This is a genomic window from Nonomuraea rubra (genome assembly GCF_014207985.1).
GTDB classification, from domain to species: Bacteria; Actinomycetota; Actinomycetes; order Streptosporangiales; family Streptosporangiaceae; genus Nonomuraea; species Nonomuraea rubra.
On record NZ_JACHMI010000002.1, the window covers coordinates 52,587 to 96,733 of the forward strand.

Consider the following 44,147-nt stretch of genomic DNA (forward strand, 5'->3'; position numbering starts at 1 on the left):
GCTCGGCGCTGACCACCTGCGGATCCACCGCTCGGTGTCCGGGTTCCTCGACGAGGTCGGCTCGTACGCGTGGGACGACAAGAAGGCCGAGAAAGGCGACGACGTGCCCGTGAAGGTGGATGACCACGCGTTGGACGCTGTCCGGTACGGCCTGCACACCACGCAAGCGGCCTGGCTGCCGCTGCTGCAGCCGGTCTACTGACCATGAACGCGCACCCCCGTTCTGTGGCGGGCTGAGGGGTGCGTTGCTCCGCACGTCCACCCGCGTGTGTCGAGCACCTGGCGCGGTCCCGGTCCCGTAGTTGAGGGGCTACCAGGCTGGGGCCGCGCCTACGCCACACCGTGTGTTTCACCACGTCAGGGCCATCCGCACCGGGTGGCCCTTCTGCATGTCCGGGAGGGCATCATGCGGGAGACCGCGCGACTGACCGAGGGAAGCCACCTGGCGGCCGGCCTGGGCCGCCACGACACCGCGCGGTGGCGCTGCACCTGGCGACTGGAGAAGTTCCACGGCGACGACACCGGCCCGGACGCCGTGCCGTTCGAGGTGATCGAGCGTGAGGGCAACGCGCTGATGTACGGCGGGGTGTCCGCGCTGTGGCACCGTCTCACCGGCGGCAGCGCGGTGGCCGCGTTCGACGCGACCAACGCGAGGATCGGTGTGGGCGACGGCACCGCCGCGGCGGACCCGCTGCAGACCGACCTGCAGGGCCCGAACAAGGTCCGCAAGGGCATGGACGCCGGCTACCCGCAGCACACGGACAGCACCGGCGCCGCCGCCAACACGGTCACCTTCAGGGCGACGTTCTCCACGGCCGAAGCGAACTTCGCCTGGGCCGAGTGGGGCGTGTTCAACGGCGCGTCCGGCGGGCGGATGCTCAACCGCAAGGTGGAGGCCCTCGGCACGAAGACGTCCGCCGCGTCCTGGGTGTTCACGGTGCAGCTCTCCCTGACCTGAGCCACGCGACTGCCTGACGGGGAGGGGGCGCGGTGGCGACCATCCTGGAGGACTTCGAGGACGACACCTTCGCCCTCACCATCGAGGGCGATTGGGCGCGGGACAACGAGTTCGCTGCCCTCGGCACGTCGTGGTCTTTGAAAAGCGCCGACATCGGCGGAGAAGCCACGACGGAGGTCGTTGTCACCGTCCCGGGTGGGGCGACATCCCTGAGCTTCTACTACAAGGTGTCGTCCGAGCTCGACTACGACGAGTTCCACGTCTTGATCGACGACGTGGAAGTGCTCCTCAACTCCGGCGAGGTGGACTGGACTGAGGCCACGTTCACCCTGACCGGCGCGTCGCAGGTGACCTTCCTCTACACCAAGGACGACTCGGTAGACAGAGGGCGGGACGCTGCCTGGATCGACCAAATCCAGTTCACTGTCCCCGGCGAGACCAAGAGCGCCACCGACATCGGCGCGGTGCTGACCGAGACGGCTGCGGTCGCCCACGTGCCGGAGGTCGCCAAGGCCAGCAGTGACAGCGGGCGTTTGGTCGAGGCGCGCTGGGTGGGTGAGCCGCCAGCGGCCGGTACACCGCCGACGATCCGCTCAACCTCAACGGGCACGTCGGGCTCGTCGAGCTACAACGTCACTGCGCCGGCCGGGGTCGCAGCGAATGATGTGCTGATCGGGATCCAAGCGGCGGACCGGGGGTCCACCGCAAACATGACGACCCCGAGCGGCGGCAGCGCGTGGCAACCGCTGGACTCGCTGGACGGGACCAGCGAACTCGGCGTCATTCAGGCGATCCGAGTGTGGTGGAAGCGTGCGGGGTCGTCCGAACCGACCGCGTACGTCTTCTCCCAGGGCAGTGGCTCGGACGGCACCTGCCTGATCGTGGCCATCAAGGACGCATCGCTGACGGCGACACCCAAGATCGTCCGCTCGACGGACGGCACCGGGCTGAACATCACAACGCCAGGCATCACCCCGGACTCGGGAAGCAACGTTGAGGTCCGGCTGGTTGCGGCCTACGCGCTCGGCGCTGCCATGACCTTCACGACGCCGAATGGGCTGACACCGCTGACTCGCGTCCAGTCGCGGACCTACACCGTCTTGGCGGCGGCGGCTCGTGCGCTGCAGTCGAACGCGGCCACGTCGCCTGCTGACTTCGTGGCTTCGGTAGATGCGGTGGAGTGGCGGGCCGGCTACACCCTGGCCATCGCTCCGGCTGTCACCGGGCCTCCGCAGGTGACCAAGTCAGCGGCCGATGCGGGAGTGGTGGCGGAGTCGTCTGCGGTCACCGTCCTGCCGGACGGCATTCCCAAGGCGGCCAGCGACACCGGAACCCTGGCCGAGATGGCAGTGGCCACGGCCGGCATCACCTCGTTGGACGCGGCGACGCTGGCAGAAGCCGCCGTTCTTGCCACCGAGCAGGCCGGTGCTGATCAAGCGTCGCTGATCGAGTCGTCGATGCTGACGGTCGGCTGGTCCGGCACGGACCAAGCAGTATCAGCTGAAACTGCCCAGGTGGACGTCCAGGTGACGACCAGCGACAGCGGCACGCTGGCCGAGTCGGTAGCCATCGCCGAGACGATCGGCCCGATCTCCAGCGACCACGCAGTGCTGAACGAAGCTGCCGCGCTGGCGGTAGGGACGACAGCCGAGGACACCGGCGCGCTGACCGAGGTCTCAGACGTTGCCGTCCTCAAGCAGGCCAGCGACTTCGCGCAGCTCGTCGAGTCGGTCGAGGTGGGCCTGACATCGGCCGACAGCGCAACGCTCGTCGAGACGATGCAGGGCGCAGCGGGCATCGCTGCCAGCGACAGCGCCGTCATCGACGACGAGGCCGTGGTCGAGGCGCCGCGTGCCGCAACGGACTCGGCAGCTCTCGTTGAGACGGCCACGGTGACAAGCCTGGGCCGGGATATCACCGGGCTTGGCCCGATCTACCGCCGCTGGTCGGCGGGTTCCCCGTACCGCAGGTACACCGCTGGTGAGCCGCGCCGCGACTGGGGCGCGGGCTCACCGCGAACGTAGGGAGGACCGCCCCATGGAACCAATTTCCTCCCTTAGTCGGGAGTTCCTGTACATCCCCGTCAAGGGCCCGTCCGGCGGTGAAGGCGTCGAAGTCGCCTTCACCAAGGAGGACGGCAAGCCAGCCGAGACGGACTGGCACGCCGCGATGTGGGACAACCACAGCGCCGCCGGGGCTGACGCGAAGATCCTCGTCGGCCCCGGCGGTGACGGCGCGGTCGAGCTGCCTGAAGGCACCTACCGGGCGTGGGTCCGGGTGTCCGCCCTCGTCGAACAGCCAGTCCTACCCGGCGGCCTTGTCCCCGTCATCTGAGGAGACCCCATGCTTCGCAACCCAGCCACCGGCGACATTGTCCGCTACCGAGGCAAGCAGGGCCTCCACGCCGTGCGCGCCGCGATCGTTACGGCGGACACGATGACGCTCGACCCCGAGGGCGTCAGGATCGGTGCGCTGCCGCCGCTGGACGACGCATCCCACGTCCACCTGTGGGTGTTCACGCCCGGTCAGGTGGGCGGATTCCACGAGTACAACGTCGCGCCAGGCGACGCGCCAGGCACCTGGCACTGGCCGGTGACGGCCGGATGACCAGTCAGACGATCACCTGGCGACAAGCCGCGGCCCACGCCGCCGCAGTCCTGGAGCGCGCCGACTGCGAGCCCAACCCGGACATGGTCGAGGCCAAGGTCTCTATCGCGGAGGGCTGGACCAGCCTGGCCCTCGCCCTGTCGGAGATCGAACAGACATGAACAGGAGGGTGGCTGATGCCGCTTCCCGAGCGTAATCAGGAGTGGCCGCCGCCAGCGATCCGACAGGAGATGCGGCTCTACGACACTCACGGCGCCTGGTACGCCGGCGACCCGGACAAGCTGGCGCAGGTGTACGGCGGCAACCGGGCAGCGCCGATGGTGGGGATGGACCCGAAGGGCTGGGACCGGCCGATCAGCCGCATGGGCGGATACCTCGGGCGTGCAGTCCGCTACTTCTGGGGAACGCCCACACCGGCCGCGCAGTCACGAGCGACGAAGCTTCACATCCCGCTCGCCGCCGATATCGCCGCCACCAGCGCCGACCTGCTGTTCAGCGAGCCACCGACACTCAAGCTGAAGGGCAAGAAGGGGCAGCAGCGGCTCGACAGCGTGCTGCACGAGGCCGGCGTCTACGGCAGCCTCCTGGAGGCCGCAGAGCTGGCCGCCGCATACGGGGGCGTCTACCTGCGGGTCGGCTGGGACACGACGATGGCTGACCACCCGGTCGTGGACGCGTTGCCGCCGGACGCCGCCGTGCCCGAGTTCCACAACGGCCGGCTGAAGGCGGTGACGTTCTGGCGGGTCGTCTACGAGGACGACCGGTCGGGCGAGGTGTGGCGGCACCTGGAGAAGCACGAGAAGGGCCGCGTCTTCCATGGCTTGTACCTGGGCGATGAGGATCACCTGGGCAGGCAGATGCCGTTGGAGGATCACCCGGCGACCGCCGAGTTCGCCGAGCTGGTGGACGAGGATGGCGGGTTCGACAGCGGGTTCGATCGTGGCCTGCTGGTTGAGTACATCCCGAACATGCGCCCGCACAGGATGATCCGGGGTACGGCGGTCGGCCGCAGTGACTATGCGGGCGTTGAGCCGTTGCTGGACGCGTTGGATGAGACGTGGACGTCTTGGATGCGGGACCTGCGGCTCGGTAAGGCGAGGATCATCGTCCCGGAGATCTACCTGACGACGGCCGGGCGCGGCCAGGCAGCGTCGTGGGATCCGGATCGGGAGATCTACAGTCCGTTGGGCGGCATGCTGCCGTCGCCGCAGAACCCCGGCAGCATGATCACCCTGAGCCAGTTCAAGATCCGGGTGCAAGAGCATGCGGAGACGTCGAAGCACCTGGTGGAGCAGATCGTTCGCGGTGCCGGGTATGCGCTGCAGTCGTTCGCTGAGGGTGGCAATGGCCAGGCCAAGACGGCGACCGAGATCCACATGGAGAAGCACCGGTCGTACTCGACGCGCGGCCGGAAAATCGGCTACTGGACACCGCGACTCGCGTGGCTGTCGGAGGCGATGCTGGCCGTCGATCACGCGGTGTTCGGGACGAAGGTCGTGGCTGAGCGGGCGACCGTGGAATGGCCGGACGGCGTCATGCCCGACCCCGAGAGCATGGGCCGCACGCTGGACATGCTGAACCGGGCGCAAGCCGTCAGCCTGGACACGAAGATCCGTTGGGTTCACCCCGACTGGGACGACGTCCAGGTCCAAGCTGAGAAGGAGCGGCTGCGCGACGAGCTCGGGCTGAACGTGCCGGACCCGGCAGCCCTGGGCGAGACGTGGATCCCTGACGCGAGCGGCGACGACTGATGACCATCACTCCAGCCGCTGCCATCGAGGAGGGTCTGGAGCAGGCGCGCAAGGTCGCCGCCATGTACGCCGACGCGGAGACGGCGCTGCTGGAGCGCATCGCCGCGCGGGTCGGCAAGGACCTTGACAACGACGATGGCGACGACTGGGCGGACAAGCGGCTCTCCGAGGTGACGCAGCTCCGGAAGGAAGCCGAAGCGATCGTCCGCCGGTTGCAGGCCGCGTCGAGAGCTGCCGCTGAGGCGGCGGTGCTGGAAACGTGGGCCGAAGGCATGGACGCCGCGGTGCGCGGTGCCGTGTTGCAGGTCCACGACCGGAAGGTCCGGAAGCGGCTGGCCAAGGTGCTGGAGGACGCGAAGAACCTCGGCGCGAGCCGGGGCATCAACGCCGGCCAGGGCGTTGCCGAGCTGGCCGCGCAGACCGTTCGTATGGTCACGTCGGTCCATGAGGGCGCGCTGCGGGCGGTGGACGACATCTTCCGCAACGTCGTCGCCGAGACTGCCAGCCGAGCGCTGATCGGCGCGGAGACTCGGCGGGAGGCGGCGCAGCGTGCGCTCGACCGGTTCACGGCCGAGGGCATCAAGGGGTTCACTGACTCGGCCAACCCGCCCCGGACCTGGAGCATGGCCAGCTACGCCGAGATGGCTATGCGGACGGCCGTCGCTCGGGCGGCGGTGGACGGTCATCTGTCCACGCTGCGCGAGGCCGGGATCAACCTGGTCAGCGTGTCGCGGCTGCCGTACACGTGCGACCGATGCGCCCGCTGGGAGGGTGAGGTACTGGCCCTGTCCGGATCGGCGGGCACGCGCGTGGAGGAGAACCCAGCCACGGGCGTGCAGGTGTTCGTGCAGGTCGCGGGGACGGTCGCGGAGGCCCGGTTGGCGGGCCTGCTGCACCCGAACTGCGGGCACAGCCTGAACGCCTACCTGCCTGGAGTGTCGAGGCCGGCGCCCGTTGTGCAGTCGAAGACCACCTACAAGGAGTCGCAGCGGCAGCGCTACCTGGAGCGGAAGGTCCGCGAGACCAAGCGGCGCGCGGCGGTTGCGCTCGACGACGACGCCCGCGCGAAGGCGGATGCGAAGACGGCCGCCTACCAGCAGCAGCTCAAGGAGCTGACGAAGGCGACAGGGCTGCGACGCAGAACCGATCGGGAGAGGGCCGACGCCCCGTCTGCGGACCTGGATGAGCTGACCGACCGGGAACTCGCCGACCTGGCCAGCAAGTTCAGCCACGACGAGCAGGCGCTGGCCCGGCTTGAGCAGGAGATGAGCCGCCGCGACGAGGCCGACGCGGCGGCTGCGCGGGCAGCCGGCCCGGCTGCGCAGGACGACCCGATCGCCGCGTTGTCGGAGATCAACGACCTGGGCGACCTGACCGACGACCACGTGTTGGCGCTGATGGAGCGGTACCGCGACGACGAGCAGGGCATGGCCCGCGCGCTCGACGAGCTGGACCGCATCGAGAGGCAGACTCGCGCGCGTGAGAACTGGTCGTGGAACTGGCGCGAGGAGGAGACCGACGCCGACCGGGCGATTTCGGACCTCATCGCGTCGGGCCGCTACTCCTACATGGACGCGTACGCCGAGGTGCACGGGCTGGACCCGGCCGAGCTGGACCGTCAGGAGCGGCGGGCCCTGCTGGAGGCGGACCGCCGGCCGGGCGAGGACATCGATCAGACGGTGCGCCGCCTGTACGCCGAATGGCTCGACCAGGCGTACGAGCGGGCCGAGGCCGACACGAACGGCTTCCTGCTGAACGCCGAAGGGCGTGCGGCCGGGATCAACGAGCGGTCGCTGTTCTCCGGGCCGGCCGCGCGCGCCAGGAAGTACGCCAGCGAGGAGCTGCTGCGCTGGTGGGCGAACAACGCGCGGCTCACCCTCACAGAGTTCCGCGCGCAGTGGCTCGGGCGGGAGTCCGACCGGCGGGCGGCCGAGCAGATCCGAGCGGGCGGCGCCGGGAGGGAGTTCGGAGTATGACCATTTCCGAGACTGACCGCAGAGCGGCCGTGACGTTCGGTCGTCTGGCTGGCGAGCGCGGCATGCCGGTCACCGTCTGCCCGTACCCGGTGCGGGGCGATGACCGGGCGCGTGCGCTGCGGCTGCTGTGGATGCGCACGTACGCGCGGCACACCTCGGGCGCATAGACGCGCCCTTCTTCGGTCCGCCAGGCGCGGGCCTTTCCCATGTTCCGACGACACGCTCCAGGAGGGCGATCTCGTCATGCCTGAAAACACTGTGCCGACCACCGACGACAGCGGCGAAGGCCAGCCGCAGCAGGAGCAGAACCCTCCGGCTGGGGCCGGGGTCACGCCGTCCGAGCCGCCGGCGGCGGACGAGGCGGGGGTCAACCCCGACGCCAAGCGCGTGGACCAGCTCCCGACGTGGGCGCAGAAGCTCATCAAGGACACCCGCGCGGAGGCGGCCGACTGGCGGTCCAAGCTGAAGGACGCGCAGAAGACCGCCGACGAGGCGACCGCCAAGCAGGGGCCGTCTCCGGAGGAGATCACCGAGAAGGTGAAGACGGATTTCGCTCAGCAGATCGCCAAGGCGTTGGGCCTGGCGGCTGAGGAGGAGACGCCGATCGACCCGCAGAAGGTGATCGAGACTCTGACGGCCGAGCGGGACACCACGGCGAAGGAGCGCGACTCGGAGAGGGAACGGCACCGCCGTGCCTTGATCGAGCTGGCGGTGCACCGCGCCAGTCAGAAGGTCGGTGCGGACCCGGACGCCCTGCTCGATTCCAGGTCGTTTCTCAAGGCGGTCCGGGACATGGACCCGGACGCCGACGACTTCTCCACCAGCCTGACGGAGACGATCCAGACGGCGGTGGAGAACAACCCGAAGTTCAAGGCGGCCACCCAGGCGGGGCCGCCCGCGCGCTCGGGGGGCGAGTTCACCGGCGGGCCTGGTGAGCGAGCGCCGAGTTCCGAGCCCTCCATTGACGAGTTCCGCGCCAGGCGTAAGAAGCGCGCCTCGTCCTAGTCGCTGATTGCGGGACCGCAATTAGCTCTCCAAAGAGGTGAAAGGCCCGAATGGCTAACACTTTCCTGACCCCGAGCATTATCGCCAAGGCGGCGCTGGCCACGCTGTACGAGACCTGCGTCATGGCCCAGCTTGTCCACCGCGATTATGAGCAGGAGTTCGTCTCCCGCGTGGGCGACACGATCTCCGTGCGGAAGCCCGCCGTGTTCCAGGCGAACGAGTTCGACCGGGCGACCGGCATCCAGATCCAGAACGCGTCCGAGGGCAGCGTGCCGATCACGCTGAACCACTTCGCCGACGTGAGCTTCAGCGTCACCGCCGAGGAGCTGACGCTGGAGATCGAGGACTTCGGCACGCAGCTCCTCAACCCCGCGATGGAGGCGATCTCGCAGAAGATCGACAGGGACATTCTGAGCCTCAGGAACGACATCGTGCAGCGCGTGGGCGTCCCGGGCACGACTCCCACGGGCCTCACCGGCGAGGTGATCCACCCGTACGACGACCCGAAGACGGCGATCGACGCCAGGCGCGTGCTCAACCAGCGGAACGTCCCGGCGGCGGATAGGCATCTGGTGATCGGCCCGGAGATCGAGGCGCTCTGGCTGTCGGATCCGCTGTTCCACCAGGCCGACGTCAGGGGCGACACGGACGGTCTCCGCGAGGCTTCGCTGGGCAGGCGAGTCTTCGGTCACGATGCCTACCAGACCCAGAACATCGACGCGCCCACGGGCACGCCGACGACTGGCCAGCCGAACACCGAGATCGGAGTGGCTTTCCATAGGACCGCTTTCGCGTTGGTGACTAGGCCCTTGGTCCTTCCGCAGGGCGCGGCCAACGCCGCCGTGGAGAGCTACAAGGGCTTCGGCGTCCGCGTGGTGATGGACTACGACATCTCGAAGAAGCAGGACATCGTGTCGGTGGACTGCCTCTACGGCGTCAAGACTCTCGACGCCAACAGGGCTGTGCTGATCCACGGGGTCGCGGCGTGACCGGCTGGGCCCGATTCGGTGACGTCATCTTCCCGCTGTCGTCCGTGACCAGTATCTCGGTCAAGCCCACGACCGGCGGCAAGTACTACGTCGAGGTGGACCGCTACGTGGGCAACTACCTGGTCACGAACCAGACTCCCGCGATCGACACCAAGGCGGAGGCCACTCAGACGGCCGAGCGGATCGCGCACGGTCTCTACTGGGAGGCCGCGTGACGTTCATCTACCGCAACGCCAACACTGGGCAGGTGGTCCCGCTTGAACAGCGAGACCCCTGCCTGGACATGTTGGACAACTGGCGGATCGTCGGCGGGCCCGAGCCCGCCGACGCGTCCGGTCCGGCTTCGGCCGGGCCGGTCCGCCCGTCCGAGCACGACAACAAGGCGGCATGGGTCGAGTACGCGGTCGCGCGCGGCATGTCCGAGAGCGACGCCAAGGCGCTGAGTAAGGCGGCCTTGATCGAGGAGTTCGGGGAGGACGACGATGGCGAGGACTGATCTGGCCGTCCGGCCCATGCCGCGCATCGGCGTTGCGCTCGGCGTCGGCCTGGTCGCGGCCAACGTGGACGGCAACGCCTTCGACCACACCGACCGGCGCATGCTGCTGATCAAGAACAGCAACGGCGCGCCCGCGACGGTGACCGTGCAGATCCCGGCGACGGTCGAGGGCCAGGACGTGGAGGACCTGCCGGTCACCATCCCGGCCAACGACAGCGTGCTGCTGCCGCCGTTCAGCGCGGTGTACCGGCAGGAGAACGGCAAGGTGTACATCGACTACGCGGCCCCGGCTGGCCTCACGGTCGGCGTGCTCGAACAGCCGGTGTAGCCATGGCGTACGCAACCGCTGCCGACTACACGGCATACAGCGGCCAGGCCGCGCCGCCCGACGACATCGACCGGAGGTTGGAGCGCGCGTCCGAGCGCATCGACGAGATGCTGTTCGCCTCGATCTACCCGACCGACGACGCTGGCCTGCCCACCCGGCCGGAAGACGTCGAGGCGATGAAACGGGCGACGTGCGCGCAGGTCGCGTGGACGATCGCCACGGGCGATGAGTTCGGCGTGGCTGCGGCGTTCAAGTCGGTGTCGATCGGCTCGGTCCGGCTGGACCGTGGAGGCTCCGGAGACGCGCCGCCCCCGCGGTACTCACCGGACGCCTCCTCGATCCTGCAGCGGGCCGGCCTGCTGCCCGGCTACATCCTCGACGGGAGCGTGTGGTGATGCTGCCCGAATGGCTGCTGCGCCACAAGGCGACCATCGAGCCGTTCCAAGGCGACGGCGCGTACGGCCCCGTGTTCGGGGACGCGTTCGAGGCCCGCTGTCTCGTGGACGACGAGCGGCGCCTGGTGCGCGACGCCCAGGGCGCCGAGGTCGTCTCCGACACGACCGTGTTCTTCCCTCCGGGCACCACCTGCCCGGAGGGCAGCAGGGTCACCGTCAACGGGCGGCAGACCACCGTCATCACGTCCTTCGCCCGCGACGGTGGCGGGCTGCCGACCCCGGATCACGTTGAGGTGGTGTGTCGCTGATGGTCAACGCCAAGTTCAACGCGAAGATCAACGGTGAGGAGATCACCGCAGAGATGCGGCGCGCGGCCGCGCGCGGTCTGCGCCTCGCGACCGAGCACGTGCTGTCAGTGTCCAATCAGCGGGTGCCGCACGACGTGGGCGACCTGGAGCGATCGGGCGCGGCTGTCGTTGACCGAGAGGACCTGGTCGGCGTCATCTCGTACGACACCCCATACGCGCGTACCCAGCACGAGAACCTGGACTACCAGCACAAGCCGGGGCGCACAGCGAAGTTCCTGGAGCTCGCGCTCCGCGAGGAAGCCGAGACGGTCAAGCTGATGCTCGCCCGGCAGCTCCAGCAGGTGTTCAAGTGAGCGGCTGGACGCGCGACCTGCTGACAGGGTTCGCGGTCCTGCTCGGCGAAGCCGACGTGGCGACCTGGAACCCGAACGGCATCTACACCGACAACCAGACGGCCCTCACGATCGGTGGCCTCCCGGCCAAGCCAGACACAGCGATTGCGCTCGCCGTGTACGGCGTAGGCCAGGCCGGCGACGACGTTGAACAGCCGGACTCGGCCGTGCAGATGCAGGCCCGATTCCGGGCCAAGACGGACCCCCGGGTTGTGGACGACCTGGCGGACGGCGTGTTCGACGCGATTCATGGCCTGGCCAACGTGACGCTCTCGACAGGCGTGCACGTGCTGCTCGCTCGGCGGACGCTCGTCGCCCCGCTCGGCCGCGACTCCAGCGGCCGGTGGGAGCGGGCCGACTCCTTCGACCTGATGGTCCATCGGCCGTCGCCGCACCGCGACGTCTGATCCCACCTTTCACTGCTGATTGCGGTACCGCAATCAGTGCTTTGACGTGCCCATTTAAGGAGTGAACATGGCGCTGCGAAGCCTGCTCGCTAAGGACTGGAAGCTCGACGTGGCGACCGGTGCCGACCCGGAGAACCCGACCTGGCTCCCCGTGCGGGGCCTGACGTCGTTCCAGGAGACCACCGACGACAACACCGAAGAGGACTCGGACTTCGACGACGAGGAGGGCTGGGGCTCCTCCGTCGTGACCGGCCGGACGTGGCAGATCGAGGCCGAGGGCCGCCGAAAGCGGACCGACGCCGCGGTGTTCACCGCCGACCCGGGCCAGGAGGCCATCCGGAAGGCGGCCCGCAAGGTCGGGTTCGAGGCCAACATCAAGGTGAGGTGGTACCGGCGGGACGGCGCGAACGACGCCTACGAGGGCACCTGCACCGTCTCCGAGTTCACCAAGGGCGGTTCGGTGACCGACCTGGAGCCGTTCAACTTCACGCTGCTCGGCCAGGGCGCCCCGGTCGAGATCACGAACCCGGTGGCCACCCCGTGACCCAGTTCCAGGACCTCGACGAGTTCTTCGACGACACCTTGCCGCTCCCGGTGGGCGGGAAGTGGTACCGCATCCCCGCCCCCGACGCCGAGGTCGGCCTGCTGTGCCAGCGGCTCATGCACGCCAGCATGGCCGCCGAGCAGGGCGAGACGGTGGACGACCCCAAGCTCAACGAGCTGGCCGAGGTTGTTCTGTCCGATGACGAGGAGCGCGACCTGTACCAGCGCATCCTCGGGCCGGTGTGGCACGAGCTGCGCACGGACGGCGTGTCGTGGCCGAAGGTCCAGCACGTCGGCGCGACCGCGCTGGTGTGGGTCGCGGCCGGTAAGGAAGCAGCCGCGAAAATCTGGGCCTCGGGCGGCGTGGGGGAAGCCCCGGCCCCGAACCGGGCGACTCGTCGGGCGACGGCAGCGGCGGCGACATCGACCCGATCTCGGGGCTCCGCGACTACTACGACCCGGACGACGGCCTCTCGGTCTCGCAAGGCCGCACCGTCTCGTGGCAAGACATCCTGACCCGCTGGGCGCTCGTCGAGCCCGACCTGCACGAGGTGTACGGCATCGACGTCGGCGAGCCCGGCGTGCTGCGCACCCGCTCGTGGAGGTGGCTGCGGACGCGCGTGCATGGGCTGCTGACGTGTGACTCTCGCCTGGCCCGTGCCTTGGACCCGGGCGAGGGACGGCAGTGAGGCGGGTCCTCGACGCGTTCTGCGGCGTAGGCGGGGCGGCGCGCGGCTACCAGCGCGCGGGGTTCCACGTCGTCGGCGTGGACGTCCGGCCGATGCCCCGGTACTGCGGGGACGAGTTCGTGCGCGGCAACGCGATCGAGTTCATCGCCCGGTACGGCCACGAGTTCGACTTCATCCACGCGTCGCCGCCGTGCCAGGCGCACACGACGCTGACGCTCGGCACGAACCACGGTCGCGCCTATCCGGACCTGATCGCGGTGACACGGCGGGTGCTGCGGGGGACCGGCCGGCCGTGGGTGATCGAGAACGTCCCAGCCGCGCCCATCCGCCGGGACCTGATGCTGTGCGGAGCCATGTTCCCGGAGCTGGCGGTGCTGCGGCACCGCTGGTTCGAGTTCGGCGGCGTCCGCGTCGCCCAGCCCGAGCATCCGAAGCACCGCGGCCGCGTCGCCGGCTATCGGCATGGCGACTGGCACGAGGGCCCGTACGTCGCGGTGTACGGCAAGGGCGGGGGCAAGGGGCCGACGTCGCTGTGGCAGCAGGCCATGGGCATCGACTGGCCCGCCGCCCGGCGGGAGATCCGGCAGGCGATCCCCCCGGCGTACACCGAGCTGATCGGGCGGGCTGTCCACGCGCAGCTTCCGGCCGCTGACTTCACCCCATTCAAGACCCACAGGAGGTGAGACCCGGTGACGCTGAACGTTGGCGAACTCTTCGCGACCATCGACGTGAAGGACCGGGGCACGAGCAAGGTCAACCGGTTCATGACCTTCATGCGCGACGCCGCGAAGAAGCTCGACCTCGACGCGGGCAAGCTCGCCAAGTCGGCCGGCTCGGTGGGTGTCAAGGCCACAGCTACGGCGCTCCAGGTGTCCTCCATGGCAGCTTCGATGGCCGCCGCCGCGCAGGGCGCGGTCGGTCTGGTCGCGGCCCTGGCTCCGGCGGCGGGTATCGTCGCTGCTCTGCCGGGCGCGATCGCTCTCGGGCAGGCGGCGCTGGCCACTCTCAAGATCGCCTTGGCTGGCGTGGGCGACGCTTTCTCCGCCGCACTGGGCGACGACCCGAAGAAGTTCGAGGAAAGCCTGGCGGGGCTCTCACCTGCGGCGCAGGCCGCCGCGCGCGAGCTGCACTCGGTCAAGCCCGCGATCGACGGGCTGCGGTCCGCCGTCCAGGACGCCTTCTTCGCGCCGCTGGCCGGCCAGATCCGAGCTGTAGCGGACGCCGTGGTCGGGCCGCTGGCCAGTGGGATGCAGGGCGTGGCGCGGGAGTTCGGTCTCGCCGGTGCGGAGGCGGCGCGGTTCGCCTCCTCCTCGGCGACGGTGGCGGCCATCTCGTCCATCTTCGGATCGCTGCGTTCGGCGGTCGCTGCACTGCAGCCCGCCATCCAGCCCGTGCTGGCTGGCTTTCGTGACATCGCTGTGGTGGGCGCGTCCTTTTCGTCGGGGCTGGTTCCCGGCATCGCGTCGGCGGCTCAGCGGTTCGGAGAGTTCCTGTCCAATGCCGCTAACAGCGGTACCGCTCTTAGCTGGATGCAGGGCGCGGTGGACGTGTTCAAGCAGCTCGGACAGGTCGGCGGTGACGTGATCGGCATCGTCAAGTCGATCTTCTCGGCGATGTCCTCGGGCGGGTCCGGGGCGCTGGGCGTGGTTGGCCAGCTTCTTGATCAGCTCAACGCCTTCTTGGCGAGCGCTCAGGGCCAGCAGGCGCTCGTGGCGATCTTCACTGCGTTGTCGCAGGTCGGAAGCGCCTTGATGCCGATCTTCCGGGCGCTCGGTGGCGCGCTGGCGCAGGTGGCGCCGCACATCGGTGCCATCGCGACGGCGCTGGGTCCGGGGCTTGCCGCCGCGGTGTCCGCGCTCGGGCCAGCCTTGGCGGCCTTGGGTCCTGGGCTGACCATGGTCGCCCAGATGCTCGCACAGGCGTTCGCATCGCCGGAGCTGCAGTCCGGGCTGCTCATGCTCGGTCAGGGGCTCTCTGCCGCGCTCTCCGCACTCGCTCCTTTGCTGCCAGCGGTAGCGCAGTTGGCAGGCATCGTGGGCCAGGTCCTCGGCATTGCGCTGAGTAATCTCTCGGCTGCGCTCGGTCCGGTGATCAGTGCCTTGTCGAGTGCCCTGCAACCTGCCCTCGCGTCCATTTCGTCCGCTTTTGCCCAACTCGGGCCTGCGATGCAGCCCATTTATGCAGCTTTCGGTCAGATAGCGGGCGCAATTGTGCAATCCGTGCTGCCGCCGATCCTGCAGCTAGTCCCTTCGCTGCTAAATGGGCTAGTTCCTGCCTTTGTCGAACTGATCAATGCCGTTAATCCGCTTATTCCGCTTTTGACCGATTTGCTGGTCATGGCGATCAAGGACATCCTGCCTGCGGTCGTGCCCGTCATCCCGATCGTGACTCAACTCGGAGTCGCCTTCGTGCAGATGGGCGCCAAGGTGGCCCAGATCGTCGCGCAGATCAAGCCCGCCATCGAGGCCGGAGTCGCGATCTTCCGCTGGATGTACAACATCCTCGTCGGCAATTCGATCATCCCCGACATGGTCAACGCCATCGGCACGTGGATCGGCACGAAGCTCATCGGCTGGTTCTCGGCGCTGCCAGGCAAGATCAAAAACGCGATGTCGTCCATAGGCCCGACCATGGCAGGCATTGCCCAGGACGTGGTCTCAGGCTTCTGGAACAAACTCCAGTCGCTGGCCAGCGGGCTGTACAACAACGTCCGCAACTTCTTCTCCAACATCGTCAAGAGCGCCAAGGACGCCCTCGGCATCAAGTCGCCGTCGAAGGTGTTCGCCCAGATCGGAGCCTTCATGATGCAAGGCATGTCGATCGGCGTGGACAAGGCCCGCGGGGTCGTCATGTCGTCGCTGAAGAAGGTGGCCACGCTGGCGACGCGGACTGCGATGCCGGACCTGTCGGTGCCGGGTGTGACCGTCCCGGACGGGATCGGCAGTGGGCGCGCCATGTCGCGGACGGTGGTCAACGTGACGAACCACTACCCGCAGGCGGAGCCGACCTCCGTGACCGTGAACCGGTCGCTCCAGTACGTCGGCGCGATGGGAGTGATCTGACATGCCGAGCTACTCACTCGACGGCGTGCCGCTGGACCACCCGGCCGGCTGCTGGCGAACAAAGAAGGGGACGCAGAGGCGGCCCTTGCCTGGCGCGCGGGCCGTGAAGGTCAGCGTGCCGGGCTGGCACGGGGACATCCCGGTCGTCGGCCTCGACCTGGAGGCCACGACGTTCGGCCTGACGTTCAAGGTCACGTCGGCCACTCCTTCGGGGGCGGACGGCGGCTACGAGCAGATGGAGCGCAACCTGGAGGCGCTGTCGGCGTTGCTCGGGACGCGTCACCGGCTGATGAAGCTGCGCTATCAGGCGGGTTCGCTGGTCCGTGTCGCCGACGTGCAGATCACGGCCGCCAGCGAGCCGGAGGTCAACACCGGCGCTGCGACCGCCCGGCTCACGGCTGTGGTCGAGGTGCCGGGCGCGCTGTGGCGGGACGAATCCGAGTCCACCTGGGCGGGTGAGCCCAACCAGCTCGCCCAGCCGGTTACCCCGCTCGCGGGCGCGACCGGCCCCATCGTGGATGCGGTGCTGCGCTTCACAGGGCCGGCCGTGCAGCCGTCGATCGGGGACGTCGCTACGGGCGGTTGGGTGCTGCGTCCGGGCGGGCTGCTGGCGGGGGAGAGGCTGCTGATCGACTGCGGCCGGATGCAGGCCGCGGTCGTCACCGACGATACGTGGGAGCTGACCGCCGGGGACGACGTGACGGGGCAGATCGACGCGATCGGCCCCGGCTCGCAGTTCCGGTGGCTGCACCTCACTCCAAGCGTGGCGGTGGCCGATCCGTTCAGCCGTGCCGTGCTGGTCTCGACCTCGGCGACGAGCACCGACGCCTCGTCCAAGGTGGAGATCAGGGCTCGCCGCTCCTACCTGTAGGGGCCAATGTGGTGCACAGGACTGGTAGAGCGTTGGGATGCTACGGGATCGGCATGGATCTGTAATCCATCCAATCCATCCAATCCATCCACGGATGGATTGGATGGATTGGATGAAGAATTTCCTCGCAGGATGGAAAGAAGGAAAGAAAGAAAAGCCGTATGAAGATTCCATCCATGGATGGAAGGATGGAGTCCCGGATGGAACGAAACTCCGCGCGAACGGTGGGATGTCGCGTACTCTGGCGGCTGCTCCAACGGCGGGCGGAGTTGCTAGACTGATTGCGCTCAGATGGCAGCTGTTCCGTGGCTGCGTCGCGAGCTGGGGTGACCCCGCCCCTGGCCGCCAAACCGTAGAGCGGGGCCCATCGGACCAGCCAGTGCGATGCCTAGCTAGGCCCGATCCCCTTAAGAAGGTCAAGCAGGGCGATCAGGAGTTGGATCATCAATAACCACTCCTGGTCGTCCGGCTCGCCTGATCCCACTGCTTGCATTCATTCCTCCATCCGGGCCGATCCGCCTTGGGTGGGGCCGCGGCCCGCTCGGCCGCCCCGCGAGACACCCATGTGGACTGGTCCACTTGGGTCTCCCGCAGCACGGCCGCGCGACATATGGAGGAACGCGAAGCGTGAGCTATGAACCGTTAGTCTAGCGCGCCTTAAAGCGCTGCATGCCATTCTTTGCGGCTGTAGGAAACAGTAGGGAACGGGGCGTACTTCTGCGGTTTCTCCGCCTTCTGCAGGTCAGCCGTTGAGGCCGACACATTTACGACACGTTATGGCCTCGTCGAATGTTTCCAAGGTTGGGCCAACAAGGAGGCGGGCCGGTGTCGTTCGACCTCCGACTTGTCGCTTTTGCCCCATTCGGTGACCGGCTCGGCGTGCTCCCGCACCCGCTGTCGGTCGAGGCTGGCTGGCCGCTCAATGACGTGCCATCGCTGAAGCTCAGCTACACCACGGCGGCGATCGGTGCTGCCCTGCTTGACCAGCCGTGCGAAATCGGCGTCGAGTGGAGCATCGACGGCACCGTGTGGACCGAAGCCGTGGACGCGCGGTTCCTGCGCATCAAGCGCCGTGGCGACGTCTCCGACACGACCGGGCTGGCCAGTTTCGAGCTGCCGGGCTTCGTGTGGATGCTCCGCAAGATCGTGCTCCATCCCGGTGTGGCACCGCTGGTGGACGGCAAGAGGCCGTTCCTCAGCGCGACGGCGGGCGAGATCCTGCAGACGTTCATCGCAGAGGCCAAAGGCCGGGGCGCGGTGCCGGGCCTGCAATGGGACTTCACCCCGGAGGAGGACAGCGCGGGCCAGGCGTGGGACAAGGTCATCACGATCTACTACCAGCCAGGTATCGACGCGCTGACGGCGCTGCAGAACCTAGCTGAACAGGGCGTGTGCGACTTCCGCACGTCCGGCCGTACGGTGCAGGTGTTCAACGCCGACACAACGATGGCCGACGACCTGGCGTCCGGGCCCAGTCCGGTGGACCTGCGGTACGGGCGCGACGTCGCCGAAGCGCCTGACGAGGGCACGCTGGAGGATACGGCGTCGTCGGTGCTCGTCCTCGGCGACAACGGGCTCGTCAAGACGTACACCAACCCCGCCGCCGTCCAGCCGTGGGGGCCCTGGGAACAGTACGTCGGCGCGGGCGGCGTCTCCGACGAGGGCACCGCGACGATCCTCGCGCAGTCCGCGCTCGAGCGCGCCGCTGCAGAGCGGGTACAGCGCACTCGGGGCATCGTCTTGTACGGGGCGCGCTGGCTGCCGCTGAAGGACTACCGGCCTGGTGACCGGGTGCTCGCGCCCGGGGACGGCGGGGTGTTGGAGTCGCTGCGGGTCCGGCAGGTGACGTTGGCCCGCAACTCGACGGGCGTGCTCGGCGGGTCGCTGGTGCTGCATGACCGGTTCCTCGAACGGGACATCCGCCTGGCCCGGCGGACAGCCGGGATCGTCGGCGGTTCGACGGCGGACGGAGGGTCCGGAGCTCGACCAGCTCCGGAAGCTCCCGAGCCGCGCACGCCGGCGACCCCGGCCGGGCTGGTCGTGAACCCGCTCGCGTACATCGACGAGCACGGCCTGCCGCACGGGCAGGTCACGGCCTCGTGGGGGGCGGTCACCTCCGACGTCGGCGGGGTCACGCTGTCCGTGGGCGGCTACGAGCTGTTCATGCGCGTCAACGAGACCGGCGCGCCATGGTTTCTCGTCACCTCGACCGAGGCGGGCGACACCACGGCGACGTACTCGCCGCTCGTCATTGGCGAGTCGTACGCCTTCAAGGTGCGGGCGGTGAACCTCGGCAAGGTCGGGACGTTCTCCGAACCGGTGGCGGTGACCATCCCCGACGATGACGAAGCGCCGCCGGTGCCGACCGCTCCGCAGCTCTCCACGCGTCTCGGCGTGGTCCGGGTGACGTGGAACGGGCTCGGCGTGGGCCCGGTGCCGATGCCGCCGGACTTCCTGCACGTCCGCGTGTGGATGCAGGACCCGCTCGCGCCCGGCTGGTCGGAGATTGGCGTTCTGGGGGAGGCCGGAGCGGTCCTCGTGCCGGGCCTTCCGTACGGCGCGGACCGGCAGTTCAGGTTCACGTCCATCGACCGGTCCGGCAACGAATCCGGCCCGTCCGTTTCGGCGACGATCGCTGCGGTGCAGCTTGTCCAGGGCGACGCCGCGAACGAGAGCATCACGACGGGCGCGCTGGTCGCGAACGCGGTCACCGCCGACAAGCTGGCCGCCGGGGCGGTCGAGGCCGAGCACATCACGGCCGGCGCGGTGGTGGCTGACGCTCTCGCCGCGGTGATCACGTTGTCCACGCGGGTCGTCGCGGGCAGCGTGTCCGGGGCGCGGGTCGAGCTCAACAGCTCGGGCCTGGTGGCGTTCAACGGCTCGGGGCAGCAGACCGCCAGCATCTCGGCGGCCAACGGAGCGGTGTCCATCGTGGGCCAGCTCGCATCCGGGGTGACGGGCGCGCGGATCGTGGTCAACCCGGCGGGCGCGGCCAACCCGGAGATCCGCTTTATCCCGGGCAGCGGGACGAACCAGTCGCGCATCTACAGCGACGGCTCCCGCTTCACCGAGGAGGCGACGCTGGTCATGGAGTCGGGCACCAACCAGGCGAGCACCGCGATGTGCCGCCTGACGCACGCGGCAGGGTTCTGGCAGGCGGCGATCCTGAACCCGTCGAATGGTGAGCAGCGCGGCGGTGCGGTGTCGGCGGTTGAGGGGCAGGCGTCGATCGGGTGGGTGCACCCGAGCCAGCAGGACCAACTTCTCGTGTTCGACCAGTCCGGGACGTTCCATCGGGGGACGTGGCTGTACGCCAACGACTCCGGCTTGATCATGCTGTCGGTCTCGGTGTCGAGGGGGGCCACCTACTACCAGGTGGCTCTCGGCTTCGCTTTCCCGACCGTGCCGAAGGTCACGTTCACGGCCGAGCAGACCACGACCATGCAACTCTTCAGCCGCACCAACAGCGACCTGTTCTTCTTCGACCCGTCCGCCGGGACCTCGCCGCCGGCGCGGACGTTCCACATCTGGGCCTGGAGGTGACATGGTGCCGGACGACTGGCAGGTCACGGAGGTGACCGACACGGCAGATGAGTCCGGGCGGGTCGAGGCGTGGGAGATCACGCTGACCCGGGCCGCCGATGGCGTCACGGTCGGGGTGTTCCTGCCGAAGATGGCGATCGAGTCTACAGCCGTGGCGTGCGCGCTGACCTCGACGGACGAGGTGATCGACGTGCTGATGCACCGCGCCGTCCATCCGATCTATGAGCCGAGCCTGCCCGAGACGAACCCGTGGCAGCTCAGCGGTGAGCAGGCCCGCGCCGCCGTGCTTGAACGAGTCGAGCGGTGCAAGCGCGACCACGCGACCGTCACGACAGCCGTGCCGAAGGCTCGTACGGCGGCCGCGCGGAAGGCGGCTGACGTGCTCGCCCCGCTGAAGTCGCACGTGCGGATAGACCCGGTGAAGGCCGCGGCCACGCGGCTGGAGCACCAGCGGGCGCTCTTGCGGGCGGACAGGTGACGCAGGACCTGGTGGTTGAGCCCGCGCGGATCATCGCCGTGCTGCGCCGCCGCATCGAGGAGCTGACGTATGAGAACGCCGTGCTGTCGGCGGCGGTGGACCAGCAGCGCGACGAGATCAACGAACTGAGGGGGGCCAGCGGTGCAGGTGATCATCCCAGGTAAGCCCGCGAAGTTCGCGCTACGGCTGGTGGCGCACGAGCCGAACGGAGATCGGCTGGGTGTGCTGCCTCACCACAGCGGTTTCGAGCTGGGCGACCCGCTGAACGACGTGCCCAGCCTCAAGGTGACCTACCCGGACGGGGGGCTGAACTCCGGCCTCATCGCTGGGCACTGCGAGGTCGCGGTGGAGTACGCGGCGAACGGCGGCGCCTGGGTCGAGCCGCCCAACGCGCGGTTCCTCCGGATCAAGCGGAGCGGCGACAGCACAGACCGCGCCGGTTCCCGATCTTACGATCTGCCGGGCTGGGCGTGGCTGTTGAGGAAGGTCGTGCTGTACCCCAACAGCGCAATGGTGGACGGCAAGCGCCAGTTCAACGCGGTCAGCGCCGGCGCGATCCTCGCGACGTTCATTCAGGAGGGCAAGGCGCGCGGCGCGTTGTCCGGTCTGACCTACCTCTTCTCCGACAGCCGCGACAGCGACAACAAGGAGTGGGACAGCACGCGGCGGCTGACGCTGGCGATCGAGCCGGGCAAGGACCTGCTCAGCGTCCTGATCAATCTGGGCGAGCAGGGCGTGATCGACTGGCGGATGCAGGGCCGCGAGCTGCAGGTGTTCAACCCGGACACGGTGCTCGGCACGGACCGCGCGTCCGGCCCTTCGCCGGTTGACCTGCGGCTTGGCCGTGACATCACCGAAGCTCCGGACACGGGGACGCTGGAGGACGCCGTGTCCGCCATCCTCATCGGCGGCGAAGCTGGCCTATCGGTGGAGGTGACCAACCCGGCCGCCGTCGCGCCGTGGGGCAGATGGGAGACCTACCAGTCGCAGAGCGGCGTCTCTGACGTCGGTACGGCGAGGCTGCTGGGCCAGAACGCGCTGGAGCGGGTCGGGCGGGAGCGGGTGCAGGTCACCCGCGGCCTGATGTTCGACCGTGCGCGGTGGCTGCCGTTCGAGCACTACCAGCCTGGGGACTACGTGCTCGCGCCGGGTGATGGCGGGGCGATGGAGTCGCTCCGTCTGCGGCAGATCACGTTGTCCGTGGACACGGGCGGCCAGGTCGGTGGCAACGTCGTCTTGAATGATCGCTTTCTGGAACGGGAGATCAGGCTGGCCAGGCAGGCGGCCGGGATCCTCGACGGTGGAGTGGGGTCGGGCGGTTCCGGTGGCGAGCCGGCTCCGGAGTCGAACAACCGGGTACCTGCCGCACCGCAGGGTCTCGTGGTGAACGCCATCACCTACATCGACGAGGCCGGGTACCCGCGAGGCCAGATCACCGCTGCCTGGGCTGCGGTCGTGGCCGACGTCGCCGGGGTGGCACTCAACATCGACGGCTACGAGCTGTTCGCCCGTGTCAACCAGACCGGCGCACCGTGGATGCAGATCGCGGTCAGCGACTCCAACACAACCGTGGCCTACTCGCCGCTGCAGGCCGGTAGCCAGTACGCGTTCAAGGTGCGCGCGACCTCGGCCGGAGTGAAGGGCGACTTTTCCTCCCAGATCGTCGTGGAGATCGAGGCCGACACGGAGCCGCCGCCGGTCCCGAGCGCGCCTCAGGTGTCCACTCGGCTGGGCGTGATCCACGTTGCGTGGGACGGCCTGGGCGTCGGCGCGGTGCCGATGCCCGCCGACTTCTTCTCAGTGAAGGTCTGGATGCAGGACCCGCTCGCGCCGGGCGCGGCCGTGGTCGGCCAGTTGGAGGCGGCCGGCTCGGTGGTGATCCCGGACCAGCCGTACGGCGCTGATCGGGAGCTGTGGCTGACGTCGATCGACCGCAGCGGCAACGAGTCGGCGGCCTCAACGCACACCGTCGTGGCGACGCAGCCGGTCGTAGACACGGACCTGATCGGGCGGATCGTCAACGGCGCGACCCACATCATCGACGGCACGATCCCAGCGGATGCGAAGGTCACAGCGGGCACGATCACGGGCCAGTTGATCCAGGCCGGGGCGATCCAGACCGGCCACCTGACGGCCAACGCGGTGACGGCCGACAAGGTACAGGCCGGGTCTATCCAGGCTGGGCACCTGGCTGCCGCCGCGATCACCGCTGACAAGCTGGCTGCCACGGCGATCGACGGTAAAACGATCACGGGTGCCTTCATCAGGACTGCCGCGACTGGGCGGCGACTTGAGCTAGCGCCACCTGGTGCGACGTATCCCGAGATCCGCTTCTACCCGACCTCGGGCGGGAATTACTCGCGGATCTACACCCGCGACGACGTGTACACCGGCGAAGCGACGCTCACGATCACCACCAGCCAGAACTCCGGAGGTGCGTACCGGGCGCAGATGCAGATGGGCGCTACCATGACGACCCTGGGCGTTATGGATGCGGCCGCGACATCGCAGCGTGGCGGATACCTGGAGATCGCCAACGACCACGCCGCCTACGGCTACTACGCTGGCGGCACCAACTCCCAGTGCTACATCTGGTTCGATGACTCGGGCCGGTGGCAGGTGCGCGGCCGGTACTGGGACAGCAACCTGGCCGATCCCTTCGATGCCATCCATGCAGGCTCGTGGACGGTCAGCGGGTCGGCGCAGTACTTCATTTACCCGTACGGGACCGTGGACATGGCGACCAACATGGGGCCTGTCGTTACGGTGCGCGACGGCCGCTCGGGTGGGCCGACGAACTGGGACAACCGTTATGCGGCCAAGCCGTGGGTCATCACGTGCTCAAGCACGTACGGGTTCCAGATCAACCTGGACGCCTCAGCCAGCTTCGCTTTCTACTTCTGGTGCCACCGCCACTGAACAGGGAGATCATGTGACGCCGAATGTCGTGCAGGCGTGGGACGCCGAGCTGGGATACTCGCACGTCCACCTGGCGAACCGCCCACCGGGAGGGCCGGTTGAGATTCCTTCGGGAACGACCGGGGGTGAACCGGTATGGGGTGTTTGGACGGTGAATCCTATTGGGCAGGAGGGCGTGTGGTTCATCCAGCATTCGATGCTGGAGTGGCGGTCGAGCGCGTACGGCATCGACCCGGACGATGTGGAGACGCTGCTGGACGTGTGCTTTCACGAGTGGTTCTTCCCGAACCCGAACGATCCCCTGATCGTGCACGATGAGGTGGCCACGCAGATCCTGCGTGAGACCAGGGACTTGCCCTCGGTGTGGACGCCGGGCGTGTCCGATGAGGCTCGCCGCGATGCGCACCTGGAGAAGATTCGCCTGGTGAAGGAGCGCGTGGCGCGGGTGGAGGCGGCGCCCAGGCAAGATCGGCAGGACGCTCTGCTCTTTGTCGGGTCCGCGCGCGTGGCACCGTCCGACCCGCTGGAGCCGATCAAGGCCCACACCCGGCTCGACCCCATTCGCGTTGCCGGGAAGAAGCAATACCTGGAGTGGCGGCGAGCAACGGCGGACGGGCCGGTCACGCCCACTTTCGAGCTCAAGCCGCCGGCGACGTTCAGAGGGATGGTGCCAGGGTGACCGAGGAGACGCCCAATCTCGCGCTGGCACTGTCGGAGCTACGGAGCGCCGTCGAGTTGGGGTTTGAGCGCACCAACGGGTCTACGGCGCTCATCTTGCAGCGCCTCGAATGGGTGGACGATCGTCACGCCGAGCTGGTGAAGAGGGTTGAGCAGAATCAGGCCGCCGCCGAGCTGCGATATGTCGCGCTGGAGTCCCGCGTGGACGTCATGGAGCGGGAGGCCGTGACGCGTACGCAGCTCACCGAGCGGACCCGTCAGATCATTGCCGTCGTCACCGTCCTGGTTGCCGTGGCGGGCGCGGTTATCGCGCTGATCCAGCTCACGCGCGGCTGATCCAGCGATCGCCCGACGTAGCTCACATCTTGGGACCGATGTTGATGTGGGTCATATTCCGGCTGCAGTCGATGTTGTCGTTGTTGGTGGAGAGTATCGGGACGTCGATCACTCTGATCGAGTTGCAGTTCAGCACGTTGATGTCGTCCTGGGCAGCCGACGGGCTTGCTGCGATGGCGAGTATGGCTGCGGCCGAAAGCAGGGTTGAGGTGAGGGTGATCGCGATGCGGCGCATGGTGTGTTCTCCCATCTAAGGGGCTACGGGGTCAGTCTTCATGATTGCCGCACCAGTCGTGACAGAACGTAATTATCGGTTACATAGAGATATCTGTAGAGGTCAGCGCCTCTACCCTGAGGTGTCCGCACACAATTCCAAGGGGAGCAACTCATGCCCTGGCTTACGCAGCTCGCGGACGTCGCCCGCGCAACCGGCTTTCCGGTGACGGAGGTCGGCGGATGGAAGACTCGCGGGCACGGCCCGCAGCCCTCTGTCGAGGGCGTGGTATGCCACCACACCGCCGGGTCTAATGACCGGCACGTCGTGGTGAACGGCAGGCCAGGACTGGAGGGGCCGCTGTCTCACATCTGGCTGCAGCACACTGGCCGGATCTGGGTCGTCGCCGCTGGGCGGTGCTGGCACAACGCGCCGAGCACCAGTTCGCACCACATGAACAGCACGAGCATCGGAATCGAGGCCGAGAACGACGGCCGCAGTCCGTGGCCGCAGGTGCAGCTCGACGCCTATTACGCGCTGTGCGCCGAGCTGTGCCGCGAGTTCGGCCTGCCCGCCAGCAGGGTGGCGGGTCACAAGGAGGTCAACACCGGCAAGGTGGACCCCCACTCGATCAACATGAACTCGTTCCGGTCACGCGTAGCCGCGCTGATCAAGAACCCCGGAACGCCCATCGAGCAGCAGGAGGACGACGTGCCCGAGGTCATCTCTCTGGGTGCCGGTGATGACCAGGCGGTCCCGGCCGGTGGCGAGTTGGCGGTGCGCTGGCACACCGAGTACACGGACGACCCGCCCGGTCACAACGCGGACGGCGTCGCCGTCATGGCTAAGGCTGCGCGTTGGTGCATCGTGGACGGCCTGGTGAAGGTCCGCGGGCTGAAGCCGGGCACGGAGATCGACGTAGCCTGGTCGCGCTACTCGCGGGACGGCAAGGAGTTCGAGGACGACGCCTGGAGGCTGTCCTTCCGCGCCGACGCCAACGGCCGCGTCGAGTCCAGCGTGGGCGGCCAGTTCGCGCTCAACACCAAGAACCAGCTCCGGCTCCGGATCATCAACCCGACCGACGCCGCGGCGGTCGTCGAGAAGGTGACCATGGCCAAGATCGCCATGTTCAGCCGCTAATTGCGGTTCCGCTTTCGACAGGAGGCACTTCCATGTCTACCCCCACCGAGACCGCGCCGACGATCGGCCGGATCGTTCACTACAAGCTGTCCGGCCACGACGTCAGCATGATCAACCTGGAGTCGATGCAGTCGTTCGGCGGCCAGGGCGTCATCCGGTCGCCAGCCAAGCTCGGCGACGTCCTCCCGGCGATCATCACGCGAACCTACGAGGGTTCCGGGACCGCCGTGAATCTCCAGGTGTTCCTCGACGGTAACCACTCCTACTGGGCGACGTCGCGCTCGCAGGGCACCGACCACGGCCAGTGGTCGTGGCCGCCCCGCGCCTGATCTCCAACTCCCGAACCCTCCCGCCGAGGTGGCGGGCTGTCCCGAAGGAGGGGCATATGCACGCAGATCCCCAGATCAGCTACTCCAAGCCGCCCGTCGAGACCAAGGTCAAGGTCATGGGCCTGACGGCCTACCTCGCTGGTGTCGCTGGCATGGCGGTGCTTCAGACGGTCGCTGACGACCCCAGCGTGATCGCGTTCCTGCCCGACTGGATCGAGGCGATCACGCTGCCGCTGGTGCCGACCGCGCTGGCGGCCGTGGCTGGCTTCAAGGCCAAGCACACGCCGCGGCCGGACCTTCCGGCTGACCAGCGATAGCTTTTACCGTTCACATGGACGCCCCGCTCCTCCCCTGGGAGGAGCGGGGCGTTTTCGCTTTTTCCTCAGCTGATGCGGACCGCCGGGTAGAGCGGATACCCGGCCATCAGGTCGGCCGCCTCCTCGCTGACCTGGTCGCGGACCTTCGCATCCAAGGTGTACTTGGCCGGAGAGGTGCTGCCGTCTGGCGTGGTGGCGGGCTGGGTGCCAGTCAGCACCGTGTGGATCAGGTGGGCGATGCGGTCCATGTCGGCCTGGTTGAGGCCTCGGGTGGTCAGTGCGGGAGTGCCGAGACGGATGCCGGAGGTGTACCAGGCGCCGGCGGGGTCGCGCGGGATGGCGTTGCGGTTGGTGACCACGCCCGCGTCGAGCAGGGCGGCTTCGGCCTGCCGTCCGGTCAGCCCGAAGGTGGAGACGTCGAGGAGGACGAGGTGGTTGTCGGTGCCCCCGGTGACCAAGCTGACGCCCCGTCGTCGCAGGCCCTCGGCGAGCGCCTGGGCGTTGGCGACGACGGCCTCGGCGTAGCGGGCGAAGTCGGGCGTGCGGGCCTCGGCAAGGGCGACCGCCTTGGCGGCCATGACGTGCGGGAGCGGCCCGCCGAGCACCATTGGGCAGCCGCGATCAACCTGGTCGGCCAGTTCGGGCTGGCACAACACCATCCCGCCGCGCGGGCCGCGCAGGGTCTTGTGCGTCGTGGTCGTGACGATGTGGGCGTGCGGGATCGGGTCGAAGTCGCCGGTGAAGACCTTCCCGGCGACCAGGCCGGCGAAGTGGGCCATGTCCACCATGAGGGTGGCTCCGACCTCGTCGGCGATCTCCCGCATGATCCGGAAGTTGATCTTCCTGGGGTAGGCGGAGTAGCCCGCGATGAGGATGAGCGGCCGGAACTCGCGGGCCTTGGCTCGCACCTGGTCGTAGTCGAGCAGGCCGGTGTCCGGGTCGGTGCCGTAGCTGGCCTGGTGGAACATCTTGCCGCTGATGTTGGGTCGGAAGCCGTGGGTCAGGTGGCCTCCGGCGTCGAGGCTCATGCCGAGCATTCGCTGATTGCCGAGGTCGCGGCGCAGTTCTTCCCATTCGCTGTCGGAAAGATCGTTGACGTGACGGGCTTGGGCGCGGGCCAGGGCCGGCGCTTCGACCCGCTGGGCGAGCACGGCCCAGAACGCGACGAGGTTGGCGTCGATGCCTGAGTGCGGCTGTACGTAGGCGTGCGCGGCGCCGAACAGGGCTGTGGCGTGTTCGGCGGCGATCTGCTCGACGGTATCGACGTTGCGGCATCCGGCGTAGAAGCGGCGGCCGATGGTGCCTTCGGCGTACTTGTCGCTCAGCCAGTTGCCCATCGCGGCCAGGACGGCGGGTGAGGCGTAGTTCTCGCTGGCGATCAGCTTGAGGCTTTCACGCTGGTCCTGGAGTTCTTGCCGGATCGCTTCGGCGACGCGCGGTTCGACTTTCGTGATGAGGTCCAGCGCAGCGGTGAAGGCGAGCGAGTCGGCGGGCTCATTCGGCAGGGCCATGATCGTGTCTCCGAGGTATGGGCGAGGAACAGCAGCACGCTAGGCCGCAAGGCTTTCACACTCCGTGCTCGCTGCGCTGCCATGCGGGCCGGGGCGGTGGTGGCTATGGCCATGGCTCGCTGGCCAGCACGATGAACTTCGTTCCCTTGGGCCCGGTGATCAGCAGCGTGGGGAACGCGTCCATCACCGCATGGAGCTGCGGCAGTTTGCCTTGGAGGTCTACCGCCTCTTCGTCGGCGTAGACCTCGATCGACACGAAGCGATGGGGATTGCCGGGGTCCTGCATGATGTCGAAGTCGATCACTCCTGGTACTCGGCGGCTGACATCGACCAACTCGGCGAACAGGCGGTGAGCGCGCTGCAGATGGGCGGGGTCCACAGTGACGGCCACGCGGTAAAGGATCATCCGTCCTCCTCCTGGTGTCATCAGTAGCGGGCGCTGACCGGATTGAGCCCGCCGTGGCCGAGCAGTTCCAGCAGCGGCTCGTCCTCACGCGAGCGTGCCTGTTCGAGCAGCCGTTGGTAGGCGGCTGAGGGGAGGCTGGGCTCGAAATTGAACTCCGGCATGAAGATCGACGACAGTTGCAGGGTGAGCAGGCGGCGCGTCTGCTCGCTGTGGTTGGCGCCGCCGCGGTGCCACAGGGCGGCGTTCATCAGCACGACCTGGCCAGGCTCGATCTGGACCATGACCTGGTCGTCGAAGGTATCGTCCGTCGCCGGCGGCTGGTCGAGGCGGTGGTGACTGCTCGGCACCACCAGTAGCGGGCCGGTCCGCTCGTCCGCTGCGTCGAGGTAGATCAGGCAGGTGATCACGGTGGGCGCGGACGCCAGGCGTGACGGTGGTGAGGTGTGCGGCCGGTAGTCGGTGTGCCACACGGTCCCGTCCCCGGTCCGGGGGCGGGTGACGCGCACGTTCGAGTTGCGCAGCACGATGCGCGGGCCGAGCAGGCAGCGGACAGAGTCGGCCAGGCCGAAGGACTCCAGCGGGATCATGGCGATGCGCGGGTCCTGCTTGTGCGGGTCACGGACGTACTGGCCGGCGAACTCCTTGTCGTAGGTCTTGTCCCCGGGCGAGGGGAAGCGTTCGGCCACCTGCTGGTCGATCGCCTCGCGCAGCAGGCCGAGCAGGCCGTCAGGGATGCGGCTGTCCGGGACGACGACGCCTTGGCGGACGAAGGTGTCTTCCTCCTGCTGAGTGAGCATCGTGGTGCAGGTCCGCTCGGGCATCGTGACGTCGGCGTTGTGGATGAAGAACGTGGTGGTGGGCATGTTCACCTCGCACTGGGGCTTTGCAGCAGGCAGGTGCGCTGCTGGATGTGGTCCGGGAAGGTGTGCTTCTTGAACTCGAACAGCGACGCGGTTTCCGAGCCGCCGAGGTTCAGCGCCGAGGCGCCGGCGCGGCGCTGCTGGAGGTAGATGAGCCACAGGAAGTAGGTGACCAGCCGCGGTTCACTGCGGGCGGCCAGGTAGTAGCCGTGGGCGATGCCGGTGATGTCGGCGGTGATGGCGAAGGCCGCCAGCCGGTCTCGCCGGGTCAGATAGTGGTAGGTGAGCCGATCGTGGTGCAGGGAGATGAGGCTGGCCGTGACGGCGTCGTTGAACCCCAGTTCGTGCAGGTCGTAGCCGTCCGCCCGCGCCGCGTCGGCGTGGATGAGCGCGGTTTCACCGATGCCGAGCGGTGTGGGCTGGGCGGTGTAGTGGTAGCGGGAGGCGTGCCGGAACACCGCCTCCCGCAGCGGCTTGTACTTGCGGCCGCCGGGCAGCTCGACGGCGGGAGCGGTGACGATTACTTCGGGGTGTGTTTCGTCGTCGGCTGGCGCGTCGGCGTGCCAGGGCCCGTTCATCTCCGTCCACCCTCGGGTGCGCAGGTGTTCGGCGACTGCTGGCGAGCAGTATCGGACGACCAGGGGTTGCTCTGCCCGGTCATGGGCCACGCGGGCGACGTCGTCAAGGAGCCGCATCACGGCGTCAAGAGGGCCGACCGGGCGGATGGCGATCAACCGCTCCACATCGTCCCGCCAGGACAGGCCCATCGCGGCGTTGTCGCGGCTCACGACATGCCCGCGCCCCCGGGCGCGCAGCCAGTAGAACAGGCTGTGGCTGCCGTGCACGTCGGCACCGGCCTGCAGGTAGGTGGGCAGCAGATCGACACGGTTGAGGGTCGCCAGGGTGATCGGGCGTATGTCCGTGCCGAAGTGGTGATGCAGCTCGCGGGACACGGTGGCCAGGGGCATGCCTACCTCGCCTTCTTCCGCAGGGTCCACACGTGGGTGAACGCGGCAGGGTTGTAGTGGTCGCTTTCCAGGTCACGGACGCGTTCCAGGTGCATGCCTGCTGCGGCGGCCAGGTCGTGTAGCTGGTCGATGTCCACCGCGTACTGAATGTGGGTCTCCCTCCAGCAGGTCGCGTCGGTGGCGTCTCGGCGCTCGACGACGCTGACGCACCGGTCTCGCTCGGGGTCGTAGCGGTGACGCCAATGCACGGTGCTGTCCCTGAATTCCTGCACGTCGCTGCGGTCACGCCAGTGGCAGCGCAGCAGGTGCGGAGAGGACAAGTCGGCGATGAGCCGGCCGCCCGGCCGCAAGCAGCGTGCGACCTCGCGCAGGCACCGGCCCAGCGCGGGGATGGGCAGGTAGTTGAGGGTGTCGAATCCGGACACCATCAGATCGGCTGACTCGTCGCTCAGCGGCAGGGCGTCGATGGAGGAGAGCAGCGTGTGCTCGTAGGCGTCGGCGGCCTGGGCGAGCATCGCCGCCGAGCGGTCCACGCCGAGGCGCGTGGGCCGGGGCAGGTGGGTGGCCAGGAGTCGGCCGCCGATGCCGGTCCCTGCTCCGAGATCGACGACCACCGCGGAGGGGCGCGGCTGGGTCTGCGCGGCCTCGGGCAGGATGCCGACGCGCCAGGTGTGTTCGGCCAGGTCGCCGAGGAGCGTGTGATAGTCGTCGGCGAGCCCTCTGTAGGGCTCTGCCCTCATGGGCGTCTCCTTCCAGCCGAGCCGACGCATCAGCGTTCGGACCCATGGTCGTAGCGGGCCGTTGGGGATGTAGTAGGGGTGGGCGATGAAGGGGTCCAAGGGGTTTCCTTCGTGGAGCAGGGCAGCCGTGGGACGGCAGGGGCTCTCCGCCGTCCCACGGCTGGGGCCGCCCCGGACCGGGCCCAGCCGAGGGCGGCGGGGAGGCAGGCGGCTTGTGCCTCCCTTCAGGTGGTGTGCATGGCGCGGGTGGTGGCGCGGAACATGTGGGCGAGGTGCTGCTGCTGGGACAGCGCGGGGGCCAGCGTGTGGCAGTCGGGCGCGCGCAGGACGGGCTTGACTCCCGCCGCCTGCATGGGCTTCGTGATCGTGAAGCGGGGGATGGCGCCCCACACCTCAGCGCCGTTCTCACGGCCACGCATGATCGTCCAGCCCGGGTATTCGCAGCGGAGGGCGTGAAGCTGCAGGTGGGCCCTCGTGGTCGGGTTGTCTCGGCTCATATTGGATCACCGGGTTGTGCTCGTGACTTGGTTGGTGAGGTGCGGCCGTGGGACGGCGGGTGAGCAGTTGCGAACGCCGTCCCACGGCCCCCTTCACCCCGGCCAGGGGGGAGAGCGCGGGGTGAAGACGCGGCAGGTCCGAGACGGGGTAACTCGGGAGTTGCCGCGCGCGGAGGGGATTCCTCGGTCTCCTCGACGCCGTAACCGGGCAACAAGCGCCTGGCTCGTGCAGGGAGGCGTCGCCCAGGGGAGTGTGGTCCTCGCCGCTCCCAGTGGCCATCCCACTGGGAGCGGCGAGCGCCGGCCGGCGCGGGCCACGACGGTGCTGGATTTCCGGAAACCCGCGCCGGTAGCGCGTGACCGGCCATGGATGAGCAATCAAGGCCGGTCACGCCAAGACGCGGCGTAGCTGCCCCGACCGCGCACGGGCTCGCCAGCCTGGCCGCGTCTCGTCTGATCACCCGACCGTCCTCCTCAGGGCGTCGGGAAGTTGATGGCTCAGGGCAGGAGGTACCGGGCGTAGGCCGTTCTGGATCGCCCAGCGACGGCTCTGGCGCTGCGTGTCGCGGATGCACGTCCACAGCGCCTCGGGGTCGTTCCAGTCGCCTGTGTGGTAGATGCCAGCCGTGTTCCAGTACCCCCGGTAGAACGCGATCACCAGCTCCTCGACCTGGAGAACCAGCCACCAGTAGCCGGTCTCCAGCTCCAGCCGATCCGCCCACCCGCGGTCCGTACGATCTCTGACCTGATTCACGACGCCTCCGCCATGGACCGGGCGAACGTCTCGAATCGCGCCACCGCGGCGACGAAGTGAGCTCGGCCAACGTCGAGCGGCATCGCGGTATCGGGCCGCCAGGTGGAGGCTTCCACCAGGCCCGGCTCAAGGAGTTCGAGGCCGCCGAGGAACATCGACTTGATCACGTCCAGGGACCGGGGATAGATGTCGGCCGTGGCCTTGTAGTCCGCGATCATCTTCGCCCGCTCCTCCGACGTCAGGAGGTCGTCCCGGGCGTGGCTGAAGATGAAGTAGCCGGACGGGAAATGGGCCATGTAGCGGCGCAAGATGCTGGCCGGCTTCTTCCCGTCAGGCGCGAAATGCGCGACCGCCGTCGCGATCATCCCCACGGGCTGGCCCGGGTCGAGCAGGCTCCTCGTCGCCTCGTGCCTGAGCACGGCGTCCACGTCCCAGGCGTCGCCCTCGATCAGGCTGGCCGCGCCGGGGACGTCGAGCATCGCGCGCCCATGGACCGCCACGTGCTGGTCGTTGTCCACGTAAACGACGCGCGTCCCCTTGTGGTGCTGGACGGCTGTGTCGTACGTGGTCTCGCCGTTCTGCGGTGGGAGGCCACATCCCAGGTTCAGCCACTGGCGGATGCCGTGCTCCTTGGCGACCACCCTGGTGGCGCGGGTGACGAACTCCACCTGCGCGCGGGCGGCCGTGCGGATCTGTCCCGCAGTCTGCTCCAGTGCCCCCAGCACATCCCGGTCCGGAGCAAGGTTGTCCTTGCCGCCGGTCGCGGCGTCCCAGACGCGGGCGATGGACGGCCTGGAGAAGTCATAGCGGCCTTCACCGGCCGCGTCGTGGGGAGCCACCCTGCTGGCGCTCATGAGGCTTGCTCGTTGTGGTGCCGTGGAGCCGGGATGGCTCTACGCTTTTGCATGGGTCAGGACCTCGATTCCTGATCAAGGCCCCGGGCTTTCCCGGTGTTCACGCACCGGGCCGGGGCCGAACCATTTTTGGAGGCGAATCAGGGCCGACAAGCAGGTTGGCCAGCGTGATATGCCTTCTGTCAGCCATGGAATCGCCGACTAGGGCTACCGTGGGAGATGTTGACCGTTGCCCTTCGGTCAGCAGGCAACAGTGGTCAACAGGTCAACACCGTTTCCGACGCGTGGGCAGGCAATGACTAGCTTCGGTGAGAAGATGCGAGCGCTGATGGAGGAGCGCGGCGTCTCATTGCGCAAGCTGGCCACCGCCATCCATTACGACGTCGGATATCTGTCGAAAGTCGCGAATGACCTGAAGCGCCCGTCTCTGCCGCTGGCTCACAAGCTCGATGGCGAGCTGCAAGCTGCTGGCGAACTCGTGGAGTTGGTGCCTGAACGCGTGAATGCGCGAAGCCGGACGAGGGCCGCTACAGTTCCGCCTCACGACGACACGAAGGTGGTGAATCCGCTGGCTCTGCCTGTACCCCTTGAGGACCCGCTGGTGGATCGCCGCATGCAGCGTCTATCTCCGAGCCATACCGAGGAGCTGCTTTCGCATGTGGGAGAGCAGTGGCACACGCTGGTTCGGACAGATAACTTGCTGGGTCCGCGGCATGCCCTCGGCGGCGTCTGCACTCAGCTCACGATCTTGACGGCGTTGCTTCGCCATGTGCGTCCTCCGCTTCGGGACGGTTCCCTCCGCCTCGCAGCCAAGTACGCCGAGTCTGCGGCATGGTTGTATGAGGACGCTGGCGATCTGACCGCGAGCCGTCTTTGGACGGGGCACGCGATGGAGTGGGCGTTGGAAGCCGGCGACCGTCCGATGGTCGCGTGGACGTTGTTCCGGCGCAGCCAGCAGGCGCAATCGGTGGGCAATGGCGCTCAGGTGGTGAGTCTCGCCGAGGCCGCGTGCCGTGAGCAAGGCAACGTCGCTGGCCCCATGTTGGCCGCGATTCTTCAGCAACAGGCACATGGATTGGCGCTTGAGGGAGTTGAGCTGACATCGCACGACCTGCTTGATCGCGCGCGCGAGTGCGCGACCACGGACGATGCTGGCGACGCTCGGGCAGGCCACGGCTCTTTCTGCACGCCGGCGTACATCGAGATGCAGCGCGGCCGGGTCTGGCTCACGCTCGGGCGCCCCGGGCGAGCAGTGCAGGCGTTCGAGTCCGCCATCACGGATCTGTCCCCGACGTACCAACGAGACCGCGGGCTGGCCCACGCCGGGTTGTCGGTCGCTCTTGCTGCGGAGCGCCAGCCGGAAGCCGCGGCGAACGCCGCGATACAAGCGCTTACTGTTGCCCAGGACAGCGGATCGACCAGAATCCTTTCCATGGTCACTTCGGTCGCGCCTCAGCTCGCACGTCATGCACACCTGGATCCTGTCGCCGAGTTCCTGGCCGAGCTCGACGCCACGTCTGCAGTCTGATGGCGTCCACAGTAGAGGTCGCCGCGATGCGGCGTGCGATTGCGGTGTCGGCGCTGGGGCTCGGCACGACGAGCCCGAACCCGCCGGTGGGCTGTGTAGTCCTCGACGCTGGCGGACGCGTGGTTGGCGAGGGCTTTCACCGTCGCAAGGGTGAGGCGCACGCGGAGGGCAACGCCCTCGCGGCGGCGGGCGCCGCTGCACGCGGTGGGACGGCTGTGGTGACCTTGGAACCCTGCAACCATGTGGGTCGCGCTCCTGCCTGCCGCGCGCTGTTGATCGAGGCTGGGATTGCTCGTGTAGTGGTTGCCGTCGTTGACCCTACGTCCCGAGGAGAAGGTGGCGTGGCTGAGCTGCGCCGGGCGGGGGTAGACGTCGAGGTCGGGGTGTTGGCCGACGAGGCCGAGCTGGTCCTGCGTCCCTGGCTGACCGCGCTGGGACGGGGTACCCCGTTCGTCACCTGGGCGTACAGCGCCGACGCCGAGGATCACCGCCAGGTCCCTGCCCTCGACGTGCACGGGTACGACGTTGTGGTGGGCCCTGATGGGCAGTTGCGGGAGGGCACACCGGGCGGGCATGGCGACACGTTCGTCCTGCCTGGTGAACTACCGCAGGGCAGTCCGGAGAAGGTGCTGCAGGCCCTCTACGCAGCGGGAGTCCGGTCGCTGCTGATGCTCAGTGCACGTGGACTCGCCGAGCTGTACGCCAATGCGGGTCTGGTTGACGAGATCCTTGTCCACCTGCCTGGCCGCGCTGCCTCCTCGCCGGGAGGCGAACTGCCTTCCGCAGGCTTTCGTGTCTCAGCCGTTCGTCGTCTGGAAGATCACGTGCTGGTGCGGGCTCAGCGGGAGGATCCGCCGTTCAGGGCGAGGTGAGCGGCAGCCGCTGATCCACGATGTGCACCCTTTGTGGGTTGGCCAGCCGGCGCAGCAGTTGAAGAGGCTGACCAGCCTGGTTGTAGGTAATGCGGGTGAGGTCGAACAGAGGGCTGCCGCGGCTGACCCGGAACGTCAGTGCCTCCTTCGGGCTGGCCGTACGGACACGGGTCTGCAGCTCTACAAGGGCCGTTGAGCGCTCCACGTCGTAGCTGCTGGCGTCGTGCCGCTCCATTGACCAGTACAACTGATCGAGGCACACGAGTTGGCCTTCTATGTCGCCGCGTATCTCGCCGATGATCACTTTTGCCTTGGCCGGGAGACGGAGGATGTGGGAGACCTCCTCAGTCGCGGGCGTGGCACGGCTATTGACGGTTGTTAGGTGGCCGGTGATCCCGGCTCGCTGGCACGCGGCTGCCCACGCGGTGGGCTCGTCGCGGAAGTCGATGGCCATGGGGATCTGGATGGCGACGGCTGGTCCGAGGACGATCATGCCTTTGTTGGCGACGCGCCAGATCAGCCCCTCTTCCTTGAGGGCCCGCATGGTGTTGGTGATGACCTGTCTGCTGACGCCGTAGGCGCGCATGAGGTCTTCAGTGTGGGGGAGGGGTTCGCCCGGGGGATGGGTGCCGTCGAGGATCTTGGTCCGGAGGTCGGCTAGGACCTCGGGAAACCTCGCGACGGGCACGGGCGGGCTCCTTCGTTGGGCTGTTCTGACTGGCGTTGATCGTAGTACGGCGGTGCGGTGGGTGCTTCTCACCTGCGCGGCTTGACAGTGATCGTCCGGTGATGCAGCATGGCTAGTGCAACGCTGTTTACTAGTAAACACAGCGTAGCAGAGCACGAAAAAGCGGCCCTCCGCTCCACCGGAAAGCCGCACACCACAAGCCCCTGCGGGCCCACACCCGGAACTCCACTTCCAGGCGGGGCCCTGAACACCAGGTCTCTCCACCCTCGTGAAAGGAACCGAGACCCGATGTCCAGCCACATCGTGGCATCGCCGTTCGGCGTTGTCACATCCGACCCCACCCCTGACTTCGACGCGATCCTCACCAGCGACGCCAAGTGCCGCCAGCCCGGCACCGACCCCGACGACTGGTACCCCCTCGACGACAGCTTGGCCTACGACGAGGACTACGCCCGCGGCCTCTGCGCTGGGTGCCCGTTCACCGGCCTGGCCGGCGAGTGCGTGAACCGGGCGCGGGAGCTGCCGTTCGACGCCTGGGGCGTCATCGGCGGCACCACCCCGACCGAGCGCCGCCGCCTCGGCATCGGCTTCTACGAGGTGGCGGCGTGAGACTGCTCGCCCCGAACCCGAACCGCGAGCACGCACGGCTTGAGGCGGAGCGCATCCGCCTGGAGCAGGCGGAGCTTCGCGAAGCGGCCCGGCGCAAGCAAGAGCTCGAAGAGGCCGAGCACCGCGCCGCCCTGTCCGAGCGGGCGGGCGAGCTCGCCGAGCAGGAGCAGACCCGGATCGCCGCCGAGGCCGACGCCGAGGCCGAGCGTAACCGCGCGAAGTGGCGAAAGCGGCGTGAGGTCTGGACCGAGCGCACCCGGACGGCCGGCCGCCTGCTGGTCATGAGCACGACGAACCTCGGCGTCAACCTCGTCGCTGTCAGCGGTCAGGCGATGTCGTTCATGCAGCGCGGGCTCCCGCCGCTGTGGGCCATCCTCGCGGCCGGGATCGTCGAGTCCGTCGCCGTGTACGTCTCCTGGCACGCCCACGTGGCGCTGCGGGAAGGCGACGCGGCCTGGGCCACCCGCATGTGGTCCTACGCGATCGGCGCGGGCGCTGGGTACCTGTCGTACACGCACGTGCAGGACTACCCGGAGCTGTTCGCGGCCTGCTCGCTCGCGAGTCCGTGGCTGTGGTCGATGCACTCTCGGCACCTGCACCGCCAGGACCTACGGGCTCAAGGGCTCATCGACCCGAGGGCGCCCAAGTTCAGCGTGCTGCGCTGGCTGCTGCACACCAAGGAGACGTTCGCCGCGTTCAAGTGGGCGGTCAGCGAGGGTGTGCAGTCGCCGCACGTCGCTGTCGAGGTGGTGCGGACGCGCCGCGCCGTCCGGACGACGTGGCGGACGGTGGACGAGGCGCAGACGGCGGTGGTCGCCGCGCAGCGGACGCAGTTGGAGCTCGCGCTGACCCAACTCGCCGCCCTGTCGGAGGAGCTGTACGGCGTGGACCCGGACGCGTTGGCGGCCAAGCAGACGATCGCGCGGTTCGTCCACCGCGTCGGCGGCGGCATGTTCCCGATGTACCGTCCGCTGCCGCCCGTCGAGCTTCGTCCGGCGGACGAGCGGACGGACGGTGCGCAGACGGACAGCGCGGACGACAGCCGGACGGACGGCGGACGGACGACGGACAACGAGCCCGAGCAGAAGCGGCCGGACGACGCGGACGGCAAGTCCCGTCCGGCCGGACGGCGCGGCCGGAAGCGCCCGGACGGACGACGCCCGTCCGGGCGGACGAACGGCGGACGGACGGCGCAGACGGGCGGTCGGTCCGCAGGTACTGCGGACGTCGCGGACGTGCTGCCGCTCGGACGGACGATCCTCGCCGACCATCAGCGGGCCGGCGTCCGGCTGACACGCGACCGCCTCGCGGCCGGGGTCAAGGCGGCCGGACAGACGATCAGCAACGAGCGCGCCAGCGCGCTGCTGAGGGCGCTGCAGACGAGCGTCTCGTCCGCCACGGACGGCGCGGACGAGAACAGTTCGTCCGCCGACGACAACGACGACAAGGGGACGAACTGATGAGCACCAACCGGACGGACCAGACGACCGAACTCGGCTGCTACCTGCCCATGTGGGACGAGGCCAACGACGAGTTCCACAACGGGTGGCTGACCTACCGGACGGACGACCCGTTCTTCGTCCGTCTGGAGATCGAGGACTGGCCCCTCACGGTGGCTGCGCCTCGGATCGTTCTCCTGGACGGCTTGAACGGTCGGGCCGAGTGCCTGTCGAAGCCGGACCGCACCGCACTGCGGGTCCAGCCGTCCTCGGACGGCGCGTACGTGCTACTCGGGATCACGCAGGGGGACCTGCTCCTGGCGGTGTTCCGCACGCCCGCTGACGTGCTCGCCCGGCACCTCGTCGGCATGCACGAGCTGGTGCCGGAGCAGGAGGAGATGACCTGGATCGACTGGGACACCGTGATCGCCAGCCTCATGCAGGCGTGACCGTCCGTGACCAGCCGCCAGGCCGCTCTCACTGCCGACCAGAGGTTCAGACCGCCGCCGCGAGGCGACCCAACGCGCGCAGGTGTACGTGCGCGCACGTGCGCGAGAGCGTACCACGGCCCCGCCAGCCGTAACCGTCCGTGACGATCGGGAGGAGTCACGTGCCCACCAAGCCGACCCGCCGCAAGGCCCGCAAGGCCCGCTTCCACGCCCGCATCGCGGGCGCGCCCACCACCAAGGAGGCGTTCCACGAGGCCATCCGCTACCTCACGGCCGAACTCGCGGACGTGCACAACGCCGACGAGGCCGAGGGCGATCGGCTCTACACGCACTACGCCGCCGAACTCCGTAGCAGCGGCGACGACGTCAACCGCCAGAGGAGGTGAACATGCGCAGCATCCGCTCCCCGTACCCCGCCGAGTCGAAGCCGAAGGACGAGCAGCCCGACCAGAGCGCCGAGCAGCCCCAGCCCGCCACCGACGAGGGCGAGACGGTCGCCCCAGTCGTGCCCCTGCGCGACGACCAGCCGCCGGCGCCCACCAGGCCCGCCGCGCCGCGACTGGACCAGCTCGTCGAGTTCGTCCAGGGCCCACTGTCGGACTGGATCGCCCGCGAGCGGCCCTCCTACCTGGCAAGCCCGGTCACGTTCGTCCGGGAGCGGTGGTCGCCGTCGTGGCTGCCGGGTGACGTCCGCGCCCTGGTGTGGGCGTGGCGGGTGCTGCTGCTGGCCCGCGCGCTGCTGTACACCGCGTTCTACATCCCCGCCATGACGATCTTCCTCCCGGAGCTGACCACGGCCGCGATCGTCGCCTCGCTCATCCTGTACTTCTTCGCCTGAAAGGACCCCTCACCGTGGACAACCTGCTCGTCGGACTCGGCGGCGTCACCGCCCTGATGCTCGCCTTCGGTGTCGGATTCATCTGGAAGAAGACCGCCCCGAAGTTCACCGCCTGGTGGATGCTCGTCGCCGGCGTCGGCCTGATCGGCACGTTCTTCGAGGCCATCGTCCGCGCGGTCACCGGCCGTCTCCACCCCGTCATCCCGGCGATCCTGCTGGGCGTCTGCGCCGCCATCTGGCTCGCGGACGTCTGGGGCAAGTCGAACAAGGTCGGCCGCGCCACCGCGATCGTTGCCACGGTCATCCCCACGTTGCTGGTCGTCAGCGCCATCACGGTCTTCGGCATCAACACCGCCGATCTCGGCCGCGATGCCAAGAAGGCATGGCAGGACACCATGACCGCCGACGTCGAGGGAGGCCGCGAGTGATCACCGTCATCCTGCTGCTGGCCCTGTCCGGAGTCATCACCGCCGCGCTGGTCAAGCGCCCCGACGCCCGCGCCGCCACCATGGGCGGCCTCCGGGCCGGCACGGCTCAGGCAGAGCTCGAGTTCCGGCGCGGCTTCACCGCCGCGCGCACCCACTACGACCAGGCCCAGAAGTACCTCACCCGCCCGACCGCGTCTGGCGCCCCGCCGGGACCGCGCAACCTCCGCTGGTGGACCTCCCTCGCCTTCGGAATCGTCGGCGGCACCACCGCGGCGGTCGCGGGCGGAACGTACGGACTGCTCAAGGTCCTCGGTGGCGCAGTCCGCATCGGTCGCCAGGCTACCGAGGGTGCCCGTCAGGCCTACCGCGACTACCAGGCCACCCGCGAGATCGAGGAGGCCGAGGTGGTCGAGGACGCCGAGGAGGACGCCCCGCAGACCGAGGAGGAAGCACCCGAGGAGACGCCCGAGCTGTCGGCGCCCGCCGACCATCCGCCCACTGACAAGCCCGTCACCGACCTGACCATGTACGACACGCCCGAAGGGACCACCGTGAACGCCGAATTTGTTTCATTCCCCCAGCTCAGGCACGACCACGCGACCGCCAGCACCGACATGACGCAGGTGGCCGCAGCCATCGACGGCCAGATGGGTGGCCTGGCGTCGAAGCGCATGGGCCGCGGCGCGCTCATCGCGGCGCTGATGGCCGCGCACGAGACCGCGACCCAGCTTGCCGCCCAGCACGCGGAGATCGCGGCCCTGGCCGCCGCTCAGTCCTCCGTGGCCGAGGCTCACGCGGCGGTCGGCGGCGTGGACAACGTGGCCGACAAGGAGGCGTACGCGGAGGGCTGACGTCCGCAGCACGCCCAGCACCACCCACGCGAAAGGAGCTCCCGTTGTCCAAGGTCAGCAAGCAGAAGCCGACCGAAGAGGTCGCCCGCACAGTGAGGCGGGTCGCGTTCCGTCAGCGATACCGCATGGTGATGGCGGCTCCGTTCGCGTGGCTAATAGCGCTACCGCTATCAGCAGGAGTCCACCTGCTGCCGGTCCACCCGGCCGTGGCCGTCCTCATCGCGGCGGCCACGGCTGTGGTCCCGGTCCGAAAGGCAGTCCAGGCCCGCCAGAACGTCGCCGCTGCGGCGTTCGGCGCGGCCTGGCTCATCGCCACCGCCCCGATCGGTCCCACCGGATTGGTGGTCGAGGTCGGGGTGGCCGGCTGGCTGACGTTCGCGCTGCTGCACTGGCGGCGGCACCGCCGCCTGCCCCTGCCCGGCCGCGCGCCGGTGGTCGAGGAGGAGCCGCTGATCACCGTCGAGCAGGTCGCGTTCGACCCCGAGATAGCGCGGATCATCGCGCGGTTCAACGAGCGCCTGGCCGCCAAGGGCAAGGCGCTGGACGGCATGACGCTGACGACGCCGAAGCGGATTGACGCCGGGTACCGCGCAGAGATCCGGGCGGTGCCCGGCGAGAAGGAGACCAAGGACATCATGCAGGCGGCCGGAAAGGTCGCCTCCGCGTTCCAGACCTCGACGCAGCTCGCCGTCCTGGAGCCGTCGCCCTCGGGGGACAACTCCCGCGCCCTGTTCACCTTGCTGCAGGATGACACGCTGGCGCAGGTGCGCCGGTTCGAGGACGTCCAGCCCCGCATCGGCGCAGACGGCCGCGCGCACATCGGCTACTTCTACGACCTCGCCCCGGCCCACTGGGCGTTCTTCACAGAGTCCGGCGGCATGCGGCACGGCATCATTGTCGGCGACTCCGAAGCGGGCAAGTCCCGCTCAGTGGAGACGCTGCTCGGTCTGGCCCACCAGTCCGACAAGGTCGCCACCGTGCTGCTCGACCCGCAGGGCGGCTCCATGCCGGACTGGAACGACCGCACCCACCGCTGCGCCCTCGGCGAGGACGACTGCGCGGACGAGCTGGAGCTGTGGCACTGGGTGATGCGCCGCCGCGTGCGCCATCTCGCGCGGATTCCATGGGTGGACGAGGACGGCGACGAGCGGATCGGCAAGACGCACCTGGTGCCGGGTGACCCCGACGCGGGCGGCATGACAGGGATCTTCTTCGTCCTGGAGGAGGCGCCGGAACTGCTGACGCACGACGTGCACGGCAAGAAGGCGGTGGCTACGCTCGCGTCCGGCGCGAAGACCTGGCGTAAGGGCGGCGGCGGGATCGTCCTGGTCGCGCAGGACCCGAACATGACCGAGCTGGGCGGGTCGGTGACGCTGCGGGCGCAGCTCCGCAAGAACGCGTGCGCGCTGCGGACGCAGACGCCCGGCGCGGCCTACCAGATGGGGCTCCCGCAGGACCCGTCGCTGCTCCCGGCGACGTTCAAGAACGGGAAGCTGACGCAGGGCCTGGCCTACCTGTCCGGAATCGACCGGCGGGCCGCGCTGATGCGGTGGCTGTACACCGAGAAGCCGAAGTACATCGCCCGCCAGCCCGCCGCCGGCCAGATCGACGACCTGACGATGGGCTGGATCGAGGAGTACACCAGCGCGAAGAAGGATGGGCGCGAGCCGCGCACGGGCAAGCCCGCGGCCGCGGGGGACGAGCCGCGTTCGACGCCGGGTGACGTGAAGGCCGCGATCATCGACGTGCTCGATGACGCGGATGGCCTGGCTCTGGAGTTGGGGGAGCTGCTGCACCTGGTGCTCAAGCGGCGGGTAACGGCACCACCGAGCGAGATCCACACGCAGCTCAAGCGGCTCGTGAAGGACGGGCGGGTGTGGCTGGTCGGCAAGGACGGGGGAGAGGCGTACGCCCTTCCTGAGGAGATTTTGGAGCGTCTGGAGGCCCGATGAGGATGCTCGCTCGGATCGAGTTGGTGGCGGCGTGGCTGGCGGTCGTCTGGGCGGCCGCGCCGCTTGCGCAGGTGGCCAACTCAAATCTGGCGGTGACCGTGCCGCTCATCCTCGTAGCGGTCGGCGCGGCCCTCGAGAAGCTAGAGCGGCACGGAGCGGGCGTGGTTGGCCCATCGCTGACGGCCGTCGCGCTGTGGGGTTTGGGGGTCACTACGTGGGGTGTGATCGGTGGTACGGCGCTGGTGGCTTCTGGTCTTGTGGTGCTGTCTTCAGGCTCATGGTCAAGCTGGGCGGTTCGGGCCCTCTCCCAAGCTGGCTGGAGAGGAGAGGAAACGGTTCAGGGCAAGGAGTCGTAATAGATCGCGAAGATGACGAACGCTACGAAGAGAACCGTTGCGATGCCTGCGAAGACCTTCTTGCCCAAGGTGTCTAGCGGCACGGGCTCACGTTGCGACTGATCGACAATGGATTTTTTGCCCTGCTCGGCCACCAATCGGCGATGCCTGTCGTGGCCCTCCTGGAAGCTGTCCATCCGGGTCCTCTTTCGGGTGGGGGCTCTTGCAAGAGTACGACCACTCTTAGGCGTAATCCAGTCGCTCGATGTAATGGATGGCTTGAGGTGCGTCAGACGCGTCATATGCGTCATATGCTTACGATGGAAGGTAGTGCGAAAGCGTGACAAATGCGGGCCGCTGCTCAACGTGGCGGCTGGCTAGCGGAGGGACAACGGTGGCAGAGAAGCACCTGACTCCAGAGGACCTGGCGGAACGCGTGGGGGTGCCTGTCTCGACGGTGTACCAGTGGAACTCTCGTGGCGGAGGGCCGCGCTTCATGAGGGTTGGCAGGTACGTGCGTTACAAGATCGCGGACGTGAGCGCCTGGGAGGAGTCGTTGTACGCCGAGCAGGCCAGCTGACCGTGGAAGATGTGGCCCCGGATCACAGAGAGTGATCCGGGGCCATGGCGTCTCGGGCTGTCGCTGGCCTCTGCCTGGTTCTGTGTCAGTTCTGCCTGAAAGTGGCGAGCGATGACAAGCGATGACAAGTGAAGGCAAGTATCTGCCCAGGTGAGCGACCATTTTGCGGGATCGGCCGCAGATGGGACTTTTGCGTGCCGAAGATCTACACGATCTTCGAGGGGCACGAGCGAGATCCAGCGGCTGATCATCGGCCG

At 68.4% G+C, this 44,147-nt stretch carries 55 protein-coding genes (1 of these 55 only partly in view); 44 read left to right on the forward strand and 11 right to left on the reverse strand.

All coding sequences use genetic code 11. The annotated features are described in order from the left end of the window. From HD593_RS59835 to HD593_RS59975, 29 genes are all read left to right on the forward strand, one after another. Window positions 1–202 carry the 3' portion of a PBSX family phage terminase large subunit gene (locus HD593_RS59835; RefSeq protein WP_185112865.1) on the forward strand. Its footprint begins 1,085 nt before the window's first position, so the window shows 202 of its 1,287 coding nt (coding positions 1,086–1,287); its start codon lies beyond the left edge, outside the window; it ends in the stop codon at window positions 200–202. A gap of 204 nt (window positions 203–406) precedes the next feature. Then, window positions 407–958: a hypothetical protein gene (locus tag HD593_RS59840; RefSeq protein WP_185112866.1), complete on the forward strand. Its 552-nt coding sequence runs from the start codon at window positions 407–409 to the stop codon at window positions 956–958. 32 nt (window positions 959–990) lie between these two features. Beyond that, a complete protein-coding gene (locus HD593_RS59845) occupies window positions 991–2,982 on the forward strand; it encodes a hypothetical protein (protein WP_185112867.1) in 1,992 nt (663 codons plus the stop codon). Between the two features lie 13 nt (window positions 2,983–2,995). Then, window positions 2,996–3,292: a hypothetical protein gene (locus tag HD593_RS59850; RefSeq protein ID WP_185112868.1), complete on the forward strand. Its 297-nt coding sequence runs from the start codon at window positions 2,996–2,998 to the stop codon at window positions 3,290–3,292. 9 nt (window positions 3,293–3,301) lie between these two features. Then, window positions 3,302–3,565: a hypothetical protein gene (locus HD593_RS59855; RefSeq protein ID WP_185112869.1), complete on the forward strand. Its 264-nt coding sequence runs from the start codon at window positions 3,302–3,304 to the stop codon at window positions 3,563–3,565. Then, window positions 3,562–3,726 carry a hypothetical protein gene (locus HD593_RS59860; RefSeq protein ID WP_185112870.1) on the forward strand — a complete coding sequence of 55 codons (165 nt, stop codon included), beginning with the start codon at window positions 3,562–3,564 and terminating at the stop codon, window positions 3,724–3,726. Before HD593_RS59855 ends, HD593_RS59860 begins: the two co-directional genes overlap by 4 nt. 15 nt (window positions 3,727–3,741) lie before the next feature. Then, window positions 3,742–5,316 carry a phage portal protein gene (locus HD593_RS59865; RefSeq protein WP_185112871.1) on the forward strand — a complete coding sequence of 525 codons (1,575 nt, stop codon included), beginning with the start codon at window positions 3,742–3,744 and terminating at the stop codon, window positions 5,314–5,316. Next, complete coding sequence (locus HD593_RS59870; RefSeq protein ID WP_185112872.1) at window positions 5,316–7,292, forward strand: phage minor capsid protein; 1,977 nt, start codon at window positions 5,316–5,318, stop codon at window positions 7,290–7,292. The genes HD593_RS59865 and HD593_RS59870 overlap by 1 nt, the downstream gene beginning before the upstream one ends. Then, entirely contained in the window at window positions 7,289–7,459 is a 171-nt protein-coding gene (locus HD593_RS59875) for an Rmf/CrpP fold protein (protein ID WP_185112873.1), read from the forward strand. Before HD593_RS59870 ends, HD593_RS59875 begins: the two co-directional genes overlap by 4 nt. Window positions 7,460–7,535: 76 nt before the next feature. Further along, window positions 7,536–8,297 (forward strand): hypothetical protein, encoded by a 762-nt coding sequence (locus tag HD593_RS59880; RefSeq protein ID WP_185112874.1) that lies wholly within the window; start codon window positions 7,536–7,538, stop codon window positions 8,295–8,297. A gap of 50 nt (window positions 8,298–8,347) precedes the next feature. Beyond that, window positions 8,348–9,286 (forward strand): major capsid protein, encoded by a 939-nt coding sequence (locus HD593_RS59885; RefSeq protein WP_185112875.1) that lies wholly within the window; start codon window positions 8,348–8,350, stop codon window positions 9,284–9,286. After that, window positions 9,283–9,501 (forward strand): hypothetical protein, encoded by a 219-nt coding sequence (locus HD593_RS59890; protein ID WP_185112876.1) that lies wholly within the window; start codon window positions 9,283–9,285, stop codon window positions 9,499–9,501. Before HD593_RS59885 ends, HD593_RS59890 begins: the two co-directional genes overlap by 4 nt. Next, entirely contained in the window at window positions 9,498–9,782 is a 285-nt protein-coding gene (locus HD593_RS59895; RefSeq protein WP_185112877.1) for a hypothetical protein, read from the forward strand. Before HD593_RS59890 ends, HD593_RS59895 begins: the two co-directional genes overlap by 4 nt. Next, the gene (locus HD593_RS59900; protein ID WP_185112878.1) at window positions 9,769–10,110 is read left to right on the forward strand and encodes a hypothetical protein; all 342 of its coding nucleotides are present in this window, start codon (window positions 9,769–9,771) and stop codon (window positions 10,108–10,110) included. The genes HD593_RS59895 and HD593_RS59900 overlap by 14 nt, the downstream gene beginning before the upstream one ends. Before the next feature lie 2 nt (window positions 10,111–10,112). Beyond that, a complete protein-coding gene (locus HD593_RS59905) occupies window positions 10,113–10,505 on the forward strand; it encodes a hypothetical protein (protein WP_185112879.1) in 393 nt (130 codons plus the stop codon). Continuing rightward, on the forward strand, window positions 10,505–10,813 hold the full coding sequence (locus tag HD593_RS59910; protein WP_185112880.1) for a hypothetical protein: 309 nt from the start codon (window positions 10,505–10,507) through the stop codon (window positions 10,811–10,813). The genes HD593_RS59905 and HD593_RS59910 overlap by 1 nt, the downstream gene beginning before the upstream one ends. Then, a complete protein-coding gene (locus tag HD593_RS59915) occupies window positions 10,804–11,166 on the forward strand; it encodes a minor capsid protein (RefSeq protein ID WP_221526843.1) in 363 nt (120 codons plus the stop codon). Before HD593_RS59910 ends, HD593_RS59915 begins: the two co-directional genes overlap by 10 nt. Then, window positions 11,163–11,612 (forward strand): minor capsid protein, encoded by a 450-nt coding sequence (locus tag HD593_RS59920; protein WP_185112881.1) that lies wholly within the window; start codon window positions 11,163–11,165, stop codon window positions 11,610–11,612. Before HD593_RS59915 ends, HD593_RS59920 begins: the two co-directional genes overlap by 4 nt. Window positions 11,613–11,679: 67 nt before the next feature. Next, entirely contained in the window at window positions 11,680–12,156 is a 477-nt protein-coding gene (locus HD593_RS59925; protein WP_185112882.1) for a phage tail tube protein, read from the forward strand. Next, window positions 12,153–12,671, forward strand: coding sequence for a DUF7426 family protein (locus HD593_RS59930; RefSeq protein WP_185112883.1), 519 nt, complete (start codon window positions 12,153–12,155; stop codon window positions 12,669–12,671). The genes HD593_RS59925 and HD593_RS59930 overlap by 4 nt, the downstream gene beginning before the upstream one ends. Before the next feature lie 169 nt (window positions 12,672–12,840). Then, the gene (locus HD593_RS59935; protein WP_185112884.1) at window positions 12,841–13,527 is read left to right on the forward strand and encodes a DNA cytosine methyltransferase; all 687 of its coding nucleotides are present in this window, start codon (window positions 12,841–12,843) and stop codon (window positions 13,525–13,527) included. Between the two features lie 6 nt (window positions 13,528–13,533). After that, window positions 13,534–15,906: a phage tail protein gene (locus tag HD593_RS59940; protein ID WP_185112885.1), complete on the forward strand. Its 2,373-nt coding sequence runs from the start codon at window positions 13,534–13,536 to the stop codon at window positions 15,904–15,906. A 1-nt stretch (window position 15,907) separates the two neighbouring features. Next, window positions 15,908–16,777: a hypothetical protein gene (locus tag HD593_RS59945; protein WP_185112886.1), complete on the forward strand. Its 870-nt coding sequence runs from the start codon at window positions 15,908–15,910 to the stop codon at window positions 16,775–16,777. An 825-nt stretch (window positions 16,778–17,602) separates the two neighbouring features. Beyond that, entirely contained in the window at window positions 17,603–20,320 is a 2,718-nt protein-coding gene (locus HD593_RS59950; protein ID WP_185112887.1) for a phage tail protein, read from the forward strand. 1 nt (window position 20,321) lies between these two features. After that, window positions 20,322–20,798 carry a hypothetical protein gene (locus HD593_RS59955; protein WP_185112888.1) on the forward strand — a complete coding sequence of 159 codons (477 nt, stop codon included), beginning with the start codon at window positions 20,322–20,324 and terminating at the stop codon, window positions 20,796–20,798. Next, window positions 20,795–20,962, forward strand: a complete 168-nt coding sequence (locus tag HD593_RS59960; RefSeq protein WP_185112889.1) for a hypothetical protein — start codon at window positions 20,795–20,797, stop codon at window positions 20,960–20,962. Before HD593_RS59955 ends, HD593_RS59960 begins: the two co-directional genes overlap by 4 nt. Then, entirely contained in the window at window positions 20,940–23,717 is a 2,778-nt protein-coding gene (locus HD593_RS59965; RefSeq protein WP_185112890.1) for a fibronectin type III domain-containing protein, read from the forward strand. Before HD593_RS59960 ends, HD593_RS59965 begins: the two co-directional genes overlap by 23 nt. 13 nt (window positions 23,718–23,730) lie before the next feature. Further along, the gene (locus tag HD593_RS59970) at window positions 23,731–24,396 is read left to right on the forward strand and encodes a hypothetical protein (RefSeq protein ID WP_185112891.1); all 666 of its coding nucleotides are present in this window, start codon (window positions 23,731–23,733) and stop codon (window positions 24,394–24,396) included. After that, window positions 24,393–24,731, forward strand: a complete 339-nt coding sequence (locus HD593_RS59975) for a hypothetical protein (protein ID WP_185112892.1) — start codon at window positions 24,393–24,395, stop codon at window positions 24,729–24,731. Before HD593_RS59970 ends, HD593_RS59975 begins: the two co-directional genes overlap by 4 nt. A gap of 22 nt (window positions 24,732–24,753) precedes the next feature. Here the strand turns inward: HD593_RS59975 and HD593_RS59980 are convergent, their stop codons facing one another. Beyond that, a complete protein-coding gene (locus HD593_RS59980) occupies window positions 24,754–24,966 on the reverse strand; it encodes a hypothetical protein (protein WP_185112893.1) in 213 nt (70 codons plus the stop codon). A 153-nt stretch (window positions 24,967–25,119) separates the two neighbouring features. Between HD593_RS59980 and HD593_RS59985 the strand changes: the two genes are divergently transcribed. Genes HD593_RS59985 through HD593_RS59995 form a run of 3 tightly spaced genes read left to right on the forward strand, consistent with a single transcriptional unit; the run spans window position 25,120 to window position 26,731 of the window. Then, entirely contained in the window at window positions 25,120–26,085 is a 966-nt protein-coding gene (locus tag HD593_RS59985) for a peptidoglycan recognition protein family protein (protein WP_185112894.1), read from the forward strand. Between the two features lie 32 nt (window positions 26,086–26,117). Beyond that, a complete protein-coding gene (locus tag HD593_RS59990) occupies window positions 26,118–26,414 on the forward strand; it encodes a hypothetical protein (protein WP_185112895.1) in 297 nt (98 codons plus the stop codon). A gap of 56 nt (window positions 26,415–26,470) precedes the next feature. Then, entirely contained in the window at window positions 26,471–26,731 is a 261-nt protein-coding gene (locus HD593_RS59995; RefSeq protein ID WP_185112896.1) for a holin, read from the forward strand. Between the two features lie 65 nt (window positions 26,732–26,796). Here the strand turns inward: HD593_RS59995 and HD593_RS60000 are convergent, their stop codons facing one another. The 8 genes from HD593_RS60000 to HD593_RS60035 all read right to left on the reverse strand — a co-directional run bounded on the left by HD593_RS60000 (window position 26,797) and on the right by HD593_RS60035 (window position 33,321). Next, window positions 26,797–28,242: a glycine hydroxymethyltransferase gene (locus HD593_RS60000; RefSeq protein WP_185112897.1), complete on the reverse strand. Its 1,446-nt coding sequence runs from the start codon at window positions 28,240–28,242 to the stop codon at window positions 26,797–26,799. 103 nt (window positions 28,243–28,345) lie between these two features. Then, a complete protein-coding gene (locus tag HD593_RS60005; protein ID WP_185112898.1) occupies window positions 28,346–28,648 on the reverse strand; it encodes a putative quinol monooxygenase in 303 nt (100 codons plus the stop codon). Window positions 28,649–28,668: 20 nt separating this feature from the next. Next, on the reverse strand, window positions 28,669–29,511 hold the full coding sequence (locus tag HD593_RS60010) for a phytanoyl-CoA dioxygenase family protein (protein WP_185112899.1): 843 nt from the start codon (window positions 29,509–29,511) through the stop codon (window positions 28,669–28,671). Between the two features lie 2 nt (window positions 29,512–29,513). Further along, the gene (locus HD593_RS60015; protein ID WP_185112900.1) at window positions 29,514–30,476 is read right to left on the reverse strand and encodes a GNAT family protein; all 963 of its coding nucleotides are present in this window, start codon (window positions 30,474–30,476) and stop codon (window positions 29,514–29,516) included. Between the two features lie 2 nt (window positions 30,477–30,478). Further along, window positions 30,479–31,216, reverse strand: coding sequence for a class I SAM-dependent methyltransferase (locus HD593_RS60020; protein ID WP_185112901.1), 738 nt, complete (start codon window positions 31,214–31,216; stop codon window positions 30,479–30,481). 224 nt (window positions 31,217–31,440) lie between these two features. Then, a complete protein-coding gene (locus HD593_RS60025; RefSeq protein WP_185112902.1) occupies window positions 31,441–31,713 on the reverse strand; it encodes a hypothetical protein in 273 nt (90 codons plus the stop codon). A gap of 457 nt (window positions 31,714–32,170) precedes the next feature. Beyond that, a complete protein-coding gene (locus HD593_RS60030; protein ID WP_185112903.1) occupies window positions 32,171–32,467 on the reverse strand; it encodes a hypothetical protein in 297 nt (98 codons plus the stop codon). Further along, complete coding sequence (locus HD593_RS60035; RefSeq protein ID WP_185112904.1) at window positions 32,464–33,321, reverse strand: SAM-dependent methyltransferase; 858 nt, start codon at window positions 33,319–33,321, stop codon at window positions 32,464–32,466. Before HD593_RS60035 ends, HD593_RS60030 begins: the two co-directional genes overlap by 4 nt. A gap of 316 nt (window positions 33,322–33,637) precedes the next feature. Here HD593_RS60035 and HD593_RS60040 point away from each other — a divergent pair, with 316 nt between their 5' ends. Both HD593_RS60040 and ribD read left to right on the forward strand, forming a co-directional pair. Next, complete coding sequence (locus HD593_RS60040) at window positions 33,638–34,849, forward strand: helix-turn-helix domain-containing protein (RefSeq protein WP_185112905.1); 1,212 nt, start codon at window positions 33,638–33,640, stop codon at window positions 34,847–34,849. A gap of 26 nt (window positions 34,850–34,875) precedes the next feature. Next, window positions 34,876–35,721, forward strand: coding sequence for a bifunctional diaminohydroxyphosphoribosylaminopyrimidine deaminase/5-amino-6-(5-phosphoribosylamino)uracil reductase RibD (gene ribD, locus HD593_RS60045; protein ID WP_246549854.1), 846 nt, complete (start codon window positions 34,876–34,878; stop codon window positions 35,719–35,721). Here ribD and HD593_RS64945 read toward each other — a convergent pair. After that, window positions 35,708–36,409 carry a GntR family transcriptional regulator gene (locus tag HD593_RS64945; protein ID WP_185112907.1) on the reverse strand — a complete coding sequence of 234 codons (702 nt, stop codon included), beginning with the start codon at window positions 36,407–36,409 and terminating at the stop codon, window positions 35,708–35,710. The genes ribD and HD593_RS64945 overlap by 14 nt on opposite strands. A 288-nt stretch (window positions 36,410–36,697) precedes the next feature. Here HD593_RS64945 and HD593_RS60055 point away from each other — a divergent pair, with 288 nt between their 5' ends. The 9 genes from HD593_RS60055 to HD593_RS60095 all read left to right on the forward strand — a co-directional run bounded on the left by HD593_RS60055 (window position 36,698) and on the right by HD593_RS60095 (window position 43,331). Beyond that, on the forward strand, window positions 36,698–37,018 hold the full coding sequence (locus tag HD593_RS60055; protein WP_185112908.1) for a WhiB family transcriptional regulator: 321 nt from the start codon (window positions 36,698–36,700) through the stop codon (window positions 37,016–37,018). Further along, a complete protein-coding gene (locus tag HD593_RS60060) occupies window positions 37,015–38,478 on the forward strand; it encodes a hypothetical protein (protein WP_185112909.1) in 1,464 nt (487 codons plus the stop codon). The genes HD593_RS60055 and HD593_RS60060 overlap by 4 nt, the downstream gene beginning before the upstream one ends. After that, window positions 38,478–38,906 (forward strand): hypothetical protein, encoded by a 429-nt coding sequence (locus HD593_RS60065; RefSeq protein WP_185112910.1) that lies wholly within the window; start codon window positions 38,478–38,480, stop codon window positions 38,904–38,906. The genes HD593_RS60060 and HD593_RS60065 overlap by 1 nt, the downstream gene beginning before the upstream one ends. Before the next feature lie 161 nt (window positions 38,907–39,067). Next, on the forward strand, window positions 39,068–39,292 hold the full coding sequence (locus HD593_RS60070; RefSeq protein WP_185112911.1) for a hypothetical protein: 225 nt from the start codon (window positions 39,068–39,070) through the stop codon (window positions 39,290–39,292). A 2-nt stretch (window positions 39,293–39,294) separates the two neighbouring features. After that, on the forward strand, window positions 39,295–39,744 hold the full coding sequence (locus tag HD593_RS60075) for a hypothetical protein (protein WP_185112912.1): 450 nt from the start codon (window positions 39,295–39,297) through the stop codon (window positions 39,742–39,744). 14 nt (window positions 39,745–39,758) lie between these two features. After that, window positions 39,759–40,172, forward strand: a complete 414-nt coding sequence (locus HD593_RS60080) for a hypothetical protein (protein ID WP_185112913.1) — start codon at window positions 39,759–39,761, stop codon at window positions 40,170–40,172. Further along, a complete protein-coding gene (locus tag HD593_RS60085) occupies window positions 40,169–41,023 on the forward strand; it encodes a hypothetical protein (RefSeq protein ID WP_185112914.1) in 855 nt (284 codons plus the stop codon). Before HD593_RS60080 ends, HD593_RS60085 begins: the two co-directional genes overlap by 4 nt. A gap of 206 nt (window positions 41,024–41,229) precedes the next feature. Next, the gene (locus HD593_RS60090) at window positions 41,230–42,975 is read left to right on the forward strand and encodes a hypothetical protein (RefSeq protein WP_185112915.1); all 1,746 of its coding nucleotides are present in this window, start codon (window positions 41,230–41,232) and stop codon (window positions 42,973–42,975) included. Further along, a complete protein-coding gene (locus HD593_RS60095; protein ID WP_185112916.1) occupies window positions 42,972–43,331 on the forward strand; it encodes a hypothetical protein in 360 nt (119 codons plus the stop codon). The genes HD593_RS60090 and HD593_RS60095 overlap by 4 nt, the downstream gene beginning before the upstream one ends. Here the strand turns inward: HD593_RS60095 and HD593_RS60100 are convergent. Beyond that, entirely contained in the window at window positions 43,313–43,507 is a 195-nt protein-coding gene (locus HD593_RS60100) for a hypothetical protein (protein ID WP_185112917.1), read from the reverse strand. The two genes, HD593_RS60095 and HD593_RS60100, sit on opposite strands and share 19 nt — an antisense overlap. Before the next feature lie 197 nt (window positions 43,508–43,704). On the opposite strand from HD593_RS60100, the gene HD593_RS60105 reads away from it, so the two are divergent. Beyond that, complete coding sequence (locus HD593_RS60105) at window positions 43,705–43,890, forward strand: helix-turn-helix transcriptional regulator (protein WP_185112918.1); 186 nt, start codon at window positions 43,705–43,707, stop codon at window positions 43,888–43,890. Window positions 43,891–44,147: the final 257 nt, after the last annotated feature.

Bases quoted from the DNA above. Each gene is read 5' to 3' on its own strand.
- HD593_RS60015 (WP_185112900.1), bottom strand. From the start codon at position 30,476: ATGCCCCTGGCCACCGTGTCCCGCGAGCTGCATCACCACTTCGGCACG.
- HD593_RS59905 (WP_185112879.1), top strand. From the start codon at position 10,113: ATGGCGTACGCAACCGCTGCCGACTACACGGCATACAGCGGCCAGGCC.
- HD593_RS60000 (WP_185112897.1), bottom strand. From the start codon at position 28,242: ATGGCCCTGCCGAATGAGCCCGCCGACTCGCTCGCCTTCACCGCTGCG.
- HD593_RS59880 (WP_185112874.1), top strand. From the start codon at position 7,536: ATGCCTGAAAACACTGTGCCGACCACCGACGACAGCGGCGAAGGCCAG.
- HD593_RS60055 (WP_185112908.1), top strand. From the start codon at position 36,698: ATGTCCAGCCACATCGTGGCATCGCCGTTCGGCGTTGTCACATCCGAC.
- HD593_RS60065 (WP_185112910.1), top strand. From the start codon at position 38,478: ATGAGCACCAACCGGACGGACCAGACGACCGAACTCGGCTGCTACCTG.
- HD593_RS59860 (WP_185112870.1), top strand. From the start codon at position 3,562: ATGACCAGTCAGACGATCACCTGGCGACAAGCCGCGGCCCACGCCGCC.
- HD593_RS60005 (WP_185112898.1), bottom strand. From the start codon at position 28,648: ATGATCCTTTACCGCGTGGCCGTCACTGTGGACCCCGCCCATCTGCAG.
- HD593_RS59900 (WP_185112878.1), top strand. From the start codon at position 9,769: ATGGCGAGGACTGATCTGGCCGTCCGGCCCATGCCGCGCATCGGCGTT.
- HD593_RS59985 (WP_185112894.1), top strand. From the start codon at position 25,120: ATGCCCTGGCTTACGCAGCTCGCGGACGTCGCCCGCGCAACCGGCTTT.
- HD593_RS60020 (WP_185112901.1), bottom strand. From the start codon at position 31,216: ATGAGGGCAGAGCCCTACAGAGGGCTCGCCGACGACTATCACACGCTC.
- HD593_RS60075 (WP_185112912.1), top strand. From the start codon at position 39,295: ATGCGCAGCATCCGCTCCCCGTACCCCGCCGAGTCGAAGCCGAAGGAC.
- HD593_RS59990 (WP_185112895.1), top strand. From the start codon at position 26,118: ATGTCTACCCCCACCGAGACCGCGCCGACGATCGGCCGGATCGTTCAC.
- ribD (WP_246549854.1), top strand. From the start codon at position 34,876: ATGCGGCGTGCGATTGCGGTGTCGGCGCTGGGGCTCGGCACGACGAGC.
- HD593_RS59910 (WP_185112880.1), top strand. From the start codon at position 10,505: ATGCTGCCCGAATGGCTGCTGCGCCACAAGGCGACCATCGAGCCGTTC.
- HD593_RS60100 (WP_185112917.1), bottom strand. From the start codon at position 43,507: ATGGACAGCTTCCAGGAGGGCCACGACAGGCATCGCCGATTGGTGGCC.
- HD593_RS59955 (WP_185112888.1), top strand. From the start codon at position 20,322: ATGGTGCCGGACGACTGGCAGGTCACGGAGGTGACCGACACGGCAGAT.
- HD593_RS59875 (WP_185112873.1), top strand. From the start codon at position 7,289: ATGACCATTTCCGAGACTGACCGCAGAGCGGCCGTGACGTTCGGTCGT.
- HD593_RS60040 (WP_185112905.1), top strand. From the start codon at position 33,638: ATGCGAGCGCTGATGGAGGAGCGCGGCGTCTCATTGCGCAAGCTGGCC.
- HD593_RS59885 (WP_185112875.1), top strand. From the start codon at position 8,348: ATGGCTAACACTTTCCTGACCCCGAGCATTATCGCCAAGGCGGCGCTG.
- HD593_RS60010 (WP_185112899.1), bottom strand. From the start codon at position 29,511: ATGCCCACCACCACGTTCTTCATCCACAACGCCGACGTCACGATGCCC.
- HD593_RS59850 (WP_185112868.1), top strand. From the start codon at position 2,996: ATGGAACCAATTTCCTCCCTTAGTCGGGAGTTCCTGTACATCCCCGTC.
- HD593_RS59995 (WP_185112896.1), top strand. From the start codon at position 26,471: ATGCACGCAGATCCCCAGATCAGCTACTCCAAGCCGCCCGTCGAGACC.
- HD593_RS60025 (WP_185112902.1), bottom strand. From the start codon at position 31,713: ATGAGCCGAGACAACCCGACCACGAGGGCCCACCTGCAGCTTCACGCC.
- HD593_RS59865 (WP_185112871.1), top strand. From the start codon at position 3,742: ATGCCGCTTCCCGAGCGTAATCAGGAGTGGCCGCCGCCAGCGATCCGA.
- HD593_RS60035 (WP_185112904.1), bottom strand. From the start codon at position 33,321: ATGAGCGCCAGCAGGGTGGCTCCCCACGACGCGGCCGGTGAAGGCCGC.
- HD593_RS59925 (WP_185112882.1), top strand. From the start codon at position 11,680: ATGGCGCTGCGAAGCCTGCTCGCTAAGGACTGGAAGCTCGACGTGGCG.
- HD593_RS59980 (WP_185112893.1), bottom strand. From the start codon at position 24,966: ATGCGCCGCATCGCGATCACCCTCACCTCAACCCTGCTTTCGGCCGCA.
- HD593_RS59840 (WP_185112866.1), top strand. From the start codon at position 407: ATGCGGGAGACCGCGCGACTGACCGAGGGAAGCCACCTGGCGGCCGGC.
- HD593_RS59870 (WP_185112872.1), top strand. From the start codon at position 5,316: ATGACCATCACTCCAGCCGCTGCCATCGAGGAGGGTCTGGAGCAGGCG.
- HD593_RS59855 (WP_185112869.1), top strand. From the start codon at position 3,302: ATGCTTCGCAACCCAGCCACCGGCGACATTGTCCGCTACCGAGGCAAG.
- HD593_RS60095 (WP_185112916.1), top strand. From the start codon at position 42,972: ATGAGGATGCTCGCTCGGATCGAGTTGGTGGCGGCGTGGCTGGCGGTC.
- HD593_RS59945 (WP_185112886.1), top strand. From the start codon at position 15,908: ATGCCGAGCTACTCACTCGACGGCGTGCCGCTGGACCACCCGGCCGGC.